Below are 50174 nucleotides of genomic sequence, written 5' to 3' on the forward strand. Positions count from 1 at the left end.
ATCAACCAACCCACGCCCGCAGCGAGGATCGACCCGAACGGGTCCAACGCCATCGACAACGCATCCAGGCCGGTACCAACCGCACCCATCACACCCGACGCCCAGTCACCGGACTCGACAGCCTTCTTCGTCTCATCCACCGACTCCAGGATCGGCACACCACTGAAGCCCTGCGTCGAATCCTTCCGCTCCGCCACCAACGGGTTCGTCAAGGCCGCTCTCCCATCGTCGGCGTTCGAAGTGGACGGTGCTCGGGTCGTGCACCACAGGTCACCGAGCACGGTCCCCAGCGGTGCGCCCCGGGGCGACCACCTCGGGCGTGAATGCGGCGATCTCGTTGATCAGGGGTGCGTCCTGCCGCCCAGCTCGAGATCGGTGCTCGGATCGAGCATTGCTGTTCGGATCGGCGCGTGGGCCCTGGCTGCTACCCGCGGAAGCTGTCGCGCAGCGCGCTGGCGAGGAGGCGCATCGGCGCCGGCCCCTCCGGGTTGAGCAGGATGTCGGTACCGGGCGGCAGCAGTTCGAGCAGGCCCTCGGCCGTGACGGGACCCCAGAGCTCCACCGATGCCATGTCCCTGCGGTGCAGCGGTGCGGTCACCACGGCGACGCAGGGCACGTCGTCGGGAGCGGGGCCGACCAGCGGGTACCCGTCCTCGGACAGGGCGATCTCCAGCACCGCGTCGCGCACCGCCGGGATCAGCTCGTCGACCTTCGCGCGCCCCTCGGCGACCAGCCGGAGCACCGCGTCCACCGGGTCCGTCGGACCGGCCGGATCGGCCGGTGCGAAGTCGGGGTTCGGTTCGAACCGGCCGCGGCTTCCATCGGATGCCAGCGGCCAACCCCCGGCGATCGCGTGCGGTGGCGGCTGGTCGCCCTCGAACCGCGGCTGCCACGCCGGGTCGAGCAGCACCGCCCAGTCGTCCCGATCGCTGCCCGGGGTCGGGCGTGCTGTGTCATCCATGGACGTGATTCCTCTTCACCTGCTCGTCCCGCTGAACAATGCTAGAACTTCCTGAACTCGCCAGCGACGGGATTCCCGCTGCCGTCCACCCCGGGGGCCACCCCGTAACTGCTCGCGTCCCCGTCGGGCTTGCGGTACCCCGTCCCGGTGGGCGCGAACACGTCGCCCTTGTGGCCCGCGTTGTGGATGGCCTCCGCGGACGTCTGCGCCGCGGTCCCGGCCGGGCTCCCGGAATGGCAGGACATCTGCACGATCGGCCGGTTCGGGTCCGCCTTCGACGCCGCCTGGAAGTGGGAGTTGCTGGCCACCAGCTGCCCGTACTGGTCGCCGGTGAGCCCCATCTTCTCCCACTTGGGCGGCTGCCCGGGCGCAGCGGTGTTGACGTTGACGATGTAGCCCTTCCCCTCCGGCACGCCGTGCGCGTGGACGTAGAAGGGCTGCTTGCCCTTCCACGGCGCATCCGCCTTCGCCTCCGGGAGGTTCGGGTCGTTGCTCTTGCGGTTCTGGGTGTACCAGTTGTCGGCGTTGCGGTTGGGCTTGCCCGCCCAGCTGCCGACCTTCGTCGCGTCGTCCGACTTGCTCGGGAACGTGATGCCGACCGTGTTCCCCTTGTGGTCCTTCAGCGGAACCGCCTGCACCTGGTCCGGGGTGAAGTTGATCCGGTTCTTCCCGCCCTTGCCGTCGGAGATGTTCCCGGTCAACGTCGTGGGTTGCGGGGTGTTCCCGGCCGACTGGGTGGGGGCGGGGCCAGCCGGTGGCGTGGCGGAGTTCCCGCCGGTGGAGCTCGCGGTCGTCGGGCTCGGCGACGACGGCGAGTTCGTCTGCGGGATGGTGCTGCTGGGCGAGGAGTCGGCTTCCTCCCGCATGCCCCGGCTGTTGTCCGGGCCACCGCGCGGGGAGCCCCCGCTCGGAGCGTTGCCGCCCCGGCTGGGCGGTGGGGTCGGGGTCGGCTTCGGCCCGGTGCCGTTGTCCTTCTTGATCTTGTCGAGGGCCTTCTTGGCGTCGCCGAAGCCGTCCTTGAGCTTCTTCACCAGGTCACCCAGCGACTTCATCGCCTTGACCAACTTGGTCGTGACGTCGGCGATCTTGGACACCGTCTTCGTCACCGCCGTCACGACCTGCGGGACGACCCACGCCATCGCGATGCCCAACGTGGCCAGCACCTGCAGTGCCCACGAGATCAACCGACCCACCAGCTCGGCGATGATGTCGCGCACCATCGTCCGCACCGCCGCGACGACCTCGCCCGCGGTGCCGACGCCGCTCGAAGCGCCCTCAGCAGCCTTCTGCGCCGCCTCGATCAGCTTCCCGGTGTCCTCACTACGCTGCCGATACGCATCCGCAGCCTCCCCGGACCAGTCCGCGACATCGGCCTTGACCAGGTTCGCCATCTCGGTGTTGATCTCACCGAGCTCCTTGGCAACGTTGCCCCAGGTTTCCGAATGCGCCTTGATCTGATCCGCATCACCGGTCAACGCGTCCAGCGCGTCCGAAAGCGGACCCACGTGCTCCATCAACCAACCCACGCCCGCAGCGAGGATCGACCCGAACGGGTCCAACGCCATGGACAGGGCATCCAGGCCGGTACCAACCGCACCCATCACACCCGACGCCCAGTCACCGGACTCGACAGCCTTCTTCGTCTCGTCCACCGACTCCAGGATCGGCACACCACTGAAGGCCTGCGTCGAATCCTTCCGCTCCGCGACCAGTGGGTTCGTCACTTCAAGACTCCAGGGGGCAAGGGCTGCGCTGATCGGCGATCAGTCGCGCAGCGGGTCGAAATCGGGACCGAACTCGTCATCGTCGTCCTCGAAGGCCGGGCGCCTCTTCGGTGCCCCAGGCGGGTTCGGGCCGGAGGCGGGCGGGGCGGGCGGGGGCGGGGCCGGGGTCGGCTCCTCGTCCTCGGCCGGTCCGTCCCACTTGGAGGAGGCCTCGGGCTCGGCGGTCTCCTCCTCGGGTTCCTCGGGGAAGCGCTCGCGGAGGTTGTCCAGCATCATCGTGCGGGTTTCCAGGTCCTCGTCGCCGAGGTGGGCCGCCATCGTCTCGCCGACCCGGTTCGCGATGTCGGACTGCGCGCGGTGCATCGTGGACAGGATCTGCGCGGCCAGCTCGTTCGGCGGCAGCGAGCGGACCTTGTCGGTGAACTGCAGGTCCGTCACGCTGCCGTCGGCGCGCACCGTCACCTTGATGTGGCCGCCGTCGCTGGTCGCGGTCAGCCGCAGCTGCTCGGTCTCGGCCTGGATCGCCTGGTAGCGCTGGGCCTTCTCCTCGAAGCCCTTCGCCCACTCCTGGATCCGCCGCTCCGCTTCCTCCGGGTCGGCCCCGATCGCAGCGAACCCGCCTCGGCTCTCACCCGGCATTGCACAACCTCCATAGAACTCTTCTTCTGCGATCCGCCCCGAACTCCGGACGGCAGCGCACCACCGGCGCTCCTACGCCTCGGTGTTGCGGCGGTACTGCGTGGGGTCGATCGGCTGGCCGTCGTACTCGTCGAGCGTCGGCACGTCCCCCGTGAGCACCTCGCCGGTGGTCGTGCGGATGGGCCCGCTGTCCGCCGCGGCACTCCGGTACGCGTGGGCGGGCTCCGCCTCCTGCGCGGGCGCCGCAGCCCGGTACACCTGGGCGGGCTCCGCCTCCTGCGCGGGCGCCGCGTTCCGGTAGAACTGGGCAGGCTCCGCGTCCCGCGCCGGTGCCGCACTCCGGTACACCTGGGCGGGCTCCGCCTCCTGCGCCGGTGCCGCGTTCCGGTACGTCGCCTGCAGCGGCTCCGACCCCTGCTCGGGTGCCGAGGCGGGGACCGTCGCCCCGCCCTCCGGGCCACCCACGGGCAGCACCCCGCGCAGCGCGACGGACGAGTCGTCGACCCGGACGGCGTCGTCGAACTGGGAGAAGTTGTCCGCGCCCGCCTGGTCGACCTCCTGGTACTCCTTGGCCGTCTGGCGCACGTTGTCCGCCGTGGTGCTGACGCCCTCCTTGGCGGCCTTGAGCGCCTCCAGGCCCTCCTCCTCCATCGGGTTGATGATGGGTGGGAGGAAGGAGCACAGGAGCCCGTAGGCATCGTCGGACATCGCCTGCTGGGCAGCGTCGATCGCGGTGTCGAACCGGTCGCTCAGGCCGTCCAGGTGGCTGGCGTGCGCGGTCAGGTCCTCGGCTTCGACCTGGAACGTCATGGCAGTACCTCTTGGGCTCGTCAGTCGAACTTGGCCAGCACTTCGGCCAGCCGGTGCTCGATGCGGCGGTTGTCGGCCGGGGCGATGCTCAACCAGTTCTCCTGGCTGACCATCAGGTACCGGCCCTCGTTGGTGTCGAACCAGGTCACCAGCGTCGAGGAGCGCACCGAGCGGTGCGTGACGCCGAACTGCCCGCCACCGACGCGGGTTTCGGACAACTCGGCCAGCGCCGCGGCGTCCGGCCCGGACAGGCCCGCCCGGACCAGCGCGGTCTCGTCGTCGTAGTCCCCGCCGAACGGGTCGTCCTCGTCCTCTTCGAGTGCGCGGGTCAGCTGCTCCCTGGGCAGCGACAGCGCGCGCTTGGTGCCGGGGTCGGCGGGTGGCAGCACGCTCACCGCGGACAGCGCCAGGGCGGTGGGGCGGATCTCGGTGAGCGTCAGCTGGTCGCCCGCTAGCTGGGCCAGCACCCCGGAGCGGCGGGTGACCGCGGCCAGGGCTTGCACCGGCCCACCGACGTAGCCGACCACGTCCACCGAGGTGTCGTGGTCCACCAGCAGCCGCAGCAGCGCCGCGAGGTCCTCGTCGAGCTCGTCGCCCCTGGCCAGGCCCCGGTCGGCCAGCCCGCGGAACGCGTCGGCGGCGAGGTCGGCGCGCTCCTCCATCGTCCGGCCCACGCTGGGCACCTGCAGCGGGAACTGCGGACGCCCGTGGCCGAGAGCTCCGGTGACGAGGTCGAACTCGGCGGCGGTCAGCACGAAGTTTGGCGCGGTCGTGGTCATCATCCCTGGTCCTGCCGCTTCTTCTTCTTGCCCTCACCGATCACCGGCGGCGGCAGGTCGGCGCCGGGCACCTCCACGACGGGACCACCCTGGACGTACTTCGCGCTGCGTTCCTTGTCGTCCTCGCCGCGACCGCGCTGCGCCCCGGCACCCATCGGACCGGCGCCCATCCCGGCCGCACCGGGCTGGCCGGGCGCACCGCTCGCGCCCCGGGGGGCGAACCCGGCCTCACCCGGCCGCCCGGTACCGGAGGTCCCGCCGGGGGCGAGGTTGGACGAGCCACCACCGGCACCACCGGCGCCACCGCCAGCGCCGAGGCTGCCGCCTCCGACGCCACCACCGGCGCCCAGGCCGGGAACCGGCCCCGGTCCACCGCGGAACCCACCGGGTCCGCCACCGGGGCCCGTCGAGCCGGGGCCCGCGGGTCCGCCGCCGACCGGGCCGCCGCCCGGGATCGGCGGGATCTGGCCCTGCCAGCCGTTGCGGTCACCGGGCCGGTTGCCCGGGCGGTTACCGGGCTGCACCGGACCGGTGCCGTAGGGCACGCCGTCCGGGCTTTGGAACGACCGCGGCTGGTACAGGTGGTCGCCACCGCCGCCTGGTCCCGGGACGGGCGGCGGCGTGAAGCTCTGCGGGGTCGTGCTCTGCGGACTGGTGCTCTGCGGGGTCGTGCTGCTGGGGTTGAAGTCACCCAGCGGCGGCACGCCCTGCCCGGGGCCGTCGCCGAGCTTCGGCATCGGCATCGCCTTGGTCGGCCCGTCGATCCCACCGGGCCCGCCACCGGGTCCGCCGGGACTACCGATGCCGCCGGGGCCGTCGCCCAACTGCGGCATCGGCATCGCCTTCGTCGGCCCGTCGATCCCGCCAGGCCCACCACCCGGACCACCGGGTCCGCCCGGCACCGGCGCGTCCGGAGCGGCAGCGGCCGGGCTCGTGGCGCCGGGCCCACCCGGGCCCCCGGCGGGCGCCCCGTTCGCCATCGGCTTCACCGGCTCGTCCGGGGTGACGCCCTCCTGCCGGTTGCTGACCAGCATCCGCAACCGCTGCTCCTCCACCGGGTTCGGCGGCGGCGTGAAGCGCGGCGTCTCCGCGTCGATGGTGCGGGACTGGGCCTCCATGTTCGTCATGACCTGGACGGCCAGCTCGTGCGCGGAGGTGGCCTTCGCCTGGTGGGCCTGGATGTCGTTGGTGGCCTTGGTGAAGCTCTCCAGGTCGTTGTTCGCGTAGCTGGTCATCAGCGCCGCGGTCAGGTCCTCGCCGCCCTTGACGGGCTCGGGCATCTCGGTCTTGGCGACCTCCATCACCCGGCCCTGGGTGGCGATCCGCGCGCCCAGCGACCCAGCCGTGTCGCCCGCCTTGACGTTCCAGTCGGCGAGCTCCTGGATCGCGGCGCGCGCCGCGTCGGCGGCCTGCCCCTGCCAGCCGCTCTCGGTGCCCCGCACCTTCTCGGCCATCCGCTGCGCGGCCTCGCCGATGTCCCGGCTCAGCAGGTTCCACTCGTCGGACAGCTGCCCCACCCGACCGGGGTCGTTCTCGGTGTGCACCGCCGCGTAGAGCTCTTCGTGGCTGCGCGAGGCCCAGTTCTGCGTTTCGGTCAGCACGATGTCCGGTTCATCCGGACTGCTCTTCGGCTGGGTCATCTCCGCCCTTCATCCCCTCGACCGCGGCGGGCGTCCCCCAGCGACGCCCGACCCATCACGCGCGGTTGCCGAACTCGTCGGCGATCTTCCGGAAGTCGTCCGCGGCACGCTCGTCTGCCTGCTCGTAGGTGCGCATGGCGGCGTTGATCGCATCGCGCGCCTCCTCCAGGACCGCGCGGTACTTCGCCAGCACATCGCTGAAGGAGTTCTCGCCGCCCTGCGCGCGGGAGGCGAACTTCACCGCCATCGCCTGGCCCACCGGGTTCTGCCCGAGCGGCGCGTTCGCGGTCAGCCCGTTCGCCCGGTTCAGCCAGGCGTCCACTGTGGACATCTGCGCTTCCAGGGCGGAGCGGATCTGCTCACCGGCGGACGGGTCCAAGCGCAGGTCGTTGGACTCCACCGCCCGGCGCAGCTCCCTGATGCTCACGGCGGACCGGGCCAGCGTGCGAGTCATCTGGACTTCTTCGGGTTCGCTCATGATTCCCCCGGACACAACATCACCGCACTATGATCACAGGCGTCACCAACGCCGGCCCAACGTCTCGCCAACGCGATGGGGAAGCGGGCGAGCTCGTCCGACGGAGCCCCCGAACGAGAGCGGATGTCTTCTCCGAGAACAACACCTCAGCTGCGGATACGCCTGCTGGGACCCGTGGAGATGCTGCGGGCCGACGGCAGCGCGGTCCCGATCGGCGCCGCCAAGCGGCGCAGCGTCCTCGCGGCGCTGGCCGTCGACCTCAACCGCGTCGTCTCCGCGGACCGGTTGATGGACATCGCGTGGGAGGGCGACCCACCGCCCACCGCCAAGGCCGCGCTGCAGGGCCACGTCGCCAAGCTGCGCAAGGACCTCGGCAGCGACGTGGAACTCGTCACCCGGGCGCCCGGATACCAGCTGATCGCGCCGCGCTCCGCGGTCGACATGACGCAGTTCGAGGACCTGGTGGCCGCCGCCCGCAACGCCCCCGACGCGGAAGCGGTCGAGCTGCTGGACGCCGCCCTGTCCCTGCAACGCGGGGCACCGCTGGCCGACGTCGCGGCCGAGCGGCTGCGCCGGGAGGTCGTGGACCGGCTGGACGAGTCGATGATCAACGCGGTGCACGAGCTGGCCTGGCGGCTGCACCGGATCGGTCGCGCGGTCGAGGGGATCAACCCGCTGCGCGAGGTGGTGGCGATGCGGCCGCTGCGCGAACCCCTGGTGGAGCTGCTGGTCCTGAGTCTGCACCAGGCGGGCCGCCAGGCCGAGGCGCTCGACGTCTACCACGAGACGCGGGCCCGGCTGGCCGAGGAGCTCGGCGTCACCCCCGGTCCCGGCCTGCAGGCGGCGTTCCACCGGGTGCTCGGCGCAGCGGAGGAGCCGGACCCGGCCGCCGTCCCGGCGCAGCTGCCCCGGGAGAGCACCGGGTTCGTCGGCCGCAGCGCCGAGCTCGCGCAGCTCGACCGGACCCGCGACGACAGCGCGGTGCGGATCCTCACCGGGCCGGCGGGGGTCGGCAAGACCGCCCTCGCGCTGCGGTGGGCGCACCAGTCGGCCCGGAAGTTCCCGGACGGCTGCCTGTTCGCCGACCTCCGCGGGTTCGAGGACGCCCCGGCGGAGCCCAGCCACGTGCTGAGCGCCTTCCTCCGCGCACTCGGCGTCCCCGAGCTGCGCATCCCGGACAACACCGACGAGCGCGCCGCGCTGTACCGGTCGGTGCTGGCCGGGCGGCGGATGCTGGTTGTCCTGGACAACGCCCGCTCGGCCGCGCAGGTCCGGCCGCTGCTGCCCGGCGCCGGAGCCTCGGTGCTGGTGACCAGCCGGAGCAGGCTGGACACCCTGTCCGCCACCGCGGGCGCGGTGCAGGTCCCGGTGCCGCCGCTGAGCCGCGAGGCGGCGATCGGCGTCCTGCGGTTCGCGCTCGGGGACGCGCGGGTCGACGGCGAGCCGGAGGCCGCCGCCGAACTGGTCGAGCTGTGCGACCGGCTCCCGCTCGCGCTGCGGGTCGCCGGGGCCCGCCCCGCGCACCGCACGATCCGCTCGCTGGTCACCGCGGCTGGTGGGCGCCACCGGTTGGACGCGCTGTCGCTGCCGGAGTCCGGCGAAGGCATCCGAACCGCGCTGGCCGGCAGCTACGGCTGGCTCGACGCCGGGTCCGCCCGGCTGTTCCGGCTGCTCGGGGAGCACCCCGGCGACAGCATCGACTGTTTCGCCGCCGCAGCGCTCACCGGCTCCCCGGCGCACCAGACCTGCGGCCAGCTCGAACAGCTGGCCGCGATCCACCTGCTGAGCGAGACCGACCAGGGCCGCTACCGGTGGTCCGAGCTGGTCCGGTGCTACGCCGCCGAGGTCGCTGGGGCGGAGCCGCTGACCGAGCGCAACGCCGCGTTCACCCGGGTCCTCGAGCACTACATGCACATCGCGGACCGCGGCCTGCGGTACGTCGTGGACTCGCCGTGGCACCGCTGGGTCACGCCGACGCCCACCGAGCTGCCCGAGGTCCGGACCGCGCAGTCGGCCCTGAGCTGGTTCCGGGCGGAGGAGACCAACCTGCACCAGGTGCTCGAGTCGGCGATCACCCGCGGCGAGCACGTCCGGGCGTGCCACCTGGCGCTGTCGCTGGAGCGCTTCCACCACCGGCTCGGCGACCGCGATGCCCAGACCGAGCTCTCCCGTCGCGGCCTGGGCATCGCCCGCGAGCTCGGCGACACCCGGGCCCAAGCGATCTTCTCCGCCCACCTCTGCGAGGACCTCGCCTCGTGACGAACCACGGGGCACCCGACTCCACCGAGGTGATCCCACCGGAACCCGCCCCGGCGGGTCACCCGGCAGTACAGTTTCAGTTGAAACTGTAACCATGGGGCAAGCGGCGCAGCCGCTTCCACCCGGCACCGATCGCGGACGCAGGTGGCGGACGACGCGTTGTCGGGCGAGGGGGGATTCCGCAGTTTCAATTGAAACTGCGGACTTCGGCGTGTCGGGTGCCCGACACGCCGGTGGTGCGTCGGGGCCGATTTCAGTGAGGCCAGCTCAGTGGGAGTTGCGGTGGTTGGGCGAGATGGCCCGGGAGCCTGCCACGTGGTCCGCGACGACCTGCCCGAACGCCGCCATGCCACGAGCGTTCGGGTGCAGCGGCGCGGCCTCCGAGGTCGGGATGACGCCTTCGAAGTACTTGTCCTGCGGGGCCGCGCACACGTCGTGCCCCCGGCTCACCGGGCCCAGGTCCACGAACTCCGCCCCGTGCACCGCCGCCCGCTCCCGCAGCAGCGCGCTCAGCGCGTCCACACTGGACTGGACGTAGTCGGCGTCCCGCGCCCACAGCGGCTGCAGCGGGTAGCAGCCCCCGGGGCGCAGGTAGGTGCCGTAGCCGACGACCACCACCTGGGCGTTCGGCGCCCGGTCCCGGATCTCCGCCAGCATCCCGTCGACCTTCGGCACCAGCGCGTCGATCCGCTCCGCCAGCTCGTCGCGCCCACCCTCGGTGAAGCGGTCCGCGCAGGACCGGCCGACCGGTTCCGGCAGCAGGTTCAGGCACGACACCGCCGCCTGCACCAGCCGCACGTCGTTGCCGCCGATGGTCACCGTGACCAGGTCGGTGCTGCGGCTGAGCGCCTCGTACTGCGGCGGCAGGATGCCGTGCTGGCGACCCGAGAAGTCGTCGATCCTCGCGCCCGAGCAGGTCACGTCGACCAGCTCGGCACCGAGCCGCGCCGCGACGACCTGCGGGTAGTTCATCTCGGAGCGGAAGCAGAGCAGGTTCGGGTCCTGGTTCGGGATGAGCGGACCGGCAGCGGCGGAATCGCCCATCGCGACGTACTGGTAGCCGTCGGCCGCGTGCGCGGTCGGCGCGAGCAGGGCCGCCGCGGCGACCAGGGCGGACCCGAGCTGGGGGAGACGACCGATGCGGACCACGCGAACCTCCGTGCCGTGGCGGGAACTGAGCCGCACCTGATCTAGCACGGGAGATCCAGATCAGCCCGGTATTTCACCCGAAGATCGGGTGGCACCGCCGGTCACGGGTCGCGGCGGAGGGCCCTGGTGATGCCTGCGGCGACCGTGGTGGCCAGGACCCAGCCCGCGGCGATCAGCACCACCGTGATCCACTCCGAGTTGCCCTCGGCCCGCCACATCACGTCGTGACCGAGGTTGATGATCGGCACCAGCTGGTCCACCGTGTACAGGAAGGGGTTCCACACCGGGTGGTCCTCCTCGTTGATCGGCACCAGCTCGTGGAAGCTGAACCAGCTGGTCCCCGCCGCGGTCAGCAGCACCAGCCAGATCATCGCGCGCAGCGGCCGGAACCCGTAGCTCACCGTGACCAGCTGCAGCGTGCTCCACAGCCGCACCGGCCACCGGAACACCGGCCGCGTCGCCGCCGCGATCGCCTGGTAGCGGCGCCGCTGCTTCTCGATCAGCACGGTGACCGCGTGCTCCTCGTTGCCGTTGCCGCGGAACACCTTCGCCAGCTGGTCGTACGGCCCCGGCTGGTACCGGCCGCCCGAGTTGGCGCGCAGCCAGCTCAGCCGCTCCAGCACGGTCGCGCGGTCGGTCGGTTCGATGGTCTCGGTGAAGTTGTCATAGCTGAAGTCCTCGACGTCCACCCCGCCGGAGGCCGCCCACAGCTCCGAGTTGTCCGCGAGCAGCTCGCACTGCGCCTGCCGCAGCATGATCCGGCCCTGCGGCGCGACCTCCGGCAGCAGCGTGAACTCCTGCACGACCAGACCGAAGGCGTTGATCGCGTTGCGGCTGGAACCATCACCGAGGCGGCACCCCAAGAAGTTGGCCTGCCGACCGATCTCCGCGCGCCGCAGCTGCACCTCGCCCTCGGCCAGGAACGGCTTGGCGCCCGACGCGCACACCAGGTCGCGCGCGATCTGCGCGGCGCGCAGGTCCACCGACGGCTTGTAGGCCATCTTGTGCCGGTGCCAGGCGGGTTTGGTCAGCTGCGCAGAGCGCAGGTCGACGTTGGCACCGATCCGGGCGCCCTGCAGCTGCACCGAGCCCGAGATGTCGGTGTCCCGGCAGTCCAGGTTGCTGCCCACGTTGATCCGGCTGGCCTGCACCACGTCGGTGCGCGGACCGCGCAGCCGCGCCCGGTTCAGCTGGAAGCTCCCGGCCACCACGACGTCGACCATCCGCACCTGCCCGTGCAGGTCGACGCGCGAGGCGTCCACGTTGCCCTGCACCTCCGTGCCGTCGATGTGCAGCGCGCGCAGGGGCTGCTCCACCGCGGCCTTCGCCGACCGCGACCAACCCAGGTCGATGTTCGCCCCGGCCATCCGCAGGTCGCCGCCGATCCGCGCGCTGACCATCCGGATCGTGCCGCCGCTGCGGAACCCCTGGTCGATCTGCACGTCCCCGCGGATGTCGCCGCGGTCGACGATCAGCGTGCTGGTCGGGTCGTCGTGCTTGGAGTCGCCGCGCCGCGGCGGCATCACCCCCGGTTCCAGCACCGCGTCCCGCAACCGGACGTCACCGGAGATGTGCGCGCTGGGCAGGAACAGCACCCCGGCGACGCTGAACGGCCGCTGGCTCGTCGGGTCGACGTCCAACCGCAGGCTGCCGCCGATCTGGATCCCGTTGGCGTTCAGTGCGTACCGGCCGCGGTTGCGCAGCGCGCCACCGGAGAGGGTGAGGTTGCCGCCGACCTTCGCGCCGGGGATGCGGATCTCCCCGGAGGTCTGCAGCCGCAGCCCGATCAGCGCGCCGGTCACCGCCAGCCGGTCGCCGTAGACGGCGCGGCCGCCGGGGTTGCGCAGCTCGCTGTCGTTGAACAGCAGGGACCCGCCCAGCTGCGCGTCCGCGAGGTCGATGCCGCCGGTGCTGGTGCAGTTGCGCAGCACCGTGTCGTTGCTGGTGGTGAGGTTGCGGGCGTTGAGGCCGGGCAGTCGGCAGTGCCAGAGCACCAGCCCGGCGATGGAGGCCTGCCGGAGGTCGGGGACGAGTTCGAACCGGCAGCGCACGAACTCCAGCAGGTACGGCAGGTCGGTGGCGCGCAGGTCGAGGCGGCCGGTGATGACCGCGTTCTCGATGGCGATGACCGGTTGCTGGCCGGTGCGGCGGGCGAACGGCCGCCAGCCGGTCTCCTCCAGCGACTCCACCAGGCGGCGGCTGAGGTACTCGCCGCGGATCACCCGTTCCGGGTCGTGGTTGACGGCGTGCACGTTCAGCGGTGCGCCGGTGTGCGGAGCTGCGCGGTCACCTCTGCTCTGCCGCAGCAGCTCCTCGAACCGCTGCTCAGCAGCGGTCAGCGGACCGTTGCTCTCCCACGGCTTCACCACCGCCACGTGTTCCCCCGACCGTGTTGCGTTCCGTTGCTCCACACGAAAGGTAGTCGATCAGCTACCTCGATGACTCCGACGTGCGATCACGGCGGGAGGTTGCGAACGGACCAGCAGTGCAGCCGGATGGCCTAATCGGACGTTCCACGTGAAACCGCGGAAAGCGACGAGCCCCCGGCGCACCGGTCAACCGGCACACCGGGGGCGGCAAGGGTTTCCGCCGTGCTGGGGGCGTCTTCCCGTGGTGCCAGTGGGGATCAGACGCCTGATCTCCACTGGAACCGCATCACTCCACGGGGGCCTCGGGGTGGGTGTGGGTGGGGTCGAGTACCCGGGCCAGGAAGGTGCGGGTCCGCTCCTCCTTCGGGTTGCCGATGACCTCGGACGGCGGGCCCTGCTCGACGATCCCGCCGCCGTCCATGAACAGCACCCGGTCGGCGACCTCGCGGGCGAACTGCATCTCGTGCGTCACCACGAGCATCGTCATGCCCTCGTCGGCGAGCTCGCGCATCACGCCCAGCACGTCACCCACCAGCTCCGGGTCCAGCGCCGAGGTCGGCTCGTCGAACAGCATCACCCGCGGGTTCATCGACAGCGCCCGCGCGATCGCGACCCGCTGCTGCTGGCCGCCGGAGAGCTGCGCGGGCATCGCGTCGGCCTTCTCCGCCAACCCGACCCGCTCCAGGTTCTCCCGCGCGACCTGCTCGGCGGTCGCCTTGTCCCGCCTCAGCACCTTGCGCTGCGCGACCGTCAGGTTGTCCAGCACGTTCAGGTGCGAGAACAGGTTGAACTGCTGGAACACCATGCCCACGTGCCGCCGCGCGCCGTCCAGGTCGGTGTCCGGGTCGGTGAGCTCGGTGCCGTCCACCACGACCTTGCCCGCAGTCGGCTCCTCCAGCAGGTTCACGCAGCGCAGCAGGGTGGACTTGCCGGACCCGGACGGTCCGATCACGCACACCACCTCACCGCGCTCGACCTGCAGGTCGATGTCGCGCAGCACCTCCAGGTCACCGAAGGACTTGCCCAACCCGGACAGCTCGATCACCACGTCGCTCATGCCGCTGCACCTCCGCTCTTGGTCCGCGCCCCGCTGCCGTACTTGCGCTCCAGCAGGTTCGACACCCGGGAGAGCGGGATGGTGATGATCAGGTAGCAGAGCCCGGCGATGAGCAGCGGCGTCAGCGACGCGTACTCGTTGAGCGCCGCCCGGCCGTACTTGGCCAGCTCGTACTCGTTGCTGGCCAGGCCGAGCAGGTAGATCAGCGAGGAGTCCTTGGTCAGCAGGATCAGCTCGTTGGTCAGCGGCGGCAGGATGATCCGGAACGCCTGCGGCATCACCACCGTGATCATGGTCCGGCCGGTGGACATGCCGAGCGAGCGCGCCGCCTCGACCTGCCCCTTCGGCACCGCCTGGATGCCCGCCCGGATGGTCTCGGCCATGTAGGCGGCGCCGACCAGGCCGAGGGCCAGCATCGCGGTGGAGTAGATGTCGAACCGCAGCTGGAAGGCGATCGGCACGCCGAAGCCCAGCGCGATGAACACCAGCAGCGCGGGCAGCCCGCGGAACAGCTCGATGTAGCCGGTGGCGATCCACCGGTAGGGGCCGACCGGCGACATCCTCATCAGCGCCAGCACGATGCCCAGCCCGAGGCCGAAGGCGAAGCCGAGCGCGGTGTAGATGATGGTGTTCACCAGCGCGGTGGTGATCACCTCGGGGAACTGCGCGACCGCCACGTCGACGTTGAAGAACGCCCGCGCGATCGAACCCCAGTCCGCGATCACGGCCAGCACGACGAGGACCACGACCAGCACCGCGTACTGGATGCCCCGGTTCAGCCTCGCGCGCTGCCGCCGCCCCAGTCCCGACTTGGGTCGCTCGGTGTCGGTTGTCATGAAGTCTCCTGATCAGTGTTCGGGGTCGGCGGTTGGAGCATCCGCCGACCCCGCTGCTGAGAACTCGAAGAGCGCCGAGCTCACTCCGGCTTCTTGCCGAACCACTTCTCGTAGATCCTGTCGTACTCGCCGGTGTCCTTGAGCTTCTTCAGGGCGGCGTTGACGCGGTCCTTCAGCGCGGTGTTGCCGGTCGCCACCCCGATGCCGTACTGGTCACCGGTGGTGAACTCGGTGGTGATCTCCACCTCCGGGTTGTTCTTGACGAAGTCGGCCAGCACGCTGTTGTCGTTGACCGCCGCGGCGACCTGGCCGGTCTGCACCGCGGTCACCGACAGCGGCAGGTCCTCGAACTGCACGACCTCGTAGCCGTTGGCGTCCTTGTTCTCGTTGGCGTAGGTCTCGCCGGTGGTGGACAGCTGCACGCCGAGCTTCTTGCCGCGCAGGTCCTGCAGGCTGCGGATGTTCTCGCCCTTCTTGACCAGCAGCGCCTGGGTGGCCTCGAAGTACGGGTCGGAGAAGTCGAAGTTCTCCTCGCGGGCGGGGGTGATGCTCATGGCCGCGGCGGCGACGTCGCAGTGCCGGGTGTTCAGGTCCTCGCCGGACTGGATGCCCTCGAAGGGGGTGTCCACGATCTCCTGCCGGAGGCCCATGTCCTTGGCGATCGCGTCGACCAGGTCGACGTCGAAGCCGACGATCTTGCCCTGGTCGTGGAACTGGAAGGGCTTGTAGTCCATGTGTGTGCAGGTGGTGAGGACCCCGGCCTTGATCACCTCCACCCCGCCGTCCGCGGTGCCGCCGCCGGCGGTGGTGGACTCGGCACAACCCGCCGCGGCTGCGGTGGCGAGGGCGAGAGCGGGCAGCAGAGCCATCGCTCGAAGTGTTCTCCGACGCGCCACGATGTCACTCCTAGTAGGTGAGGACCTGAGTTCTCGAATGGTGCCACCCGATCGGGCGTAATCCCAGTGCCGAATGTTGCGAAGCCATCAAAATCCTCCGGTCGTCCCGCGCGCAGTCCGCACCAAGACCGGCAAACCTGGCGGTGCAGCGCCGGGGTGACGAGAAGAATTCCGCCGAACCTCCCACCTTCCCGTGGGTCATTTGCCCACCTCCACCGGATGCCCCTCAGTCTCATGTGGTGCGCGCCACTGGTCAACAGGGGATTCCGTCCCGTTCGCACCCCTCGCGAAGATCACTCTCCGTGCGCAGATCAACGGCAACCGTGAACCCGCGCCCCGGTGTCGAGAAGTTGCCACTAGCCCATCCAGCGGTCGAGGGGATATCCGCAGGTGAGCAGACTGCGACGGGTGTCGAGCCGTTCGGCTCGAGAACCCGAAGGAGGTCACGATGTTGCGTCGTTCGACCGTGCTCTGGTTGGTGGCCGCGCTTGCGGCAGCCGTCGCCGCGGTGGTGCCCGCGGCGCACGCGCAGGCACCGGCCGCCCGATCCTTCGACGTGCTCCAGCTCAACCTCTGCCACAGCGGCGACGCGCCCTGCTCCGCGGCGGGGGCGGTCGACGCCGCGATCCAGGCCATCCACCAGCGGCGACCGGACGTGGTCACGCTCAACGAGGTCTGCGCCTCCGACATCACCCGGATGACCACCGAGACCGGCTACCGCTGGGAGTTCACCCCGGTCGGTGACGCGGGCACCGGCGAACCGGCCCAGTGCCGGGAGGGCCGCGGCGACTTCGGCGTGGCGATCCTGACCCACCCCGACGTCGGCGCCCCGGGCCAGCCGGTCGAGCAGCAGTTCACTGCGCAGGACCCCAGCGGCGTGCAGCGCGTGCTGCTGTGCGTGCCGTACTCGCAGGTCGCCGCGTGCACCGCGCAGCTGTCGGAGGCCGACGGCCAGGTGGCGGCGGACCAGTGCCACGAGCTGACCGGTGTCGCGACCGCGCTGGGTGCGCAGGCGGTACTGGGCGGCGACCTGGGCCTGGTCGCCGGGGGCGCCCCCGACGTGCGGACCTGCGTGCCGGAGGGCTGGTACCGCGCGGACGACGGCAGCGTGCAGCACGTCTTCGCGATGGAGAGCTTCCACTTCGAAGGCGCGGAGGTCCTGCCGATCGACGGCACCGACCACCCCGGCCTGCTCGTGCGGACCACCCGCTGACCCCGCAGCCGCAGTGCGGACTGCGGATCAACGAACCGAGGGGACCGCAGTTCCAACCGGAACTGCGGTCCCCTCGGTGGTCCGGAGCGGTCAGCGCGGCGGCGGGGCGCCGCAGTGGATGATCGGCTGCGGGTTGTAGCGCGTGCGCTGGGTCTCGGTGCGGGTCTGGCCGGTGCTCAGGTCCCGGATGGTCCGGGTGTCGGACACCGTGAAGCCCGGTGCGCCCTTGCTCGGGCTGCACGGCTCGCCCGGGGGCACGACCTTCTCCGGCGGCGGCGTGTGGTTGGTCCGCTCGCCGGTCTGCGAGGACACGTCGAACTGCTTGGTGCCCCACAGCTTCACCGTGATCGACGACGACGTCCAGTGCGTGGTGATCATGATGCCGCTGTTGGACACGTTCTTGAACTTCACGTCGATGACGCTCGCGCCGTTGGGGCTCTGGAACACCGTGGCCTCGCGGCCCGCCGGGTAGCGGCTGATGTAGTAGCTGTGCGCCTTGTGCTCGACGTCCTTCATGCCCGCGAAGTACGAGGCGTTGTACAGCGTGGTGGCGAACTGCGAGATGCCGCCGCCGACCGCGCGCCCGGGTCGGCCGTCCTGGATGATCCCGGACTCCACGTAGCCCTGCGCGGTGCCGCGCGGACCGGTGTGGCCGTTGAGGCTGAACGTCTCACCGGGCTTGATGATCGCCCCGTTGACCTGCTCCGCGGTGCGCCGGATGTTCACGCCGGAGGCGGTTTCGAAGCCCCCGGTGGTGAACTCGCCGACCACCTCCTTGATGCCGAGCTGGTTGGCCTGGTCGGTGGTGAACTTCGCCGGCTGGTGCTCGTAGAGCGCCTGCACCGAGCGGTCCTTCGGCGCGCGCAGCACGTCCATCAGCCGCGCGAAGCTCTTGTCCCAGTTCACCCCGATGCCGTCGGTGGAGGGCTTGACCACCGGCTTGCCGCCCTCGAGCACGATCTCGGCGTCCTTGCCGGGCTTGATGGTGTCGGCCAGCTGCGGTTCGACGGCGCCGATCACGGTCGGCAGGTCGATGCTGGCCTTCAGCCCGCCCTCGGCGCCCGGCTCGAACCGCAGCGCGGCCGCGATCGCTTCGGGCTCCAGGGTCGCGTCCTTGCCCTCACCGCGCACCGTCACCGGCGACTCCACCGCGGGCTCGGCGATCTCCCGCAGCGCCCGCTGCACGCCTTCCTCCGTGGTGCTGACCGGCTTCTCGGTGTACGGCAGCCGCACCGGCCCGTCCTCGGCCCAGTGCACCAGCACCGCGTCGGTGGCCCGCTGCACGTCGATGAACTGGCCGGTCACCGGCTCGACCGCGACCGGCTTGGCGCCCTCGAAGCGGATGGTGCCCTCGGCGGGCTCCCGGTCCAGCTGCGGCCGGGTCTGCTCCAGCGCCGCCACCAGGTGCTCCCGGTCGCCGTGGCTGACCGGCGCGACCTCGCGGGTGGTGAACAGCGAGGACAGCCGGGTGAACGGGTTCAGCGGCTGCTCCCCGGCCTCCTCCACGGTCGCCGTCCAGTCCATCTGCAGCCCGGCGTCGGCCGGGTTGATGGTCGCCGAGCGGTCCCCGACCTGCAGCTGCACCGGCTCGTCGAGGCCCGGTCCGATCTCGGCGCGCAGCGCGTCCTCGGCCGCCGCGGGTTCCAGGCCGCCGATGTCGACCCCGGCGACCACCGTGCCGCGCGGCACGGTTCCGCTGGTCAGGGCCAGGTCGCCGACGTAGAGCAGGGCCAGCGCGCCGACCACGGCACCGGCCGCGATCCCGGCGCGGATCAGGCCGCGCTTCTTGCGCTCGGCACCCTGCTGCGGCGGGACGACCGCGCTCCAACCGGTGGTCCCGGCCTCGACCTGCGGAATCGCCTGGGTCTCGCCGATCGGGAAGCTGCTGAAGTCGGCGGGGAGCGCGGCGATCTGCGCGGTGCGCTCGGCGTCCGACTCGGGCTGGATGCGCTGGGTGCTCTCGTCCGCCGCGGGCACCGGGGGGATCCGGGTGGTCTGCTCGACCTCGCTCTCCGGCTGGGCCGAGGGCTGGTCCGAACCGGTGCGGAACCGCTCGGTGGACGGGTCCGCACCGCTGTGGTGGTCGTGGTTTTCCGGCACCGCTTCCCCTTCTCCTGTCGGTCCTGCGGTGGGGGCGCCAGGAGTCCGTAGCTCCTGCGTTTCGACGGCCGTCGCGCCGACCGGGGGTTGGGCGTCTACAGGTACAGCCCGGTGCCCTGCTCGGTGCGCTCGCTGGCGACCGCGTGCAGGTCCCGCTCGCGCATGACGAGGTAGGCCTGGCCCTGGACTTCGACCTCGAACTGCTCGTCGGGGTTGAAGAGCACCTGGTCACCGACCTTGACGGTGCGCACGTGGCTGCCCACGCCGAAGACCTCGCCCCAGACGAGCCGCTTGGCCACCTGGGCGGTCGCCGGAATCACGATGCCGCCGCTGCTGCGGCGCTCCCCGGACTCCGGCGAGATGCGCACCATGACCCGGTCGTGCAGCATCTGGATTTCGAGCTTGGCATCGGTCACCCGAAAAGTTTACTCGCCACCGCCCGATGACCGACCGCCCAGGGCCGGTGTTATGGGAATCCTCCCGCCGCCACCCATCAGCACCACCGTTTCCGCTGGTCACAGGCCTGTGCCCCACTTATCCCGCGCGATTTCGACGCGTCGGCGGGCACCGGGCACCCCGAACGCGGCTTCACCCGAACTGGCGACCAAGGCGGAAGCTCGCCCACGCAGAGCGAACATCACCCGCGCCGAGCCCGGACCAGCAGATATGAAGAACGTTCAGGTGGGCGGACCGCTCGCATCCCCTCCTGCCACGAGCGACCCGCCCGACCTGCACACGGTTCCCGGTGCGCGGACCGTTCAGCCCTCGGCGTCGAGACCGCCCATCACGAGCGGCAGCCGCTTCGGCCCGGTCGGCGCGACCTTGATCGGCACACCCCAGTCCTGCCTGGTCAGACGGCAGGCCGGGTGCTCGACGGACGGGTCGTCGTCGCAGCTGGCGGCCTGCGCCACCACGTGCAGCACGCCCTGCTCGATGCCCTCGGCCAGCACCAGGCGGCGGGTCAGGTCGGTGCCGACCCCCGCGCCCTCCAGCAGCAGGCCTTCCGGCGAGGAGCTGATCTCCAGCCGGGTCGAGGGCCCGTAGCGCTCGTCGAGCTTGGTGCCGGGCGGCGGGGTAAACACCACCGCGAGCTCCACCGCGCCCGGGGCGATCTCGGTTGCGGGCCGCTTGACCTGCTGCGACGCCCCTTCCACCAGCCGCGCGGCGACGCCGGGCGGCACGGGCCGCTCCAGCCGGTGCGCGGCGGAGGCGACCACCACCAGCTCGCCGTCCAGCACCGCCGCACCCGAGGGCTCGGCGACGTCGGTGGCCAGCGTGGAGACCTCGCCGGTCGCCGGTTCGTAGCGCCGGACAGCGCCGTTGTAGGTGTCGCAGATGGCGACCGAGCCGTCCGGCAGCACCGCGACGCCCAGCGGGTGCTGCAGGAGCGCCTGGTCGGCGGGGCCGTCGGCGTGCCCGAAGTCGAACAGCCCGGTGCCAACGGCGGTGCGCACCGCGAACCCGTCGCCGTCGACCTCGACCCAGCGCAGCGCGGAGGTCTCCGAGTCGGCCAACCACAGCCGGTCGCCGCCGTCGGCCAACCCGGACGTCTGGGCGAAGAACGCCTCCTCGGCGGCACCGTCGCGCAGGCCCTCCACGGTCGTCCCGGCGAACCGCCGCACCGCGCCGGACACCGGGTCGAACAGGCCGAGCGTGTGGTTGCCCGCCATCGCGATCACGACGCCCCCGGCGGGTTCCCACCAGGCGACGTCCCAGGGGCTGGTCAGCGGTGTCCCGGTGCCGGGCCCGGAGTCACCGCCGTCGCGCCACTGCTCGCCGGTCCCGGCCAGCGTGGTGACCTGCCCGTCCGCGAGCCGGACGCCGCGCAGCAGGTGGTTGACGGTGTCGGCGACGACCACGTCGTAGCCGACCTGCTCGGCGACCCGGGGCGGCAGCAGCGCGAGACCGCCCGGTTCACAGAACTCGGGTTCGGCGCCGTCAGCCCGCCCGCGCTGGCCGGTGCCGATGCGCCGGACGACGGTCTCGCCGTCGGCGGCGAACTCCACCAGCGAGTGGTTCGCCGAGTCCGACACCAGCAGGTTCCCGCTCGGCAGCGCGATGACCTTGCCGGGGAAGCGCAGCGTCGTCTCGGGAGCTTCGGGCGGCACGTAGGGCCCGTCGCCGCGGTGCAGCGTGCCCTTGGCCTCGTGCTCGGCGACCACCTCGGTGATGACGCTGCGCAGCGCTTCGACGTGGCCCTCACCCGCGGCGACGTGCACGACGTAGCCCTCGGGGTCCACCACGACCAGCGTCGGCCAGGCCTTGACGGCGTAGTTCTGCCAGGTGGTCAGCTCGGGGTCGTCGAGCACCGGGTGGTGCACGGCGTAGCGCTCGACGGCCGCGGCCAGCGCCTCGGGGTCGGCCTCGTGCTCGAACTTCGGCGAGTGCACCCCGACCGTGACGACCTCGGCGGCGAACTCGGCCTCCAACGGCCGCAGCTCGTCCAGCACGTGCAGGCAGTTGATGCAGCAGAACGTCCAGAAGTCCAGCACCAGGACCTTGCCCCGGAAGTCCTTGAGCCGCAGCTCCTCCCCACCGGTGTTCAACCACCCACGTCCCACGAGCTCAGGAGCACGGACACGGGCACGCGGTTTCTGCTGCTCAACACTCACGCCCGGAGTCAACAACACAGCCCGACCCGGTGTTCCGAGGGGCACACCCACCCGAGTCGTACCTCACTGCGGACGAGCCGCGACAGCGGAACACGGCGCGGGAACGGCCACCCCTGTCACGCGCTGGGTTCGTGCTGCAGGTTCTCGAGGACGCGGGTTCGGAGGAGTTCGTACTCCTCGCGCAGGCGGGTGAACTCGGCGGGGCGTTCGACGACGACCCCTGAGGTGACCAGTTCGTCCGGGGTGAACTGCTCGCGGGTCAGGTCGAGTTCGAGGCCGCCGGGGAGGCGGTTCCACCAGTGGAAGTCGACCTGGCGGCCGTCGACGTGGACCTCGCCGCGGACCAGGTCACCGCCGAGCAGGTCGTTGAGCACCAGCGCGGTGACCCCGCACTGGCCGCGGGCGGGGTTGCCCGGGTGCCACTTCGGGAGGTCTTCCGGGGCGCAGGTGTCCGCGCCCCAGGACGACCGGACCGCGGCTTCGATGTCCGCGAGCTTCTGGATGATCACGTCGGCACTGTGCCCGGCGCCCCCGACATCAGCGCCCGTTGCGGTCCTTGATGTAGAAGGGCGCGGCGGCCAGGGCCGGGACCAGGGCGCCGAGCAGGATGATGATGATTTCCATTGTCGACTCCCTTCGCGCATGGATTCCCGGGAACAATGCCCGGTTTCGACGGGTTCATCACTGGTGGTGGCGAGTGCCGGAATTGGAAAGCCCCGCGATGCTGCCAGGTCGGGGGTCCGACAGCACCGCGGGGTCACCCTGCATATCGACGTCCAAGGGCCGCCCGTTACACCCTTACGCACATGTGTTCCACGTCACTCTAAAGTGCCCGATCGGGTTGGCCCCATCCCGCTCCACCGGCGTCTTCGCCCCGCCAGCCGAGTGGCTACGCGGAGCGGCGCTCCAGCCTCCCGAGGGCGGCGTGCGCGGGAACCAGCAGCACCCAGCTCGTCGTCGCCCACTGCGGGGCGGCGAGCGCCACCGGCATGGACAGCAGGAAGATCCCGGCGGTGACCGCGGACGGGGCGAGCGCCCAGCGCACCGGGTCGCGGAGGCTGCCGCCGCGCGCCGCGATGGCGACGATGACCAGCTGCGAGCAGGCGATGGCCGCGACGTTCGCGGCGTAGGTGATCACCACGACCGGCTCGTCCCCGTAGTCGGCGAGCACCGACGACGAGAACGGCAGCAGCGCGACCAGTGCGAGCAGCACGATGTTCGCCGCCGCGACCGGCTGCGACCCGCGGCGGATCGACCCGAACAGCTCGTGGTGCCCCAACCACAGCACCCCGATCACCAGGAACGAGATGGCGTAGCCGAGCAGGGACGGCAGCAGCGCCCGCAGCGCGCCCAGCAGTTCCGCGTGGCCCAGGTCCGCGGGCACGCGGATGTCGAGGGCCAGCAGCGTGGCCGCGATGGCGAAGACGCCGTCGGACAGGGCGAGCACCCGCCCGCCCGACTCCCAGCTGCTCTCCTCCCGCACGTGCCGAGCCTGACCGCAGGTGCCGCGATCTTCCACCCGAAGCAGGCACCCGGCGTGCCGGTCACCACCGGGCCACCTCCACCTGCGCCCCCCTTGCGAACCGACCCGACCACCTCGTCCCGGGCGCGCCGCACGAGTTCGCCCCGGAACTGGCACCGCACCCCGCCCGGAACACCTGGTCAGACGTGGCCGAACGGGTGCACCGCTCGAACCAGGACGACTTTCCCGGGGCCGCAGCGGGCTGTGACATCGGACGTTGATCGCTGCGGATCGGCTGGCGCGGGTCGAAGATCCGAGCATGGGATGGCGGCAGGCTCTCGGATATGCACTGGACGCGCTGGGGATCGGTCGCAGCCCGGACGAGCTGGTGGTGACCGGCGAACTCGGGCACCTGACGTCCCGGCTCCCGGTCGAGGACACCGCGATCGCGTGCATCGGAGCTGCGCTGATCGCCGCTGATCGCGGGCCGGTGGAACTCGCCTCCGAGCACGTCGCCGCCGCCGTGCGCAGCGAGGCGCACCTGCGCCTGGACGGCCGGTCGCCGCAGGACGGTTTCGCCTCGATGTCCCGGTTCTGGCGGGCGTCCGACGGCTGGGTCCGGACGCACGGCAACTACCCGTGGCACCGCGAAGCCCTGTTGCGCGCGCTCGGCACCTCCGACGACGTCGCCGCGGTGGAGTCGGCGATCGCGGAACTACCGGCGCGCGAGGTGGAGTCCCGCGTGGTCGGCGCAGGCGGCATCGCCGCCGCGGTGCGGAGCCCGGAGCAGTGGCGCGCCGAAGCGCCGGGACAGGCGGTGGACGCGCAACCCCTGGTCAGCGCCCAGCGATCCGGTGACGCGGCGCCCCGGCGCGGCCGGTTCCGGGTGTTGGACCTGACCAGGGTGATCGCCGGGCCGGTGTGCACGCGGTTCCTCGCGGCGCTCGGCGCGGACGTCCTGCGCATCGATCCGCCACACCGCCCGGAACGCCCAGGCAGCTACGACACGCTGCTCGGCAAGCGCAGCGCGGTCCTCGACGCCCGCACGTCGGGAGGTCTCGCGCGCCTGCACGAACTGCTCGACGGCGCCGACGTGCTGGTGCACGGGTACCGCCCCGGCGCGCTCGAGCGGTTCGGGTTGGGGTTCGAGACGCTGGCCGAGCGGCATCCCGGCCTCGTGGTGGTTTCCCTCTCCGCCTGGGGGAGTTCGGGACCGTGGGGCGATCGGCGCGGGTTCGACAGCATCGTGCAGGCGGCCTCCGGGATCGCCGCGATCGAGTCCACTGCGGACGGGCCGGGCGCGCTGCCCTGCCAGCTTCTGGACCACGGCACCGGATACCTCTGCGCGGCAGCGGCTCTCGACGGCCTCCGCCGCCAGTCCGAGCTCGGCGGGACCTGGCTGCGAGAGCTCTCCCTGGCCCGCACCGCGCACTGGCTCCTCGACCACCCCCGCGCCGAACGACCGACGGCACCCGCCACCACCGGCCCGTGGCTGACCTCCCTGGACACCCCGGAAGGCCGCATCACCGCAGTCGCGCCCCCGGGCCGCCTCGACGCCCGCCCCCTCACCTGGCCGTTCCTCCACCCCTACGGCACCGCCGAACCCACCTGGTGACCCCGCATCCGGGCGGGGCGGTGCCGGTCCCGCGAGATGGTGACCGCCACCCGGGTGAACGGCATCTCGCCCGAGATGGGCACGTTCCGGGTGACGGAGCTGCGGCGGGGCGAAAACCAGTGGTGCGGGGTTGGACGATGGGGCCATGGGTTCGTTCGAGGAGTTGGTGGCCGAGGGCGAGGCCGCGCCGGTCGAGGGCTGGGACTTCTCCTGGTTGGGTGGTCGGGCGACCGAGCAGCGGCCTTCGTGGGGTTACCAGCGGTTGCTGGGGCGGCGCCTGGCCCAGGCGTCGGCGGCGCTGGACGTGCAGACCGGGGGCGGGGAAGTGCTGGCCGGGGTGGCGGGGTTCCCGCCAGTCATGGTGGCCACCGAGTCCTGGTTACCGAACGCCGCCAAGGCGACGCAGCTGCTGCACCCGCTGGGCGCGGTCGTCGTCGCGGATCCCGACGAACCGCCGCTGCCGTTCGCCGACGCGGCGTTCGACCTGGTGACGAGCCGCCACCCGGCCACCGTGTGGTGGGCGGAGATCGCGCGGGTGCTGCGCCCGGGCGGGACCTACTTCGCGCAGCACGTGGGGCCGGGAACCATGTGGGAGCTGGTGGAGCACTTCCTCGGCCCGCAGCCCGAGGCCCGGCGCAAGCGCGACCCGGAGCTCGAAGCCGCGGACGCCCGCGCCGCCGGGCTGGACGTGGTGGATGTGCGCTGCGAGCGGCTGCGCGCGGAGTTCTTCGACGTCGGCGCGGTGATCTACTTCCTGCGCAAGGTGATCTGGACGGTGCCCGGCTTCACCGTCGCCGCCCACCTCGACCGGCTGCACGCCCTGCACGAGCAGATCCAGCGCGACGGCGTCTTCGTCGCGCACTCCACCCGCACGCTCGTCGAGGCCCGCAAACCCACCTCGTGAGTGGCGATGGTGGTCAGGACGACCATCGCCGCTCACGACCGGTCGTTGGTCAGGGGCGTTCGAGGATGGCTGTCATGCCCTGGCCGCCCGCCGCGCAGACGGAGATCAGGCCGCGGCCGGAGCCCTTCTCGGCGAGGAGCTTGGCCAGGGTGGCCACGATGCGACCGCCCGTCGCGGCGAAGGGGTGCCCCGCTGCCAGGGACGAGCCGACCACGTTCAGCTTCGCCGGGTCGACCTCGCCCAGCGGTTCGGAGCGGCCGAGGCGGTCCTTGCAGAACTCCGGGTCCTGCCAGGCGTTCAGGGTGGCCAGGACCTGCGAGGCGAACGCCTCGTGCACCTCGTAGAAGTCGAAGTCGCCGAGCCCCAGGCCCGCGCGGTCGAGCAGCTGCGGCACCGCGTACGCCGGGGCCATCAGCAGGCCCTCGTCCCCGCTGACGTGGTCCACCGCCATCGACACCACGTCGCCCAGGTAGGCCAGCACCGGCAGCCTCCGCTGCGCGGCCCACTCCTCGCTGGCCAGCAGCACCGTGGCGGCACCGTCGGTCAGCGGCGTGGAGTTGCCCGCCGTCATGGTCGCGCCCTCGCCGCGGCCGAACACCGGCTTGAGCTTGGCGAGCTTGTCGACCGAGCTGTCCGGGCGCAGGTTCTGGTCGCGGGCCACGCCCTGGTAGGAGGTCAGCAGGTCGTCGAAGAAGCCGCGCTCGTAGGCGGCGGCCAGCCGCTGGTGGCTGCGGGCGGCCAGCTCGTCCTGCGCCTCGCGGCTGATCTCCCAGGCCAGCGCGGTCTTCGCGGCGTGGTCGCCCATGGACAGGCCGGTGCGGGGTTCGGCGTTGCGCGGGATTTCCGGCACGACGTGCTGCGGGCGGACCCCGGCAAGCGCCTTGAGCCGACCGGCCGCGGTCTTGGCGTGGTTGGCGCGCAGCAGGACGCGGCGCAGGTCGTCGTTGACCGCGATCGGCGCGTCGCTGGCCGAGTCGACGCCGCCGGCGATCCCGACCTCCAGCTGGCCGAGGGCGATCTTGTTGGCCACCGACACCACGGCTTCCAGCCCGGTCGCGCAGGCCATCTGCACGTCGTGCGCGGGGGTGCGCGGGTCGAGCTGGGAGCCGAGCACGGTCTCGCGGGCCAGGTTGAAGTCGCGGCTGTGCTTGAGCACCGCACCGGCCACGAACTCACCGATCCGCTCGCCCTGCAGCCCGAAGCGCGCGATCAGGCCGTCCAGCGCCGCGGTGAGCATGTCCTGGTTGCTGGCGCGGGCGTAGGGGCCGCCGGAGCGGGCGAACGGGATCCGGTTGCCGCCGATGATCGCGACTCGTCGAGCGGTGGCCATGCCTGACTCCCTGGTTGCTGCGAGGTTCCCTGGTCAATCTAACCTACCCGCGGGTAGGTTAGACGTCGAGCTACCGGACATCCGCAGGAGTGGCAATGGCCGACCGATACCAGCAGTTCACCTCGTCCGCGCTCGGGCGGCAGGTCGTCAAGCGGCTCGGGCTGCCCGCGCCGACCCCGCTGCGCCGCTACCGGCCGGGCGACCCGGTGGTCGCCGGGCCCGTGTTGCTCGGCGCCGCCACCGGCTCCCGCCTCGTCGACGCGGTCGAGGCCACCGCCGGAGAAGTCCAGGCCCAGGTCCACCGCGCGCCCGCCGAGGGTGAGCGCTACGCGGCGCTGGTCTTCGACGCGACCGGCATCCGCAGCAGCGAGCAGCTGCACGAGCTGTTCGACTTCTTCGGCCCGACGATCCGGCAGATCGACCGCTGCGGTCGGCTGCTCGTGCTCGGCACCCCGCCGGAATCCCCGACCGACCCGCGGGAATCGACCGCGCAGCGCGCCCTCGAGGGCTTCGTCCGCACCGCGGGCAAGGAGCTCAAGCGCGGCGCCACCGCGCAGCTGGTCCACGTCGCCGATGGCGCTGAGGGCGCGGTGGGGTCCACGCTGCGCTTCCTGCTGTCGGCCAAGTCCGCCTACGTTTCCGGGCAGGTGGTGCGGGTCGGCCCCGCCGAGGTCCCCGACGTGGACTGGGACAAGCCGCTGCGGGACGAGGTCGCGCTGGTCACCGGTGCCTCGCGGGGCATCGGCGAGGCCATCGCGGAGACCCTGGCCCGCGACGGCGCGCACGTGGTCTGCCTGGACGTGCCCGCGCAAGGTGGAGAGCTGGCCGAGGTCGCCAACCGCATCGGCGGATCGACCCTCCAGCTGGACATCACCGCCGACGAGGCGCCCCAGCGGATCGCCGAGCACTTCGCGCAGCGGCACGGCGGCCTGGACGTCGTGGTGCACAACGCGGGCATCACCCGCGACAAGACGATCGGCCGGATGACCCGCCAGCAGTGGGACGCGGTGCTCGCGGTGAACCTGACCGCGCAGGAGCGGATCAACGCGGTCCTGCTCGCGGACGGCTCCCCGCTGCGGCCGGGCGGGCGGATCGTGGGCGTGTCCTCGATGAGCGGCATCGCGGGCAACGTCGGTCAGGGCAACTACGCCGCGTCCAAGGCCGGGGTGATCGGGCACGTGCAGGCCCTCGCGCCGCTGGCCGCCGAGCGCGGCGCCACCATCAACGCGGTCGCGCCCGGGTTCATCGAAACCCGGATGACGGCGGCGATCCCGCTGTTCGTGCGCGAAGCGGGGCGCCGGATGAACAGCCTGTCCCAGGGCGGCCAGCCGGTGGACGTGGCGGAGACCATCGCCTGGTACGCCAACCCCGCGTCGGCCGGGGTGAACGGCAACGTCGTCCGCGTCTGCGGCCAGAGCCTGCTCGGCGCCTGAGAACGGAGCTGCTGATGCCTGAAGTGAGCACCGCACCGTCGCTGGTCGCGCTGTACGCGAAGGCCGTCGCGACCGGCCCCGCGCGGCGCGGCGACCAGCTGCCGGACACCGAGTACGTGCGGCGGGACGTCGCGGTCGACCGCGACCACCTCGCCGAGTACGACCGGGTGTGCGGCTTCGGGCTGCGCGACGAGCTGCCGATCACCTACCCGCACGTGCTGTCCTTCGGCCTGTCGGTGCGGCTGATGACCGACCCCGGGTTCCCGTTCCCGCTGGTCGGCCTGGTGCACGTGGCCAACAGCATCCGCCAGGAGCGGCCGCTGCTGGTGACCGACGCGCTGACCCAGCGGGTGCGGGTGGCGGACCTGCGCCCGCACCCGAAGGGGCAGCAGTTCGACGTGGTCACCGAGACCGAGGTCGCGGGCGAGGTGGTGTGGCGGGAGACCAGCACCTACCTGCGCCGCGGCGGGAGGTCCGAGGACGCCGCCGACCAGCGCGCCACCGACCGGGCGGGGGAGCCGACGGCGACCTGGCGGGTGCCCGGTGGCACCGGGCGGCGGTACGCGGCGGTGTCCGGCGACCGCAACCCGATCCACCTGAACTCCCTGGCGGCCAAGGCGTTCGGCTTCCGCCGCGCCATCGCGCACGGCATGTGGTCCAAGGCCCGATGCCTGGCCGCCCTCGCCGAGCGGCTGCCCGGCCGGTGCGAGGTGGACGTGGAGTTCCGTAAACCGCTACTGCTCCCCTCCACTGTGGACTTCGCGGCCCGGCGCGAGGACTCCGGCTGGGCCTTCGCGCTGCGCTCCCGCTCCGGCAGACCGCACCTCCTCGGCTCGATCCGCTGACCCGGTCCCAGCGCGGTTCCAATGGAGACCAGACGCCTGGTTCCCAATGAGGTGATCTCAGCAAGCGCCCCGACGCACCACCGGCGTGTCGGGTGCCCGACACACCGGTGGTGCACAGTTTCAGTTGAAACTGTAACCACCCCCCCACCCCTCCGACGACGCGTCACCACTCTCGCGCGCCCGAAGTGAAGGGCACCTCTCACCGGCTCGGTCGGCGAAGGCGCCCTTCCGCAACGCCCACGATCGGCGCCGGGTGCCGGTGGAAGCGGTTTCGGCACTCACCTGGGGTTACAGTTTCAGTTGAAACTGTGAATCATCCGGCGACTCGCCCGTGCGGGGCCGGTGAGACCACCTCGTCGGGATCGCGGGGAAGTCAGGACTTCGGGGTCCAGGAGCGGCCTTCGACGAGGTCGCTGAAGCCCATCCAGACCATGTTCATCAGGCGCATCGCCATGCCGTCGGCCGCGTGCTCGGGGTGCTCGAACCACCACTCCACCAGCGCCTCGCCCGCACCGACCAGGGCCGTCGCGAACGGTTCGGTCTGCTCGGCCTGCATCGGCTGCGCCGAACCCTCCGTCGCCCGCGCCAGCAGCTCCGCGATCAGGTCGGTCGCCCGGTCCCGCCACTCGGTGAGCTCGCTGGAGAACGGTTCGCCCTGCGCGTTCGCCTGCCGGTGCAGCACCGTCCAGCCCGCCTGGTTCTCCTGCACGTACTCGAAGAACACCCGCAGGCCGCGCCACAGCTGCTCGGCCGGGCTCAGCCCGGCTTCCACCGCGGTGCCGATGGCCTCGATCAGCCGCACCGCTTCGCGGCGGATGCAGGCGACGAACAGCTCGTCCTTGGCCCCGAGGTAGGCGTAGAGCATGGGTTTCGAGATGCCCGCGACCTCAGAGATCTCGTCCATCGACGCGGCGTGGAAGCCGTGCGCGGCGAACACCTGCACCGCAGCGTCCAGGATCTGCCGCTCGCGCACCGCCCGCGGCAGGCGCCGCGACCGGGGGCGGCCGTTGTCCTGAACCATCTCACCTCGCACGCTGGTCTGCTCCGGGTCAGGCTAGATCAAAACCGGTCCCCGCAGGTCGCTTGCCTTCGAACCTACTCGAACGTAGTCTTACTCGCGAGTAGGTAAGGCTGCGGACACCGTGCGGACAGGCACTGAGAGGTGGCGGAGATGCCCGAGACCGATCCGATCGCCGCGCTCGGCGAGGTCGACCCGAAGGAGATCGGCGAGGACGAGTTCGTCATGCTGCTGGAAGCCGCCTCCGAGATCGCCGGCAGCGGCACCGCGGTCGACCTCAGCGCGCTGCGCCCGGAGCAGTTCGCGCGGCTGATCTCGCGCGCCTCGGACTCCCAAATCGAAGCCGTGATGGCCCGCCCGGAGCTGCGCGAGCGCATCCTCGACGAAGTGTTCCGCCGGATGGGCGAGCACTACAAGTCCGACAAGGCGCGCGGGACCGAGGCCGTGGTGCGCTGGCGGATCGGCACCGACGAGGACCTGCTGCGCTACGAGTGCGTGCTGGCCGACGGCAGGTGCGAGGTCAGCAAGGACCCGCAGCACGAGCCGCGGGTCACCATCACCGTCGCCCCCGTCGAGTTCCTGAAGCTGGCCTCCGGCAACGCATCCGCCCCGATGCTGTTCATGAAGGGCAAGCTCAAGGTCGCCGGGGACCTCGGCTTCGCCGCCGGGCTCACCAAGCTCTTCCAGATCCCCAAGGCCTGACCGCCTCCGGTAGCGGATCGAGCCGCTCCGCCGATTCAGCACTGGAAGGCCAGAACCCGAGGACCGCACCGCAGCGCGGGTGGACCACGACGACGTCGCGGAGGAACGGAAGACGATGACTTTTTCCCTGGAGCTCAGCGAGGAGCAGCAGGAGCTGCGGGACTGGGTGCACGGCTTCGCCGAGAAGACCATCCGCCCGGCCGCGCGGGAGTGGGACGAGCGCGAGGAGACGCCCTGGCCGATCATCCAGGAGGCGGCCAAGATCGGGCTCTACGGCTTCGAGACGCTGGCCACCTTCTGGGCCGACGACACCGGCCTGTCGCTGCCGATCGCGAACGAGGAGCTGTTCTGGGGCGACGGCGGCATCGGCATGGCGATCTTCGGCACCACCCTCGCGGTGGCCGGGATCTTCGCCGCGGGCACCCCCGACCAGCTCGCAGAGTGGGTGCCGCAGTGCTACGGCGACGCGGACGACCCGAAGGTGGCGGCGTTCTGCTCGTCGGAACCGGGTGCCGGGTCCGACGTCGCGGCGATGCGCACCCGCGCGGTCTACGACGAGGCCAAGGACGAGTGGGTGCTCAACGGCCAGAAGGCGTGGGCGACCAACGGCGGCATCGCCAACGTGCACGTGGTGCAGGCGGTGGTGGACCCCGAACTGGGTTCCCGCGGCCAGGCGGCGTTCGTGGTCCCGCCGGGCACGAAGGGCCTGGAATCGCCGAGCAAGATCAAGAAGCACGGGCTGCGCGCCTCGCACACCGCTGACGTGTTCCTGGACGACGTCCGCGTGCCCGGCAGCTGCCTGCTGGGCGGCAAGGAGAAGCTGGACGAGCGCCTGGCCCGGACCCGCGAGGGCGGCAGGGCCAGCTCGCAGGCGGCGATGAAGACCTTCGAGCTCTCCCGCCCGGCGGTCGGCGCGCAGGCGGTCGGCATCGCGCGGGCGGCCTACGAGACGGCGCTGGAGTACGCGCAGCAGCGCGAGACCTTCGGTCGGCCGATCATCGAGAACCAGTCGATCGCCTTCACCCTGGCCGACATGCGGATGGAGATCGACGCGGCCCGCCTGCTGGTGTGGCGCGCGGCGTGGCTGGGCCGCAACGGCGGCTTCACCGCGGGCGAAGGCTCGATGTCCAAGCTCAAGGCGGGCCGGGTGGCCACCTGGGCGACGGAACGAGCGATCCAGATCCTCGGCGGCAACGGCTACACCCGCGAGTTCCCGGTGGAGCGCATGCACCGGGACGCCAAGATCTACGACATCTTCGAAGGCACCGAGCAGATCCAGCAATTGGTGGTGGCCAGGGCCATTTCAGGCCGTCACATCGCCTGAGCCGTACCCCTCTGTTCCGTCTATGTTCCGTCCGGCACGACCCGCCGGACGGAACATACGGGCGGCGATCGCCTGGCGTGCCCGCTCATGCGCGGACGGAAGCATGTGCGCGTAGATGCGGAGAGTGAAGCCCGGATCGTGGTGGCCGAGGATCTCTGCCAGGTCCTTGATGTTCACGCCGTCGGCGAGGGTCACACTCGCGTAGTAGTGCCGGAGCGCGTGCATGCCGGACTTCCGGTCTGTCACGTATCGTTTCCGGCCTCGGTTGTCCTTCACCGGCGGCGGGATGACCTCGGCCTTGACCAAGGCTGGCTTCCACACCAGCTCGTCGTAGCTACGTGCCTTGATGTGCTGATCGTCGGTCCAGCGGAACAACAGGTTGACCGTGCGGAGCTTGCCGTCTGGCTTCTCCGAGGCAGCGAGTAAGGCCGCGGCGGATACATCGTCACGTGGACGCGGACCGCTTGCGCTGCCCACGCCGGCATCGGGACGATGCGCTCGCGGTCGTTCTTCGGCAGCGCGAACACGAAGTGCCTGCCGAGCTCCTTGACCTGCCTCCGCACCCTGATGACCTGTTCGTCAAAGTCGAAGTCCTCCAGCCCGAGACCGAACAACTCGCCCTGGCGCAGGCCGCACGCCGCGCCGAGGATCGGCAACGCTCGGATTTCAGCACGTCGATCGGCGGTGTCAGGTACTTGGCGATGTCCGACAATGCGATCCCGCCGTATGTGTCGCCGAACTCGTCGCGGTGCTGACGAAGGTACTTCCGAATCTCGTTGGTGTCATTGCCGTACTGATACAACAAGTCCGAGAAGGACTGGATGCTGGGCGGGTCTGCGTGAAACCCCGTCACCACTGGCCTCCATCGCATTCAGGTGTACATTGTCTTGTGGTCACGAGAAGATGCTCATGTAGAGGTCCGCAAGCTGCCGCAGCAGAAAGACGACCAGCACCAAGAACAGGAAGGCCGCAAGAGCAATCAGTACGGGCCATCCTGGCGTGTTGCGTAGGTATCTACGGCCCAGGAAGCCCGGCAGCAACCTTCGCCGTTGCGCAGACGTTTTGTCCCGATGCTGGGTATAACGCCCTGTGGGGTTGGCTTTTTCTGGCTGGTCGAATGGGATCAGCTCATCGTCCGAGCCCGGATCCTCGGGAACTCCGCGGTTGTCGTCGCGCGGAGGTGGCACGTTGCCGTCCCTTGACATGTCATCCCCGAGTCCCGTCGACGGTTCGGCCAACGGCAGCTTCCCGCTTGATCACTTCCCGCCGCATGGTAACCGTGAGGTCTGCAAACTGGCGGCGGTTCAGCCGGGTTCGGCTTGCCGGATGAGGACGTCTTGAGCACTCGATGTGGTCTCTCTGCCTTCTGATTTGACGTTGACTAGACCATCTGAGTGAGACCCCCTTCACGAAGCCGGTTCCGCAGTCATCTGCGCCTGGTGTCGATATGCTGCCGTTCGGCCAGTCGGCCCAAAATGTCCAATGTGGAGCCCCGCAGGCGTCAAGAGGTCGACATCAAGGACCTGGGCGAGGAGCACTTCGGCGGGTGGGCCGCCCGGAACCCCGAGCAGGTCCCGCTGGCCTTCGACGAGTGCGTGTCCAACACCGTCCCGCTGTTCGCCGGTGGCGCGGACTCGTGGGACAACCTCGCGAAGCAGGACCTCCAGGTCGTGTGGGGGACGCACAGCCAACTGCTGGCCCGGATGCGCTGACGCGGCGCAGGCGGGGAGGAGCTGTGGTCTCCGGCGACCGGTCAGCTCCAGCGAGAACGCGGCTCAACCGGACCACCTGGGGGCGTCCGGACCTGCGACCACCCGGCGGAGTGGCGCTCGCCACGGTGCGGAATTGCACAAAGAGTTCGCGGGTTGAACAGGGACGAGGCACCATTTCGTGGGCCCTTGCCCGGGTAGGACTGGGCAAGTGCACCATGACGCTAGTCCAAGTGGATGAATGTGGGCGCGGACCGCATCACCAACGAGGCCGGTGTGCGTCACATCGGCACAGCGCGGAGCCACCGGGCACCGGGTTGCGCCGACGAGCTCCGCGGGGAGGGCTCGCCTTCGGGTGGCGGGCAGCTGTTGCTGCTGGTCACCCGGCCACAGCTTCGAGAGTGAACGGGAGGGCGAAGCGGTGAAGAAGACCACCCCTGACCTGGAGACACCCATCTTCCGGGAACTGAACGAAGAACTCGGCGCGCTGCCGGAGATCGACGTCCACGACTTCGACGAGCACGCGTTCGACTTCCTCCGCGAGTACGACGCGCAGGCCGAGGAGGAGCCGACCGACGAGTCGGCCGAACCGGTCGCGGCCGCGTCGGGCTCGGGTTCCAGCTCCCGCCGTGGTGGCCGCCGCCGCAAGGGCGACTGACCTGCCCCCACCGCCCAGCTACCCGCCCGGCGCGGGTAGCTGGGTGAAGTGCACCAGCGGCGGCCCGTCCGGGCAGGTGACGGTGCCGACCGAACCCGAGGCCCCGGCCCGCTGGAAGCGCAGCCCGAACGACGTCAGCTGACCCGCGGAGACCCCCTCGCCGGAATCGGAGACCTGCCAGCCGTCGGCGACCAACGCCCGGCGCAGCTCCTCGCGAGCGGCCTCCAGTCCCAGGCCGCTCAGCTCGCCCACCACCACCAGCTTCGGCTCCTCGGCGTCGGGCACGCCCAGGTCCGACCCGCCGGACGGCACCGACACCGGGCGTCCGGCCGGTGCCAGCACCACGCTCGCCTGCCTGCCGGTCCCCGGCAGGTCGGGGGCTGCGCGCTGCTGGCCGCCCGCGGCGAGCAGTTCCCGGGCTCGCGCGCAGTCAGCTCTATCCACCGACCGCCCCTGCACCGGTGCTGCGGGCAGCGCGCACCCCGCCAGCAGCAGCAGCGGCAGCAGGAACGCGGCCCTCACCGCAACACCGCCTCGGTCTCGCTGTCGCAGTACAGGTCGCCGTCGACCTCGCCCAGCGTCTCGAACTGCACCCGGTAGCCGACGACCTGCTGGCTCGGCAGCGCCATCCCCGCCAGCCCGCGCCGGAACACCACCCGGGCCACGCCGTCGGCGCCGGTCTCGCCGTAGCCCAGGACCATGCCCGTCGACTCCCCGCGCGCATCGCGGGCGGAACTGAGGAACGCCAGCCGCCGACCGGGGAAGGGCGCACCGTCGCGGGTCAACCGGGCCTCCAGCTCCAGCGGCGCTTCCGGGTCGGTGACCTGCACCGGCGAGGCGCTCAGCTCCGTCGACCGGCACGCCGAGCACCCCGAGGCGACCGGGAGCAGCCCGGCGACCAGCGCCAGCGCGGCGCACCCCGGCTTCCAGCCGCCCACGTGATCAGCAACCTCCCGCCGAGTAGTCGGTGACCTCGACGTCCTCCTCGCCGAACGGCGTCGAGACCACCGACGCCAGGTCCAGGATGTAGTCCGGCACGTCGCCGCCCGGGTCGAGGAAGGTGAGCGACTGCTGGCCGTCCGCCCCGGAGAGGGTGATCCCGTTGTTCACCGACTCCGCCATCGACGGCTTCGAGCCCAGCTCCAGGCACACCAGCTCGACCGGTCCGAGCTCCAGCTCGAACTTGCTGCTCAACGGCCGAAAATCCTGATCGTACCGGTGGAAGCGGATGGGGAAGTTGGGCGGATCGGCGGCCCTGGTTGGGACGACCAGCCGTCACTCGTCCGCGCCACTGTCGGTGACCGCTGCCACCATGTCGCGCATGTCGACATGGCAGGAGTTCGCCGAGCAAGCCCCGGAGCTGGCCGCTCGGGTCCGGGCGCGGTTGGAGACCTTCCAGCACCACGTGCTGGCCACCTTGCGGCGCGATGGTTCGCCGCGGGTCAGCGGCACTGAAGTCGGTTGGCGGGGGCCCGACCTGACCCTCGGTTCGATGCCGGGGGCGCGCAAGGCCGTGGACCTGCGGCGCGACGCCCGGTTCGCGCTGCACGCCAACCCCGGCGCCGCGGAGGACATGATCGGCGGGGTGGACGTGAAGCTGGCCGGGCGCGCGGTGGAGGTCACCGGCGACGAGCACCGGGCCTGGGTGGCGGAGGCCAAGCCGCCGTCCGCGGACTCGCACCTGTTCCGGCTGGACCTCACCGAGGTCACCACGACCGGCGTCAGCGAGGACCAGACGCACCTGGTCATCACCGCCTGGACCCCGGGCGGCGGGGTCAGGACCACCAAGCGCGCCTGAGGCCGCGGGAGCAGCGCCGGTCCGCCGTGGGACCGGCGCTGCCCGCGATCAGTAGGTGATCGCCATGGCCGGGTTCGCCAGCAGGGCGCCGACGTCGGCGAGGAACTGGGAACCCTGCTGGCCGTCCACCACCCGGTGGTCGAAGCTCAGCGCCAGCTGGCACACCTTGCGCGGCACCACCTGGCCGTCCACCACCCACGGCATGTCGCGGATCGCGCCGAGGGCCAGGATCGCCGACTCGCCCGGGTTGAGGATCGGCGTGCCGGTGTCCACGCCGAAGACGCCCACGTTGGTGATCGTGAACGTGCCGCCCAGCATGTCCGCCGGAGGCGTCTTGCCCTCCCGCGCGGTGCTGGTCAGCTGCTCCAACGCCTGCGCCAGCTCCTTCAGGGACTTCTGGTCGGCGTCGCGGACCTTCGGCACCACCAGGCCGCGCGGCGTGGCCGCCGCGATGCCCAGGTGCACGTAGTCCTTGTAGACGATCTCGCCCGCCGCCTCGTCCCAGGTGGCGTTGACGTCCGGGGTCCGGCGGGCCGCCAGGCAGACCGCCTTCGCCGCGAAGGCCAGCGGGGTGACCTTGACGTCGCGGAACTCCGGGTGCGACTTGAGCTGCTCGCGCAGCTCCATCATCGGCGTGACGTCGACGGTCAGGAACTCGGTGACGTGCGGGGCGGTGAACGCGCTGTTCACCATCGCCTGCGCGGTCGCCTTGCGGACGCCCTTGATCGGCACCCGCCGCTCGCGCGCCCCCGGCTCGGCGACCGGCGCGACCGGCGCGGCGCCCGCGGCGGACTGCACGTCCTCGCGGGTGATCACGCCGCCCGAACCGGACCCGGTCAGGCCGTGCAGGTCCACGCCCAGGTCCTTGGCCAGCTTGCGCACCGGCGGCTTGGCCAGCGGGACGTAACCGCCCGCCGGAGCCGCCGGAGCCGCCGGAACTGCGGGCTGCGGCTCGGGCTGCGGCTGCGGCGGGGCCTCGGCGACCGCTGTCGCCGCTGCGGGCTGCTGCCCCTTGCGGGGACGGCGCTTGGTGCTGGTCGTGCGCGGGCCGTAGCCGACGAGCGTGGCGATCCGGCCGTTGGACTCCTCGCCGATCTTGCCGCCGTCCTCGCCCGCGGGCTCGGCGCCGCCCATGTCGATCGCGATGATCGGCGAGCCGACCTCCACGGTCTGCCCCGGATCGGCGAGCAGCTCGCGGACGGTGCCCGCCCACGGGCACGGCAGCTCGACCGACGCCTTCGCGGTCTCGATCTCCACGATCACCTGGTTCACGGTGACCGCGTCCCCCGGCTGGACCCGCCAGCCCAGGATCTCCGCCTCGGTCAGCCCCTCACCGACGTCGGGCAGCGGGAATTGCTTGATGGCCATCGAAACGACTCCCCTTGTCTCTGGTGCGGCGAAGCCGCTCGGCCCACCTCCGCGGAGCAGCCACCGGCGGGTTCCCGGACATCATCTGGCGCGGACAGCCCGTTCGCCGGGCACGCGCGACCAGGCGGCGTCCGAGGTTGCGCTGCGGGACCACGCACGCAGGGCGGGCACTTCTGGAAACCCTCAGTACGCCAGCGAGCGGTCTACCGCGTCCAACACCCGGTCGAGGTCGGGCAGGTAGCCCTCCTCCAGCTTGCTCGGCGGGTACGGGGTGTCGAACCCGGTCACCCGCAGCACCGGGGCCTCCAGCGAGTAGAAGCACTCCTGCTGCACCCGGGCGGCGATCTCCGAGGTGATCGACGACTCCGCCGGCGCCTCGCTGACCAGCACCAACCGGCCGGTGCGGCGGACCGAGTCGAACACCGGTCCCAGGTCCAGCGGGGACAGCGAGCGCAGGTCGACGACCTCCAGCTCGGTGCCGTCCTCGGCGGCGGCGGCCGCCGCGTCCAGGCAGGTGCGCACCACCGGGCCGTAGCCGACCACGGTCGCCGCCGACCCCGGGCGCACCACCTGCGAGCTGAACAGCGGCGCGGGCGGGGTGCCCGGGTCGAGCTCGGCCTTCTCGTAGTAGCGGCGCTTCGGCTCGAAGAACAGCACCGGGTCGTCGCACTCGATGGCCTGCTGCAGCATCCAGTAGGCGTCCACCGGGTTCGAGCAGGACACCACCTTCAGCCCGCCGACGTGCGCGAACAGCGACTCCGGCGACTCCGAGTGGTGCTCGACGGCGCCGATGCCACCGCCGAAGGGCACCCGCACCACGACCGGCACCTTCACCTTGCCCTGGCTGCGGTAGTGCAGCTTGGCCAGCTGGGACACGATCTGGTCGAAGCCGGGGAAGATGAACCCGTCGAACTGGATCTCGCACACCGGGCGGAAGCCGCGGATGGCCAGCCCGACCGCGGTGCCGATGATCCCGGACTCGGCCAGCGGCGTGTCCAGCACGCGGTGCTCGCCGAAGTCCTTCTGCAGGCCGTCGGTGATCCGGAAGACGCCACCGAGCTTGCCCACGTCCTCACCCATGACCAGCACCTTCGGGTCGCGCTCGAGCGCGGCGCGCAGGCCCATGTTGAGCGCTTTCGCGATGGTGACGGTCTGGGTGCCCGCCGCGGCGGTCGGGCGTTCCAATGCGGGCGCGGCCATCAGCGCACACCTCCTGCCATCGCTTCGTCGGCGAAACCGGCCAGGTACTGCAGGTAGGCCTCGCGCTGCGCGGCCACCTGCGGGGTCTCCTCCGCGTAGACCTCGGAGAACATCCGTTCCGGTGGGGGTTCGGGGATGTTGAAGCAGAAGTCGCGGAACCGCGCGGCCAGCTCGTCGGCCTCGGCGTCCACGCCGTCGAAGAAGTCCTGCTCGACGCCCTGGTCGCGGACCAGGTGCACCCGCAGCCGCTCGATCGGGTCCTTGAGCTTCCACGCCTCGTGCTCGTCGGCGAGCCGGTAGCGGGTCGGGTCGTCGGAGGTGGTGTGCGCGTCCATGCGGTAGGTGAACGCCTCGATCAGCACCGGGCCGTTGCCCTGGCGGCACTCGTCCAGCGCCCAGCGGCTGACCGCGAGGCTGGCGAGCACGTCGTTGCCGTCCACCCGGATGCCGGGGAAGCCGTAGCCGCTGGCGCGCTGGTGCAGCGGGACGCGGGTCTGCCGCTCCAGCGGCTCGGAGATCGCCCACTGGTTGTTCTGGCAGAAGAACACCACCGGGGCGTCGTAGACCGCCGACCACACCATCGCCTCGTGCACGTCGCCCTGGCTGGTGGCGCCGTCGCCGAAGAAGACCATGGTGGCCTCGCCGTCGCGGTCACCGACCTTGCCTTCGAAGCGCTGGCCCATCGCGTAGCCGGTGGCGTTCAGGCACTGGTTGCCGATGACGATGGTGTAGAGGTGGAACCGCGCGCTGATCGGGTCCCAGCTGCCGTGGTCGGTGCCGCGGAAGATGCCCAGCAGCTCGGTCGGGTCGATCCCGCGGCACCAGGCGACGCCGTGCTCGCGGTAGCTCGGGAAGGCCATGTCCTGCGGCTGCAGCGCCCGGCCCGCCCCGATCTGGGCGGCTTCCTGGCCGAGCAGCGGGACCCAGATGCCCAGCTGCCCCTGCCGCTGCAGCGCGTTGCCCTCCCGGTCGGCACGGCGCACCAGCACCATGTCGCGGTAGAGGTCGCGCAGCTGCGCGGTGGAGATGTCCAGGTCGAAGTCGGGGTGCTCGACCCGCTGACCTTCTGGGGTGAGGAGCTGCACGAGGTCAGCTCCGCCTTCGCTCGTCGCGCGCAAACCGGCGATCACCTGCTCCCGTGTGGGTTTCGCTGCGGTAGCGGCAGGGGGGCCGGTGGTGCCTTCGGTTTCCGGTCGCGTCCATTGCTCGGGGGACATGCGTGATCTCCTCGTCTCGCGCCGACCACGCCGCTTGTGGCGCCGTGACCGACAGCCCTGGCCGCGACCTGCGGTGACCTGGTGGGTCACCCGGTTGCGCGACCGGGGCAGTTGGATCGCTCCCCGCCATCCTGGCACGAAACCGGCCTGCATCGTGAGCCCTGCCACAGGGGTCAGGTCCCACCTCGGCGCGGTGGGCCTGCTCCCGCTCGATCACCGTAGTTCGCCGCAGATCAAGGCAAATCCGCAGGTCATCGAAGTAATGGAGGTCCGACTAACGCTTTCTGGACCATCGCAGTGCCGATATTGGAGACGTGCATCGGATACACCTTCAGGTTCTTTGCCCGTTTTGTTACCTTCATCGGCGCCTGCTCCCAGCGAGGAAGGGCCAGCACCGTGGACAGCCCCGAGGTACCCCCGGTCGGTCGAGTGCCCAGCACCGGCGACCTGACCGAGCTCGCCCGCATCATCCGCGCCCTCGGCGAGGCGCTGACCCAGCCGGACTGCGACAAACTGGACGGGTGGGCGAGTACGCGAACCTGCTGACGCTGCCGGACGAGTTCGCGCTGCTGCTGCACAAGCCCGGCGGGACCTGCTGCTCCAGCGCGAACCCGAACGCCGCCACCGCGGCCGCCGAGATCGGCGAACTGGTGCTGCGCGGCCGGGTGGCGGCGCACGGCACCGCGGTCCAGTTGCTGGACACGGCCTCCAGCGGGCACCCGTGGATGGACCAGCTGCTGGTGGACTTCGCGGCGGTGGCCGGGCGCGAGAACCACCCGGTGGAGCTGGGCTGGTGGCTGGCGCTGCGCTCCACCGCCTTCGCGACGCACCGGTCGGTGCTGGTCGAGCGCGGGGTCCTGCGGGTGGAGCGGCGGAAGCTCCTCGGGTTCCTGCCCGACGACCGCTACCACCCCGACCACGCGACCCGGACGGCCCTGCTCGCCGAGCTCCACTCGCTGGCCCGCGGCGAACTCCCGGTCGACGACCGCTTGGCGCTGCTCGCGGCGCTGCTGCACCACACCGGCCTGGCCCACCCACTGGGCTTCGACCGCCGCGAGCGCACCCACCTCCGCACCCTCGCCGACGCCGAGCCCCCGGACGCCCACCTCACCCCCGAGGTCCAAGCGGCGATCCACGCCCTGACGACGATCCCCACCGCGCCCGTCACCCCGAACGGCTGACCGCGGCTCCACCCCGGGCCGGAGGGCGGATTCGGCGAGATCGAGGTGCGGGGTGGGCAGCGGTGCCAGACTGGGGTGATGACTTCGCTCAGCTTGCCGGAAGAGTTCGTGCTGCTGCTGCAGCGGGAGAACGGGTCGTTCTACTCGGCTTGCGACCACGTCGGGGCCGCCGAGCTCGGTGAACTGGTGCTTCAGGGGCGGGTGTCGTTCACCGGGAAGAAGATCCGGGTGGACGACCCCAGCCCGAGCGGCGTCGGCTGGGTCGACGAATCGATCAGCTACCTGCGACGGAAGGCCGGACCGCGGAACAAGCCGGTGGCGGCGACGAGCTTCATCCAGAGCCGGCGCGGGGCGCGCAAGCGGCACTGCGCCGCCCTGGTGCCGCGCGGTCTGGTGCGGCACGAGCAGCGGACCACGCTGTTCATCCCGCACGACAAGTTCTACCCGGACCAGGCGGCGCGCACCTCGCTGGTCGAGGAGATCCGCTCCGCCGCCCGCGGTGAGCTCGAGCTGGACAACCGGTTGGCGCTGCTCGCGGCGCTGACGCACGCGACCGGCCTGGTCCGGCACCTCGGCTTCGAGCGCGCCGACCGCAAGCGGCTGAAGGAGATCAGCAAGGGCGAGGCGCTGGGCAAGGCCGTCGAGCAGGTGATCGCGGCAACAGTCGCGGTGATCACCGCCACCACCACCGCCGCCACCGCGGGTGCGGTCGCTGGCGGGAGCTGAGCGTGATCCTCTCCGACGAGCTGGCCCTGATCGCGCACACCCCGGAAGGGGTGCGCTACGGCGGGGCGCCGCACCTCGCGATCGCCGCCGGTGAGGTCGGCGAGCTGCTGCTCCAGCAGCGGTTGGTGCTGCACGACCGGTTCCTGCTGGTGCACGACCCGACGCCGACCGGGCATCCGGTGCTGGACCAGGTGCTCGGCCAGGTGGTGCACCGCCGCGACCCGACGCGGCTGGCCACCCTGCTGGTGGACCAGGCGCACTGCTACCCGGCGAAGATGAACTACCTGGTCAGCGCCGGTCTGGTCCGGCACGAGGCGCGGGGCGGCGTGTTCACCAGGCACCTCCACGTGCCGGAGCCGAACCTCCGCAACGCCGTGCTGCTCCGGCTGCAGGACATGCTGACCGGGGCGGCGGCACCGGATCCGCGCACGGTGGCGCTCGCCGGGATCGTGCACCACTCCGGGCTGGGTGCGGAGCTCATCCCGTTCCCCGACCACCGCGCTGTCCTCGCGCACTTCGGCGAGCAGGACCCGCTCGGCAGGGTCGTCCTGGACGTGCGCGCGCAGGCCAGGGCCGCGGCGGTGACCACGGTGGTCGTCGCCGCCTCCTGAGCTGCTGGGCAGTTCCGGCCAGTGCCAGCTGCCGTGATTCCGCGGGCATAGGATCGCGGCGTGGATCGTGTTGCCGTTGCGAAGACCGTTGACCAGGTGTGGGACGAATCCGTCCTGCCGAGCCTCTCGGAGCTGGTGGAGATCCCAGCAGTCTCCCCCGCCTTCGACGCCGACTGGGCCACGTCCGGGCACCTCGACGCCGCCGTGGAGCACGTGCGCCGGTGGATCACCGCGCGCGGCATCGCGGGCGCCGAGGTCGAGGTGGTGCGGCTGCCGGAGCGCACGCCGCTGCTGCTGGTGGACGTCCCGGCCACCGAGGGCGCTGGCGAGGGGACCGTGCTGCTCTACGGGCACCTCGACAAGCAGCCGCCGGTGGGCGGCTGGTCGGAGGGCCTGGGCCCGTGGACGCCGGTGGTCCGCGGCGACCGGCTGTACGGGCGCGGCGCGGCCGACGACGGCTACGCCGGGTACGCGGCGATCACCGCGATCGAGGCGGTCCGCGCGCACGGCGGCGCGCACGCGCGCTGCGTGGTGCTGCTCGAGACCGGCGAGGAGTCCGGCAGCCCGGACCTGCCCGCCTACCTGCAGCACCTGTCCGAGCGGCTCGGTGACGTGTCGCTGGTGGTCTGCCTGGACTCCGGGGCGGGCGACTACGACCGGATGTGGCTGACCACCTCGCTGCGCGGCATGGTGCAGCTGGAGGTCACCGTGCAGGTGCTGGAGAGCGGTCTGCACTCCGGTATCGCCAGCGGCATCGTGCCCAGCTCGTTCCGCGTGCTGCGGCAGCTGCTGGACCGGCTGGAGGACTCGGCCACCGGTGCGGTCCGGCTGCCGGAGCTGAACGTGGAGATCCCGGCGAACCGGATCGCCGAGATCCGCTCGTCGATCGCCGCCGCGCCGGGCCTGGTGCGCAACTCGGTGCCGTGGCTGGACGGCCTGCGGCCGGTCGCCGAGGACGAGGTCGAGCTTGCGCTGAACAACTTCTGGCGGCCGACGCTGTCGATCATCGGCGCCGAGGGCCTGCCGAAGCCGGGGGACGCGGGCAACGTGCTGCGGCCCAGCACCACCGCCCTGCTGAGCTTCCGGCTGCCGCCGACCGCGGACCCGGAAGCCGCGCTGCGCGCCGTGCAGGAGGAGCTGACCAACGACGTGCCCTACGGCGCGAAGGTGACCTTCGGGCACACCGAGGCCGGGCTGGGCTGGAACGCGCCCGACCTCGCGCCGTGGCTGGAGACCGCGCTCGACCAGGCCTCGGACGAGGTGTTCGGCGCGGAGTGGCGGACGATGGGCCTCGGCGGCTCGATCCCGTTCATGGGCCTGCTGCAGGACGCCTACCCGGCGGCGCAGTTCGTGGTGACCGGCGCGCTCGGCCCGGACAGCAACGCGCACGTGCCGGACGAGGCGCTGAACCTGCCGTTCGCCGCGAAGATCACCTCGGCGATCGCCTACGTCCTGGACGCCCACGCCACTCGCTGACCGGGGGTTTCGGGGTGGTGCGGGAGCTCGTCGGGGTGGTCAAGGACTACCGGTCGCGGCCGGTGCTGCGGGGTGTGGACCTCGCGGTGGCGGCCGGTGAGGTGGTCGGGGTCCTGGGCACCAACGGTTCCGGGAAGTCCACGCTGCTGCGCATCCTCGCCGGGGTCTCCCGACCGTCCGGCGGAACCACCTCCGGGCGGCCGCGCACCGGCTACGTGCCCGACCGGTTCCCCGCGCGGCAGCGGATGAGCGCCCGCACCTACCTGTGCCACCTCGGCCGGATCAGCGGGCTGCCCACGGCCGAAGCCCGGCGGCGCGCCGGGGAGTGGTTGGAGCGCTTCGCGCTGGCCGGTGGACCGGACGCGCCGCTGCGCGAACTGTCGAAGGGCAACGCGCAGAAGGTCGGGTTGGCGCAGGCGCTGCTGCCGGAACCGGAACTGCTGGTGCTGGACGAACCGTGGTCCGGGCTGGACGCGGCGACCCGCGCGGTGCTGACCGAGGTTGTCGGCGAACGCGCCGCCGCGGGCACCGCCGTGGTGTTCACCGACCACCGCCCGGAGTTCGTGCGGAGCACCGCGACCCGGTCGCTCCGGCTCGTCGACGGTCGCCTCCAGCTGCTGGAGGCCGAGGTGCCGACCTGCCGGATCCGGTTGCGCGGTGGGGGAGGCGAGGACTGGGCCGGGTGGCCCGGCGTGCTGTCGGAGCGCCGGGACGGCGAGGTCGAGCTGGAGGTGGCGGTGGCGGAGCGGGAACCGGTGCTGCTGGAGGCGATCCGGCGCGGCTGCGCGGTGGTCGCGGTGGATTCCGGGGCGGGGCGGCGATGATCGCGCTGGTCCGCTACCGGCTCGCCGAGCTCGGCCACTCGCAGCGCTACCTGCCGCCGGTGCTGCTCCACATCGGACTGCTGGCGGTCTTCTACAGCGATGACACCGGTCCGGCGCTGCCCAGCTACGCGGTGACCGCTGCCGCGCTGGCGGTGGTGTCGGCGTGGCTGACGATCGCGCTGGTCGACGTGGAGGACGTCGTGCAGCGCACGGTCACCCGCGCGCACGTCGGCTCGGTGCACCGGGTGCTCGTCGGCACCGTGCTGACCGTGCTGTGCTGCGCGGGGGTGCTGGCGGTGCTGACCACCGCCTGGTCCCAGGTGACGTCCGGGTTCGCCCACCCGCCAGCGGACCTCGCGATCGGCCTGCTCGGGCACGTGGTGTGCGCGGCGTTCGGCACCGCGGTCGCGCTGCCGTGCTCGGGCCTGGTGATCCGCCGGGTCGGTTACACCGCGATCGCCGCGGCGGCGCTGCTGGCGATTGCGCTGCTGGCCGAGTGGCTCCCACTGGCGCACCCGCTCCTGCTCGGGCTGAGCACGGCGTCGACGCCACCGGCGCTGCTCGTCCAGTCCACGCTCACCGCCGCCGGGCTGCTGGTCGCCAGCACGGCCCTGGTCAGCGCCTGGGTGGCCCGCCGCGGTTAGCGCTTCGGCATGAGCACCCAGAGCACCAGGTAGGCCACGAACTGCGGGCCGGGGAGCAGGCAGGACAGCAGGAACAGGATCCGGACCGTGGACGGCTTCATGTCGAACCGCTGCGCCAGCCCGGCGCACACACCGGCGATCATCGCGTTGTCCCGCGGGCGGGCCAGGGGCATTCGGTAGGTCGTCATGCCTCCAGGGTGCGCGCTGCGGGGCGGTGGCGCGTCAGGGGCGGACCCGGAGTTCTCCCCGACTGGTTGGTCCGACCGGGGTTGGTGTCTTGGCGCGGCGCCGCGGCGCGGGCAGGACGAAGCGGTCCGGGGCCCCGTCGAGGACACCGCCACACGGGTCGTCCAGGGCGTCCGGGACGCGTTCCGGGCGGACCGCGAGGGTGGCGCGCACCTTGTCGCGGGCCGGGTCGAGGGCCTCCCGGATGATCAGCACGCAAAGCGCCACCACGACCGCGTCCCGGATGACCACCGCGCCCAGGAACCAGCCCTCGGGCAGGCCCTTGTTCGCCGTGCCGAGGTAGTAGTACATGCGCGGGGCCCAGACCGCCGCGTCGACCAGCATCCAGGTCAGCAGCAGGCGCCAGCGGGGGATCGCCAGGACCGCCAGCGGCACCAACCACAGCGAGTACTGCGGGCTCCAGACCTTGTTGGTCAGCAGGAACGCCGCCACCACCAGGAAGCACAGCTGGGCCAGCCGCGGCCGGGTCGGGGCCGCCAGCGCCAGCCACGCGATGCCCGCGCAGGCCAGCAGGAACAGCACCAGGCTCACCGCGTTGAGCACCGTCGGGGACGCGCCGCTCGGCAGCGGACCGTCGAAACCGGCCCACCCGGTGAAGTGCATCAGCACGTTGTACAACGAGTCCGGGTCGGCCGGGCGCTGGTTGTTCAACCGAAAGAACTCGCCCCAGCCGTCCGGGTAGAGCAGCAGGACCGGCACGTTCACCGCCAGCCAGGCCAGCGCCGCGGCCAGCACCGCGCGCACCGCCTCCGGCACCTTGCCCGCCCGCCAGGCCAGCACCAGCAGCGGTCCGAGGAAGAACAGCGGGTAGAGCTTGGCCGCACCGCCCAGGCCGATCAGCACCCCGGCCAGCGCTGGTCGGCGCCGCGACCAGGCGAGCAGGCCCGCGGTGCCCAGCGCGGTGGCCAGCGCGTCGAAGTTGGTGAAGACGTGCACGAAGACCAGCGGGGAGAGCGCGGCGAGCGCGACGTCCCACATCCGCCTGCGGCACAGCGCCACCAGCGCCCAGATGGTCACCAGCCAGGCCGCGGCCAGCCAGAACGCGGAGAGGTTGAAGTACAGCACGCTGGTCAGGCCACCCGGCAGCAGGCCGAGCCCGGCCAGCGTCGCCCACCCGTCGGCGGCCCGCGCGTTGACCCACTGGAACAGCCCGGTCAGCACCGGGTACTCCATGTACCGGACCTTCTCCTGCGGGGTGCCCTGGTTCTCCAGCCACGCCGTCTTGTACGGGAACGCGTCGTCGCGCGCCAGGTCACCCATCCCGTAGCGCGGGATGATGTCGGTGTAGCACATGGCGGTGTACTGCTTGTTGTTCCGCCAGTCCAGCTGCGGGCCGCTGCCGGCGTCATAGGTCAGCTGGCAGGGCGCCTTGAACAGCCACGCGGCGGCCAGCACCACCACCGCGAGCAGCAGGACCACCCGCAGCGGTGTCCAGAACCACTGCCTGCCGACCTGCGCGTGCCGCCCCAACCGGCCGCCGAACGGGCGGCTGATCCGCTGCGCCAACGGCTCCGACCAGGTCGGCGCGACGCGGTCGGCGGGACCGAGCGACTCGCTGTCCACCGCCGAATCCGGGCGCCGCTCGGGGGTCGGCGGATCAGTGCTCGCGGGCTCGGTCGAGGTGGACACGTCCGGATGCTACTTGGCGCTGACGACGCACGAGGGGCACCCGCCGCAGCGGATGCCCCTCGCGCGTGAACCGGATCGTCAGCCGTAGTACCTCGGCCTGTCCGTCGGAGCGACGTTGTTCGCCCCGCCGTTGTCGCCGTCCTCCTCGTCGCCGTCACCGTTGCCGTTGCCGTTGCCGGGCGGGCACGGCGGCTCGAAGATGCCACCGCAGTCCCGGCTCGGCTTGGTGGTGGAGGTCGGGTCGTTGGACTCGCTCGGGTCCCGCGACCCGCTCGGGTCCTGCGTCTCGCTCAGCGGCTCGGTGGGCGGCTCGCTCGTCTCCGACGTCGGAGGCGGCAGCGGGATGTCCTCGAACTGCCCGATCGGGTCACCCTTCGGGATCTTCTCCTGCTTCTTGCCCTGCAGGTAGGAGTCCATGAACTTCTGCCAGACCTTCGACGGGTACTTGCTGCCGTAGAAGGTCTTGCCGTTGGCGTCCTTCAGCGGGATCGGGCCGTCCTCGTCGTTGTTGAGGATCGCCACCGCGGTGGAGATCTGCGGCGTCGCACCGACCATCCAGGCGTTCTGGTTCAGGTCCGTGGAACCCCACTGGTGCGTACCGGTCTTGGACCACACCGGCCGGTTGCCCTTGAGCGGGACCTTGCTGCTCGAGGCCACGTCCTTCATCGTCTCGGCGACGTTGTAGGCGATGTCCTTGCTCTCCTCGGCGTCGCTGCCGAACGCCGGCTCCGGATCCGGAATGTCCAGCGCGTACTCCCCGCTCACCGAGCTGAACGCCTCGGACACGAAGTGCGGCTTGACCCGCTGGCCGCCGTTGACGAACGTCCCGTAAGCCCCAGCCATGTCCGTGGGGAGCACCGGGTACAGCCCCAGCGCGATGCCGGACTCGACGATGCCGTTCCTGTTCAGCGGGGTCGACCGCGAGATGCCCGCTTCGTAGGCGGCCTCGGCGACCTTCGGGGTTCCCACCTTGGTCGCCAGGTGGACGAACACGGTGTTGACCGACTTGGTCATCGCCTCGCGGACCCCGCAGTGCGTCGGGGTGTCGCAGTCGATGCCCTCGGAGTTCCGGAAGGGGGTGCCCGCGATGACCTGGTTGTCGCTGCCGTCGTAGTACTCGCCGATGCCCAGGCCCTGCTCCAGGCCCGCTGCCACCACGAACGGCTTGAACGAGGAGCCCGGGTTCTGCGGCGTGCTGGCCCAGTCCAGGTCGCCGCGGTTCTGCTTCGACCCGTAGTAGGCGAGCACGCCGCCGGTCTCCGGATCGACCGCGACCAACGAGGTCCGCAGCGTCTCCGGCTGCGGGTCCATCACCGAGTGGACGGCCTCCTCGGCCTTCTTCTGCGCGTCCGGATCGATGGTGGTCTTGATCTGGTACCCGCCGCGGGACAGCAGGTCCTCGCTCAGCCCCTGTTCGTTCAGCTCGGCCTTGACCGCGTCCCAGATCGCGTCATGCTCGGGGGTGAGGCGTGAGTCCTTGCGGTAGCTCTCGCGAGGCAGGGTTTCGGGGAGCTGCATGGTCTCCCGCTCGCCGGGCTGCAGGAACCCGTTCTTCTCCATCTGCCCGACGACGTACTCCCAGCGCTTCTTGGCTTTCTCCGGCTTGTTGTGGCCGGGGTCGTTGCCACCGTAGGGCGACTGCACCACGCCAGCGAGGACAGCGGCTTCGGCGTTGTTCAGCTCACTCGGTTCCTTGCCGAAGTACGCGTGCGACGCGGCCTTGATCCCGGTCGTACCGCGGCCGTAGCTGGCCGTGTTCATGTACGCCAGCAGGATCTCGTCCTTGGGCTTGTCGTTGGTGAGCTTGTACGCCAGCACGACTTCCTTGATCTTGCGGACGTAGGTCGGGTCCTTCAACAGGTCCTGGTCGAGCTTGAGGAACTGCTGGGTGATCGTCGAACCACCACCGACGCCGGACCCGGTCAGCATGAAGTAGACCGACCGCGCGATGCCCATGAAGTCGAAGCCGGGGTTGTCGTAGAAGGAGGCGTCCTCAGCTGCGAGGGTGGCGTTGCGCATCGCCGGGGAGACGTCGGAGATGCTGTTCACCACCTCACGGGTCTTGTCGGTGGTGACCCGCGCCATCGGTTCACCGTTGGCGTACAGCAGGTCGACCGGCCGCTCCGAGTCCATCACCTTGGCCTGGTCCGGCGCTTCCCACGCGTTGTAGCCGTAGATGAACACCGCGACCGGTGCCAGGACGAACAGCGCGGTGGCGACGTAGCAGGTCCGGCGCACCCGGCGCCAGAGCCGACTGCGCTTGCGCCGCCGGGCGCTCATCTCGTCGTCCGGGTCGTCGTCGGCCGGGGCGAAGTCGTCGAAGCCGTCGTCGCCATCTCGATCATCCCCGTAGCGGGCATCGCCGCGCCCGTCGTCGTAGTTGTCGTACGGGTCGTCGTCCGGGAAGTCGTCGGCGTAGTAGTTGTAGTTGCCCTGCTCCTGGTGGGTGAGCAGCTGCGGCTCGCGGGGCTCCCCCGCGCCACCGCCGTTCGCCGCACCGGAAGCTCCGTTCACACCACCGGCAGCGGCGCCACCGGCCGCTCCGGCCGCGCCACCGGCTGCACTACCCGCAGCGCCAGCGGCGCCACCGGCTGCCGCACCGGCAGCACCGGCTCCCGCGGCCATGCCCGCAACCCCAGCGGCACCCGCCGCGCCCGCGGCAGCAGCGCCACCCGCGCGGCGGCGGTCGCCGCCTGGACCTGGTACGGGCCCAGCGGCGCGCGGGTCAAGGT

General features: G+C 71.5%; 51 protein-coding genes. 19 read left to right on the plus strand and 32 right to left on the minus strand.

Translation table 11 applies throughout. From position 1 onward, the window contains the following. The 8 genes from ABT324_RS27320 to ABT324_RS27355 all read right to left on the minus strand — a co-directional run. Positions 1-212, minus strand: a 212-nt coding sequence (locus ABT324_RS27320; RefSeq protein ID WP_502949806.1) for a hypothetical protein, incomplete at its 3' end; no start/stop codon positions are given. A 212-nt stretch (positions 213-424) separates the two neighbouring features. After that, positions 425-961: a type VII secretion system-associated protein gene (locus ABT324_RS27325; protein ID WP_351183253.1), complete on the minus strand. Its 537-nt coding sequence runs from the start codon at positions 959-961 to the stop codon at positions 425-427. Positions 962-1002: 41 nt separating this feature from the next. Next, positions 1003-2685 carry a WXG100 family type VII secretion target gene (locus tag ABT324_RS33440; RefSeq protein WP_502949807.1) on the minus strand — a complete coding sequence of 561 codons (1683 nt, stop codon included), beginning with the start codon at positions 2683-2685 and terminating at the stop codon, positions 1003-1005. 39 nt (positions 2686-2724) lie between these two features. Beyond that, on the minus strand, positions 2725-3324 hold the full coding sequence (locus ABT324_RS27335; protein ID WP_351183255.1) for a YbaB/EbfC family nucleoid-associated protein: 600 nt from the start codon (positions 3322-3324) through the stop codon (positions 2725-2727). 72 nt (positions 3325-3396) lie between these two features. After that, on the minus strand, positions 3397-4134 hold the full coding sequence (locus tag ABT324_RS27340) for a type VII secretion target (RefSeq protein ID WP_351183257.1): 738 nt from the start codon (positions 4132-4134) through the stop codon (positions 3397-3399). A 20-nt stretch (positions 4135-4154) separates the two neighbouring features. After that, positions 4155-4916 carry an ESX secretion-associated protein EspG gene (locus tag ABT324_RS27345; protein ID WP_351183259.1) on the minus strand — a complete coding sequence of 254 codons (762 nt, stop codon included), beginning with the start codon at positions 4914-4916 and terminating at the stop codon, positions 4155-4157. Continuing rightward, on the minus strand, positions 4913-6553 hold the full coding sequence (locus ABT324_RS27350) for a PPE domain-containing protein (protein ID WP_351183261.1): 1641 nt from the start codon (positions 6551-6553) through the stop codon (positions 4913-4915). The genes ABT324_RS27345 and ABT324_RS27350 overlap by 4 nt, the downstream gene beginning before the upstream one ends. 55 nt (positions 6554-6608) lie before the next feature. Next, the gene (locus tag ABT324_RS27355; protein ID WP_351183263.1) at positions 6609-7007 is read right to left on the minus strand and encodes a hypothetical protein; all 399 of its coding nucleotides are present in this window, start codon (positions 7005-7007) and stop codon (positions 6609-6611) included. A gap of 147 nt (positions 7008-7154) precedes the next feature. On the opposite strand from ABT324_RS27355, the gene ABT324_RS27360 reads away from it, so the two are divergent. After that, entirely contained in the window at positions 7155-9290 is a 2136-nt protein-coding gene (locus tag ABT324_RS27360; RefSeq protein WP_351183265.1) for an AfsR/SARP family transcriptional regulator, read from the plus strand. A 267-nt stretch (positions 9291-9557) separates the two neighbouring features. On the opposite strand, the gene ABT324_RS27365 is transcribed toward ABT324_RS27360, so the two are convergent. From ABT324_RS27365 to ABT324_RS27385, 5 genes are all read right to left on the minus strand, one after another. Next, positions 9558-10439: an SGNH/GDSL hydrolase family protein gene (locus ABT324_RS27365; RefSeq protein ID WP_351183267.1), complete on the minus strand. Its 882-nt coding sequence runs from the start codon at positions 10437-10439 to the stop codon at positions 9558-9560. Between the two features lie 101 nt (positions 10440-10540). Beyond that, on the minus strand, positions 10541-12814 hold the full coding sequence (locus ABT324_RS27370) for a translocation/assembly module TamB domain-containing protein (RefSeq protein ID WP_351183269.1): 2274 nt from the start codon (positions 12812-12814) through the stop codon (positions 10541-10543). A 280-nt stretch (positions 12815-13094) separates the two neighbouring features. Beyond that, positions 13095-13865, minus strand: a complete 771-nt coding sequence (locus ABT324_RS27375) for an amino acid ABC transporter ATP-binding protein (RefSeq protein WP_351183271.1) — start codon at positions 13863-13865, stop codon at positions 13095-13097. Next, positions 13862-14701, minus strand: a complete 840-nt coding sequence (locus ABT324_RS27380; RefSeq protein WP_351183273.1) for an amino acid ABC transporter permease — start codon at positions 14699-14701, stop codon at positions 13862-13864. Before ABT324_RS27380 ends, ABT324_RS27375 begins: the two co-directional genes overlap by 4 nt. A gap of 80 nt (positions 14702-14781) precedes the next feature. Further along, positions 14782-15570 (minus strand): basic amino acid ABC transporter substrate-binding protein, encoded by a 789-nt coding sequence (locus tag ABT324_RS27385; protein ID WP_351183275.1) that lies wholly within the window; start codon positions 15568-15570, stop codon positions 14782-14784. 475 nt (positions 15571-16045) lie between these two features. On the opposite strand from ABT324_RS27385, the gene ABT324_RS27390 reads away from it, so the two are divergent. Further along, positions 16046-16810: an endonuclease/exonuclease/phosphatase family protein gene (locus tag ABT324_RS27390; protein WP_351183277.1), complete on the plus strand. Its 765-nt coding sequence runs from the start codon at positions 16046-16048 to the stop codon at positions 16808-16810. A gap of 90 nt (positions 16811-16900) precedes the next feature. Here ABT324_RS27390 and ABT324_RS27395 read toward each other — a convergent pair whose 3' ends face one another. From ABT324_RS27395 to ABT324_RS27415, 5 genes are all read right to left on the minus strand, one after another. Next, a complete protein-coding gene (locus tag ABT324_RS27395) occupies positions 16901-18910 on the minus strand; it encodes a VanW family protein (RefSeq protein ID WP_351183279.1) in 2010 nt (669 codons plus the stop codon). Positions 18911-19005: 95 nt separating this feature from the next. After that, positions 19006-19326 (minus strand): GroES family chaperonin, encoded by a 321-nt coding sequence (locus ABT324_RS27400; RefSeq protein ID WP_351183281.1) that lies wholly within the window; start codon positions 19324-19326, stop codon positions 19006-19008. A 342-nt stretch (positions 19327-19668) separates the two neighbouring features. Beyond that, a complete protein-coding gene (locus ABT324_RS27405) occupies positions 19669-21522 on the minus strand; it encodes an NHL domain-containing thioredoxin family protein (RefSeq protein WP_502949808.1) in 1854 nt (617 codons plus the stop codon). A gap of 116 nt (positions 21523-21638) precedes the next feature. Then, a complete protein-coding gene (locus tag ABT324_RS27410) occupies positions 21639-22031 on the minus strand; it encodes a YunG family protein (protein ID WP_351183285.1) in 393 nt (130 codons plus the stop codon). Between the two features lie 380 nt (positions 22032-22411). Beyond that, on the minus strand, positions 22412-23005 hold the full coding sequence (locus tag ABT324_RS27415) for a TMEM175 family protein (protein WP_351183287.1): 594 nt from the start codon (positions 23003-23005) through the stop codon (positions 22412-22414). A gap of 298 nt (positions 23006-23303) precedes the next feature. On the opposite strand from ABT324_RS27415, the gene ABT324_RS27420 reads away from it, so the two are divergent. Continuing rightward, positions 23304-24599 (plus strand): CoA transferase, encoded by a 1296-nt coding sequence (locus tag ABT324_RS27420; protein WP_351183289.1) that lies wholly within the window; start codon positions 23304-23306, stop codon positions 24597-24599. A gap of 145 nt (positions 24600-24744) precedes the next feature. After that, positions 24745-25503: a class I SAM-dependent methyltransferase gene (locus ABT324_RS27425; protein WP_351183291.1), complete on the plus strand. Its 759-nt coding sequence runs from the start codon at positions 24745-24747 to the stop codon at positions 25501-25503. Positions 25504-25552: 49 nt separating this feature from the next. On the opposite strand, the gene ABT324_RS27430 is transcribed toward ABT324_RS27425, so the two are convergent. Beyond that, positions 25553-26833, minus strand: a complete 1281-nt coding sequence (locus tag ABT324_RS27430) for an acetyl-CoA C-acetyltransferase (protein ID WP_351183293.1) — start codon at positions 26831-26833, stop codon at positions 25553-25555. Between the two features lie 95 nt (positions 26834-26928). On the opposite strand from ABT324_RS27430, the gene ABT324_RS27435 reads away from it, so the two are divergent. Together ABT324_RS27435 and ABT324_RS27440 are read left to right on the plus strand one after the other, a co-directional pair. Beyond that, positions 26929-28266 (plus strand): 3-oxoacyl-ACP reductase, encoded by a 1338-nt coding sequence (locus ABT324_RS27435; RefSeq protein WP_351183294.1) that lies wholly within the window; start codon positions 26929-26931, stop codon positions 28264-28266. A 14-nt stretch (positions 28267-28280) separates the two neighbouring features. Further along, positions 28281-29111 (plus strand): MaoC/PaaZ C-terminal domain-containing protein, encoded by an 831-nt coding sequence (locus ABT324_RS27440; RefSeq protein ID WP_351183295.1) that lies wholly within the window; start codon positions 28281-28283, stop codon positions 29109-29111. Positions 29112-29484: 373 nt separating this feature from the next. On the opposite strand, the gene ABT324_RS27445 is transcribed toward ABT324_RS27440, so the two are convergent. Beyond that, the gene (locus ABT324_RS27445; protein ID WP_351183296.1) at positions 29485-30132 is read right to left on the minus strand and encodes a TetR/AcrR family transcriptional regulator; all 648 of its coding nucleotides are present in this window, start codon (positions 30130-30132) and stop codon (positions 29485-29487) included. Between the two features lie 150 nt (positions 30133-30282). Here ABT324_RS27445 and ABT324_RS27450 point away from each other — a divergent pair, with 150 nt between their 5' ends. Together ABT324_RS27450 and ABT324_RS27455 are read left to right on the plus strand one after the other, a co-directional pair. Then, complete coding sequence (locus ABT324_RS27450) at positions 30283-30831, plus strand: SCP2 sterol-binding domain-containing protein (RefSeq protein ID WP_351183297.1); 549 nt, start codon at positions 30283-30285, stop codon at positions 30829-30831. Between the two features lie 115 nt (positions 30832-30946). Next, on the plus strand, positions 30947-32155 hold the full coding sequence (locus tag ABT324_RS27455) for an acyl-CoA dehydrogenase family protein (protein WP_351183299.1): 1209 nt from the start codon (positions 30947-30949) through the stop codon (positions 32153-32155). On the opposite strand, the gene ABT324_RS27460 is transcribed toward ABT324_RS27455, so the two are convergent. After that, on the minus strand, positions 32135-32530 hold the full coding sequence (locus ABT324_RS27460) for a tyrosine-type recombinase/integrase (RefSeq protein WP_351183301.1): 396 nt from the start codon (positions 32528-32530) through the stop codon (positions 32135-32137). The genes ABT324_RS27455 and ABT324_RS27460 overlap by 21 nt on opposite strands. 74 nt (positions 32531-32604) lie before the next feature. Here ABT324_RS27460 and ABT324_RS27465 point away from each other — a divergent pair, with 74 nt between their 5' ends. After that, the gene (locus ABT324_RS27465) at positions 32605-32910 is read left to right on the plus strand and encodes a hypothetical protein (protein ID WP_351183303.1); all 306 of its coding nucleotides are present in this window, start codon (positions 32605-32607) and stop codon (positions 32908-32910) included. 138 nt (positions 32911-33048) lie between these two features. Here ABT324_RS27465 and ABT324_RS27470 read toward each other — a convergent pair whose 3' ends face one another. Then, positions 33049-33393 (minus strand): hypothetical protein, encoded by a 345-nt coding sequence (locus tag ABT324_RS27470; RefSeq protein ID WP_351183305.1) that lies wholly within the window; start codon positions 33391-33393, stop codon positions 33049-33051. A gap of 237 nt (positions 33394-33630) precedes the next feature. Between ABT324_RS27470 and ABT324_RS27475 the strand changes: the two genes are divergently transcribed. Both ABT324_RS27475 and ABT324_RS27480 read left to right on the plus strand, forming a co-directional pair. Next, positions 33631-33867: a hypothetical protein gene (locus ABT324_RS27475; protein ID WP_351183307.1), complete on the plus strand. Its 237-nt coding sequence runs from the start codon at positions 33631-33633 to the stop codon at positions 33865-33867. Positions 33868-34285: 418 nt separating this feature from the next. Then, positions 34286-34522, plus strand: coding sequence for a hypothetical protein (locus ABT324_RS27480; protein WP_351183309.1), 237 nt, complete (start codon positions 34286-34288; stop codon positions 34520-34522). A gap of 18 nt (positions 34523-34540) precedes the next feature. Here ABT324_RS27480 and ABT324_RS27485 read toward each other — a convergent pair whose 3' ends face one another. From ABT324_RS27485 to ABT324_RS27495, 3 genes are read right to left on the minus strand one after another with little or no spacing between them, the layout of a single operon-like run. Then, the gene (locus tag ABT324_RS27485) at positions 34541-35044 is read right to left on the minus strand and encodes a hypothetical protein (protein WP_351183311.1); all 504 of its coding nucleotides are present in this window, start codon (positions 35042-35044) and stop codon (positions 34541-34543) included. After that, entirely contained in the window at positions 35041-35460 is a 420-nt protein-coding gene (locus ABT324_RS27490; protein ID WP_351183313.1) for a hypothetical protein, read from the minus strand. Before ABT324_RS27490 ends, ABT324_RS27485 begins: the two co-directional genes overlap by 4 nt. Positions 35461-35464: 4 nt before the next feature. Then, a complete protein-coding gene (locus tag ABT324_RS27495) occupies positions 35465-35716 on the minus strand; it encodes a hypothetical protein (protein ID WP_351183315.1) in 252 nt (83 codons plus the stop codon). Between the two features lie 127 nt (positions 35717-35843). Between ABT324_RS27495 and ABT324_RS27500 the strand changes: the two genes are divergently transcribed. Next, positions 35844-36320 carry a pyridoxamine 5'-phosphate oxidase family protein gene (locus ABT324_RS27500; protein WP_351183317.1) on the plus strand — a complete coding sequence of 159 codons (477 nt, stop codon included), beginning with the start codon at positions 35844-35846 and terminating at the stop codon, positions 36318-36320. A gap of 48 nt (positions 36321-36368) precedes the next feature. On the opposite strand, the gene ABT324_RS27505 is transcribed toward ABT324_RS27500, so the two are convergent. From ABT324_RS27505 to pdhA, 3 genes are all read right to left on the minus strand, one after another. Continuing rightward, positions 36369-37688: a dihydrolipoamide acetyltransferase family protein gene (locus ABT324_RS27505; RefSeq protein ID WP_351183319.1), complete on the minus strand. Its 1320-nt coding sequence runs from the start codon at positions 37686-37688 to the stop codon at positions 36369-36371. A 183-nt stretch (positions 37689-37871) separates the two neighbouring features. Next, positions 37872-38888, minus strand: a complete 1017-nt coding sequence (locus ABT324_RS27510) for an alpha-ketoacid dehydrogenase subunit beta (protein ID WP_351183321.1) — start codon at positions 38886-38888, stop codon at positions 37872-37874. Further along, positions 38888-40105 carry a pyruvate dehydrogenase (acetyl-transferring) E1 component subunit alpha gene (pdhA, locus tag ABT324_RS27515; protein ID WP_351183323.1) on the minus strand — a complete coding sequence of 406 codons (1218 nt, stop codon included), beginning with the start codon at positions 40103-40105 and terminating at the stop codon, positions 38888-38890. Before pdhA ends, ABT324_RS27510 begins: the two co-directional genes overlap by 1 nt. A gap of 396 nt (positions 40106-40501) precedes the next feature. Here pdhA and ABT324_RS27520 point away from each other — a divergent pair, with 396 nt between their 5' ends. The 7 genes from ABT324_RS27520 (at position 40502) to ABT324_RS27550 (ending at position 45567) form a co-directional block, all read left to right on the plus strand. Beyond that, on the plus strand, positions 40502-40651 hold the full coding sequence (locus ABT324_RS27520; protein WP_351183325.1) for a hypothetical protein: 150 nt from the start codon (positions 40502-40504) through the stop codon (positions 40649-40651). Then, positions 40627-41286 (plus strand): GOLPH3/VPS74 family protein, encoded by a 660-nt coding sequence (locus tag ABT324_RS27525; protein ID WP_351183327.1) that lies wholly within the window; start codon positions 40627-40629, stop codon positions 41284-41286. The genes ABT324_RS27520 and ABT324_RS27525 overlap by 25 nt, the downstream gene beginning before the upstream one ends. A 78-nt stretch (positions 41287-41364) precedes the next feature. After that, on the plus strand, positions 41365-42012 hold the full coding sequence (locus ABT324_RS27530; protein WP_351183329.1) for a GOLPH3/VPS74 family protein: 648 nt from the start codon (positions 41365-41367) through the stop codon (positions 42010-42012). Positions 42013-42014: 2 nt separating this feature from the next. Beyond that, positions 42015-42623, plus strand: coding sequence for a GOLPH3/VPS74 family protein (locus tag ABT324_RS27535; protein WP_351183331.1), 609 nt, complete (start codon positions 42015-42017; stop codon positions 42621-42623). Between the two features lie 60 nt (positions 42624-42683). Next, positions 42684-44099, plus strand: coding sequence for a M20/M25/M40 family metallo-hydrolase (locus ABT324_RS27540; RefSeq protein ID WP_351183333.1), 1416 nt, complete (start codon positions 42684-42686; stop codon positions 44097-44099). Positions 44100-44116: 17 nt separating this feature from the next. Beyond that, positions 44117-44923 (plus strand): ATP-binding cassette domain-containing protein, encoded by an 807-nt coding sequence (locus ABT324_RS27545; RefSeq protein ID WP_351183335.1) that lies wholly within the window; start codon positions 44117-44119, stop codon positions 44921-44923. Beyond that, positions 44920-45567 (plus strand): hypothetical protein, encoded by a 648-nt coding sequence (locus ABT324_RS27550; protein ID WP_351183337.1) that lies wholly within the window; start codon positions 44920-44922, stop codon positions 45565-45567. The genes ABT324_RS27545 and ABT324_RS27550 overlap by 4 nt, the downstream gene beginning before the upstream one ends. On the opposite strand, the gene ABT324_RS27555 is transcribed toward ABT324_RS27550, so the two are convergent. The 4 genes from ABT324_RS27555 to ABT324_RS27570 form a co-directional block, all read right to left on the minus strand. Next, on the minus strand, positions 45564-45755 hold the full coding sequence (locus tag ABT324_RS27555) for a PspC domain-containing protein (RefSeq protein WP_351183339.1): 192 nt from the start codon (positions 45753-45755) through the stop codon (positions 45564-45566). The genes ABT324_RS27550 and ABT324_RS27555 overlap by 4 nt on opposite strands. Positions 45756-45789: 34 nt before the next feature. After that, positions 45790-47442 carry a glycosyltransferase family 87 protein gene (locus ABT324_RS27560; protein ID WP_502949809.1) on the minus strand — a complete coding sequence of 551 codons (1653 nt, stop codon included), beginning with the start codon at positions 47440-47442 and terminating at the stop codon, positions 45790-45792. Positions 47443-47520: 78 nt separating this feature from the next. Next, positions 47521-49956, minus strand: coding sequence for a transglycosylase domain-containing protein (locus tag ABT324_RS27565; protein WP_351183341.1), 2436 nt, complete (start codon positions 49954-49956; stop codon positions 47521-47523). Next, positions 49953-50174 (minus strand): hypothetical protein (locus ABT324_RS27570; protein ID WP_351183343.1); only part of this gene is annotated, 222 nt, incomplete at its 5' end. The genes ABT324_RS27570 and ABT324_RS27565, both read right to left, overlap by 4 nt.

Origin of the sequence: Saccharopolyspora sp. NPDC000359, from assembly GCF_040300525.1 — a bacterium.
Taxonomy (GTDB): Bacteria; Actinomycetota; Actinomycetes; order Mycobacteriales; family Pseudonocardiaceae; genus Saccharopolyspora.

Coding starts and splice junctions, on each gene's coding strand:
- ABT324_RS27325 (WP_351183253.1), bottom strand. CDS start 961: ATGGATGACACAGCACGCCCGACCCCGGGCAGCGATCGGGACGACTGG.
- ABT324_RS27335 (WP_351183255.1), bottom strand. CDS start 3,324: ATGCCGGGTGAGAGCCGAGGCGGGTTCGCTGCGATCGGGGCCGACCCG.
- ABT324_RS27340 (WP_351183257.1), bottom strand. CDS start 4,134: ATGACGTTCCAGGTCGAAGCCGAGGACCTGACCGCGCACGCCAGCCAC.
- ABT324_RS27345 (WP_351183259.1), bottom strand. CDS start 4,916: ATGATGACCACGACCGCGCCAAACTTCGTGCTGACCGCCGCCGAGTTC.
- ABT324_RS27350 (WP_351183261.1), bottom strand. CDS start 6,553: ATGACCCAGCCGAAGAGCAGTCCGGATGAACCGGACATCGTGCTGACC.
- ABT324_RS27355 (WP_351183263.1), bottom strand. CDS start 7,007: ATGACTCGCACGCTGGCCCGGTCCGCCGTGAGCATCAGGGAGCTGCGC.
- ABT324_RS27360 (WP_351183265.1), top strand. CDS start 7,155: ATGTCTTCTCCGAGAACAACACCTCAGCTGCGGATACGCCTGCTGGGA.
- ABT324_RS27375 (WP_351183271.1), bottom strand. CDS start 13,865: ATGAGCGACGTGGTGATCGAGCTGTCCGGGTTGGGCAAGTCCTTCGGT.
- ABT324_RS27380 (WP_351183273.1), bottom strand. CDS start 14,701: ATGACAACCGACACCGAGCGACCCAAGTCGGGACTGGGGCGGCGGCAG.
- ABT324_RS27385 (WP_351183275.1), bottom strand. CDS start 15,570: ATGGCTCTGCTGCCCGCTCTCGCCCTCGCCACCGCAGCCGCGGCGGGT.
- ABT324_RS27390 (WP_351183277.1), top strand. CDS start 16,046: ATGTTGCGTCGTTCGACCGTGCTCTGGTTGGTGGCCGCGCTTGCGGCA.
- ABT324_RS27420 (WP_351183289.1), top strand. CDS start 23,304: ATGGGATGGCGGCAGGCTCTCGGATATGCACTGGACGCGCTGGGGATC.
- ABT324_RS27425 (WP_351183291.1), top strand. CDS start 24,745: ATGGGTTCGTTCGAGGAGTTGGTGGCCGAGGGCGAGGCCGCGCCGGTC.
- ABT324_RS27430 (WP_351183293.1), bottom strand. CDS start 26,833: ATGGCCACCGCTCGACGAGTCGCGATCATCGGCGGCAACCGGATCCCG.
- ABT324_RS27435 (WP_351183294.1), top strand. CDS start 26,929: ATGGCCGACCGATACCAGCAGTTCACCTCGTCCGCGCTCGGGCGGCAG.
- ABT324_RS27440 (WP_351183295.1), top strand. CDS start 28,281: ATGCCTGAAGTGAGCACCGCACCGTCGCTGGTCGCGCTGTACGCGAAG.
- ABT324_RS27445 (WP_351183296.1), bottom strand. CDS start 30,132: ATGGTTCAGGACAACGGCCGCCCCCGGTCGCGGCGCCTGCCGCGGGCG.
- ABT324_RS27450 (WP_351183297.1), top strand. CDS start 30,283: ATGCCCGAGACCGATCCGATCGCCGCGCTCGGCGAGGTCGACCCGAAG.
- ABT324_RS27455 (WP_351183299.1), top strand. CDS start 30,947: ATGACTTTTTCCCTGGAGCTCAGCGAGGAGCAGCAGGAGCTGCGGGAC.
- ABT324_RS27475 (WP_351183307.1), top strand. CDS start 33,631: ATGTCCAATGTGGAGCCCCGCAGGCGTCAAGAGGTCGACATCAAGGAC.
- ABT324_RS27500 (WP_351183317.1), top strand. CDS start 35,844: ATGTCGACATGGCAGGAGTTCGCCGAGCAAGCCCCGGAGCTGGCCGCT.
- ABT324_RS27505 (WP_351183319.1), bottom strand. CDS start 37,688: ATGGCCATCAAGCAATTCCCGCTGCCCGACGTCGGTGAGGGGCTGACC.
- ABT324_RS27510 (WP_351183321.1), bottom strand. CDS start 38,888: ATGGCCGCGCCCGCATTGGAACGCCCGACCGCCGCGGCGGGCACCCAG.
- pdhA (WP_351183323.1), bottom strand. CDS start 40,105: ATGTCCCCCGAGCAATGGACGCGACCGGAAACCGAAGGCACCACCGGC.
- ABT324_RS27530 (WP_351183329.1), top strand. CDS start 41,365: ATGACTTCGCTCAGCTTGCCGGAAGAGTTCGTGCTGCTGCTGCAGCGG.
- ABT324_RS27550 (WP_351183337.1), top strand. CDS start 44,920: ATGATCGCGCTGGTCCGCTACCGGCTCGCCGAGCTCGGCCACTCGCAG.
- ABT324_RS27555 (WP_351183339.1), bottom strand. CDS start 45,755: ATGACGACCTACCGAATGCCCCTGGCCCGCCCGCGGGACAACGCGATG.